The organism is Noviherbaspirillum autotrophicum, assembly GCF_000818395.1.
Lineage (GTDB): Bacteria > Pseudomonadota > Gammaproteobacteria > Burkholderiales > Burkholderiaceae_D > Noviherbaspirillum > Noviherbaspirillum autotrophicum.
The window spans coordinates 3,913,051-3,968,210 of the sequence record NZ_JWJG01000028.1; the positions used below are offsets into that span (position 1 = coordinate 3,913,051).

Genomic DNA, 55,160 nt, shown 5'->3' on the forward strand with positions numbered 1-55,160 from the left:
GTGTCGTTCTTGAGGGGGGCGAATTTGGTGGTCATGGAAAACCTGTTGATATTTTCTCGATAGATGCGCACCTGCATGAGCAAGGCGATATTGCCGGCGCAGACGCGCCGGCACTTAGTTCAAAGTTCGGAAACCGGCGCGGTGATCTACTAGCGTGCTCGGACCGAATGTGGGCAGGCATCATGCCGGCTACACGCCATCCTTCAGCATGCCAAGAGCCTCGAACTCTTCCATCTTCCGGTATAAGCTGGACAGTCCTATCCCCAGCTTTTGTGCGGCCATGCGGCGGTCGCCGCCGGCGTCGCTGATTGCCCTGGTAACCACAGCGCATTCGAAGCGCCGCACCTGCTCGCGCAATCCGTCGCCGGACGGCGGCACCTGTATGCCGTTCTTGGCAGGGTCGCCGCGCATTATCTGAGGCGGCAGTTCAGCAGTCGTAATGCGTCCCTCGTCGGCCAGGATCAATGCCCGGTCGACCACGTTTTCCATTTCGCGCACGTTGCCGGGCCAATCGTACGCACCCAGGATCTCTTCCACTTCCGGATCGATGACGATCGCCTGGCGGTGATTCATTCGCTTGGCACCACGCTGCAGCAGGAATCGCACCAGTCCTGGAATATCCTGCCTGCGCTCGCGCAGCGGCGGCGCGTGCACATGGAACACCGAGAGGCGGAAGTACAGGTCTTCGCGGAACTTGCCGTCGGCAACCATCTGGGCCAGGTCGCGGTTGGTGGCGGCCACGATGCGCACGTCGGCACGCTTGGCCTGCTCGCTGCCGACCGGGCGCACCGTCTTTTCCTCGATCACGTGCAGCAGCTTGACCTGCAGCGCCAGCGGAAGCTCGCCGATCTCGTCGAGAAAGATGGTGCCCTTGTCGGCTTCCAGAAACAGGCCCTTGCGCGCCTTGTCCGCGCCCGTGAACGACCCTTTCACATGGCCGAACAGTTCGCTTTCCATTAGGTTTTCTGGGATCGCACCGCAGTTGACCGGAATGAAGGGGCCTTCGGCGCGCTGGCTGTTCTGGTGAATCTGGCGTGCGATCACGCCCTTGCCGGTACCGGATTCTCCGGTCACCAGCACCGTGCTGTCGGTCGGCGCGACCTTGGCGATGAGCCGTTCCAGCTCGCGCATGGCGGCCGACGCGAATGCGAACGTCTCCTCGCGCGAGCCCATCACCAGGTTGCGCAGCACCTTGTTCTCGGACGACAGGCGGCGCATATCGCTAACCTTCATCAGGCGGTGCAGCACCTCCTCGTTGCGCACCGGCTTAATCATGTAGTCGGACGCGCCAGCCTTGATGGCGTCGATCGCGGTATCGACCGAGGCGAAGGCGGTCATCATGATGAAGCTGGTGTCGATGCCGGCCGCGCGCGCACGGCGCACCAGCTCGATGCCGGTAAAATCCGGCATCTTGATGTCGCTGATGGCGACGTCGATATCGCCCTTCGACAGGCGTTCCAGCGCATCGGTCGCATTCGCGGCCTGGCATACGCTGCAACCGGAGCGCGACAGGTGCGCCGCCAGAACCTGCCTGATTGCCGGCTCGTCATCGACGACCAGCACTTCCAAGGACTTTATGTTCATGTCTGTCATGAGATTTCTTTAATTGGGAAAAATGCCTGCACCCGGGTGCCGGCGCCCGGCGACGAGTCGATCTCGATGGTCCCCTCGTGCCGCTTCATGATCGAATAGCATAGCGGCAATCCGAGGCCGGTGCCCTTGCCGGCGGGCTTGGTGGTAAAAAATGCGTCGAACGCCTGCGCCAGCACTTCCTTCTCCATGCCGTGGCCGTTGTCTTCGACTGTCATGCAGACGCGTCCGCTATCGACCCGCGTCGACACGGTGATGGTCGGCTGCCGGCCCTTCACGGATTCCAGCGCGTCCATCGCATTAATGAGGAGGTTCATGATCAGCTGGGTCAACTGGTTAGCTTCGCCGTAGATGGCCGGCAATTGCGAATCCAATTCCAGCCGCAGCTCCACGCTTCGCAAGCGCTTATCGTAGCGAATGAGACTGCAGGCACTGCGCAGTTGGCCATTGAGGTCGAGGAACTGCGGATCCGCCGGCTGCGGGGACGCGAAATCTGAAATCTCGCGCGTAATCGCCGAAAGACGCTGCGCCTGTTCCAGGATCAAATCAGGTCGGCACTGCAGACAAAGCTCCTTGCTTGCGCAGACGCCAGGCCCTTCGTTACGTCGCAGCACCATGTCTTCTGCTATGCCCGAGATTGCGGCAATCGGATTGCCAATTTCATGCGCAACTCCGGCCGCCAGTGTGCCAATCGCCGCCATTTTTTCTTGATGAAAATATCTTTGGCGCTCGAGGAGCAATTCCTTTTCCCGCCTATCAAGGGCAGTTGCCATACTATTCACCGCCGCCATCAACTGGCCGACTTCATCATACCTGCGCACCGGAATCGGTTCACCGCGATACCCATTGACGATCTCCAGGGCGCGGGTTTGCAAGATGCTCAAGTCTCTGGTCAATTGCCTGAAAAACACGCCAATGCATAAGCCCAGGAGCGCCAATCCGATCATGACCAGAAACAGCGCTATTCCCATCGCTGAATCTGCCTTCACGCGATACTGCTCGGACATGTGTTGCCGTGCTGTATGCGACTGCTCGGCCAAGACCGTGAATTCATTCTTGGTCTTCACCAGTTCGGCTATCAACTGATTCATGTTGGCTCTGGAGGGTTCCCGGGCCGCGGCCTCCTGCGCCTTGCGAACGCCATCCAAGCTGATTCGGAGAGTGGGAACACGCGCCCGCACTTCGGCGTATCGGTTAAGCAGCGAGTCGAAATGCATGCGGATGCGCTGCATTCCCGCGTCGCGGTCAGACGCATCGAGGTTGACAAACACGCCCATCAAAGTATGGAAGGCGGCGGTGCTCGCCTGATTGAGCAGACGGTCGGTTTCGAGCGACATTTCTATCTGTTCGAATTCCTTCATCAGCGCCCGTTTTTCATGCATGACGAAAAGTGCGGTGGCGAACGCATACACCATGAGCGCGACGAACACGATCAATCCTTTAGTGCGCACCGACAATGGCCGTTTCGCCACCTGCATGGATTCACCAGCCACATTATTCGCAGCCGGATCTATACCTTGCTTTTCTTTACTCATCATCATCGTTTATCGCTGTTCTAAAATCCGCGCTTTGCGAGTCACATCCTTCCCTCGAAAAGATTGAATTGAGACAGTGTTCCTTCCAGAAAAATTCAGCGCATGCATGGCCGCCCGAAAGGACGACGGATACTGCGGGCATTACAAATGACACAGATGATCGGTCTGCCCCCTTGGCCTGTCAGTCTTACAACCACACAGGCGGAACCGCCTTCGCCTTTTCACCGCGTCTTTGCGTCAATTCGCGCACTTTCAGGACAATAAGGTGCAATGCATACAGGCCAAGCCCCCGAGAAATCGTGAAATAGCAAGTGAGCAATTATTTACTTGAAGCAATTTTGGTTCCATAGCCCAAAAGAAATGGGCATAGCGAATAAATTACTAATTTGCCATGACAACCGGCTCAACGAAGAGCAAATACCAATATGAAATTCCAACTCTTGGAAATTCCGCATCTTCTTTTTCTCATTTTCAGTAAAACCTTGATCTCGGACAGGAAACTTTCTTCATTTCTCTAAATAAAGCCTGCTTTCTGCTGGCACACTAATTGCCAACATGCAAGAACGGTACATGTATAGCATTTCGTTATTTAGACCGTATTCTTAAATCCAAGGAGAAAACATGAAAGTCACTCTCGTCATTGCCGCAGTCTTGTCACTGATGGCCAGCCAGGCTTATGCCGGCGGCAAAGAAGTCTATCAAGCCAATTGCGCAGCCTGTCATGCAACCGGCGCGGCTGGCGCGCCCAAGCTCGGCGATAAGGCAGCATGGGCACCGCGCATCAAGACTGGCCTCGACGCGCTTCACGCATCGGCGCTCAAAGGCAAGAATGTGATGCCGCCAAAGGGTGGCAATACCAGCCTGGCAGACGCTGATGTGATCGCAGCAGCCGATTACATGATCGGCCAGTCGAAGTAATCCAGCACACGCTGATGAGTGCAGTGCGCGTCATCGCGCACTGCACTACTTATTCGACACGCTTGACGATACGTACCGTCAAGTTTTTCGTCCCCGGCTGTACCGGCCCGGTTGCCCCCTCCAAATCGCCTGCGCTCGGCGTCGCGTTGCCTGTCCTGGAAATGCGCGCGCTTACCACCACCTTCGGGAAGTCGGACAGCTTCGCAGCCGGCGTCATGCCCATGCCGTCGTCCAGCACGAAGCTCGCCGGCAAGTCCTTGACCTGCTTGCGCAGCACCGCCAGAGGCGGACGTTTCCCTTCCTGCGCTCCTTGCGCGGCACGCGCGAAAATGAACACCGTATCCGTATCCGACGCCTGCGCGCGCAGGGCCGGGTCGAGTTCGACCACGCCTTCCAGCGTCGCGCCACCGCCCGCTGCCTTTGCCTTCGAAGCAGGAGCGGTCGCTGCCGGGGCGAGCCCCATCAAGCCCTGGGCTTCGCTGATGCTGCTGGCGATCGAGCGCCCGATATCGGACTCGGCCGGCACCAGCGCCAGGATTTTCTGCCAGCGCGTGACCGCAGCCGCATAGTCGCGCCGTTCGAAGGCCGCGCTGCCCGACAAGGCCAGCGCCTTGACGTTGTTCGGTTCGATGGCCAGCGCGCGGTCGATCAGCTTCTCCGGCTCGCCCTGCAGGCTCTTGTTGCGCGCCATCGCCAGCACGTCGGCATAGTCTGCGAACAAGTTGGCGTCGTTCGGCACCAGCTTCACCAGATGCCCGAACGCCTTGCTCGATTCGTCGAAACGGCCAAGCGCGTTGTAGGAGCGCGCCAGCATGTTCCAGCCTTCGACGTCATCCGGCTCGGTCTTGAGCCGCTCGGCCAGGCGCGCGACCATGCCTTCGATCTGCTGCGGCGTGATCTCATGCGAATTCTCGGCGGAAGCAGCAGCAGCCTGTACGGGATCGATCCCGGCGGGCGTGCCAAGGAACATGTAGAGCGAAATCGCAAGCGCAGGCAGCGCGACGGCGATTACCCACGGCGCCCAGCGCTTCTCCGCACTGCTGCCGGCCGGAGCGGCTTGCGGCCGCACTTCTTCAGCGACACGGCGCTCCAGTTCCCGGCGCGCGCTTTCATAGGCATGCTGTTCGATCATGCCGTCGGCAAGATCGATCTCAAGCTCGCGCAACTGGTCGCGCAGCACGCTCAGGTTCAGTTCATCGCGCCGCACATCGGCCACTTCCCCCCGCCCCTTGCGCAGCAACGGCGGCAACACGAACAGCAAGGCCGTTGCCGTCAATAACGCGGCGCCGATCAAAAATCCGGTCATGCTTTATCCTTCGTCTCGTTGGCCGCGTCGAGCAATGCCGCCGCTCGCCGCATATCTTCTTCCGGCAGGTCTTCCGCCACGTCGCGTCGTTTCACCAGCTTTACCGCGAGCACGGCAATGCCGCCAATCAGAAGCAGGAACGGACCGAACCACAGCAGCCATGTGGTGGCCTTGACCGGCGGGCGGTACAGCACGAAATCGCCATAGCGCGCCACCAGATAGTCCACCACTTCCTTGTCCGACATGCCGGCCGCCAGCTTCTCGCGCACCTGATTCTTCAGGTCGATCGCCAGCTCGGCGTGCGAATCGGCCAGCGTCTGGTTCTGGCACACCAGGCAGCGCAGCTCTTCCGACAGCGCCATCACGCGCTTTTCCAGCACGGGATCGCCTGACACCGGCGGTGCTTCGCGCGCCTGCGCGGCAGCAGCGACCACTGCAAGCAGCAAACAAATCATCCACTTACGCACGGTTCAGCTCCTTAATCAGGGGCAGCAGCTTCTGGCTGATGGCTTCCGGCGTGATCGGACCGGTGTATTTCATGCGGACCACGCCCTTCTTGTCGATCACGAACGTTTCGGGGACACCGTACACGCCAAAATCGATGCCGACACGGCCGTCGGAATCGAAGGCCGAGGTCAGGTACGGATTGCCGAATTCGGACAGCCATGCCGTACCCTCGTCGCGCTTGTCCTTGTAATTCAAGCCGATGATCGGCACGGCGCCGGTCTTGGCGAAATGCATCAGCACCGGATGCTCCTGACGGCACGACACGCACCACGACGCCCAGACATTGAGCAGCCAGACCTTGCCCAGCATGTCCTGGTTGGAGATGGTCTTGTCCGGCTCGCCCAGCTGCGACAGCTTGAAGGCCGGCGCAGGCTTGCCGATAAAGGGCGACGGGATTTCACGCGGATTCAGGTGCAGCCCGATGTACAGAAAGCCGAGCAGCGCGATGAATACGCCGAGAGGAAGCAGGAATCTCTTCATGATGCTGATGCGGTAACGTTGGCCGTCTCGACGGGAGCCACGACATCGGCCTGCTGGCGCCTGCGCGCCAGTACACGGTAGCGGCGATCCGAGGCGGCAAGCAGCCCGCCGAATGCCATGATCAGGCAGCCGGCCCAGATCCAGCCGACAAACGGCTTGTGCTGCACGCGCACCACCCAGGTGCCGTCATTGGTGGCTTCGCCCAGCGACACGTACAGGTCGCGCGTGAAGCCGCGCTCGATCGCCGCTTCTGTCATCGGCATCTGCTGCACGGTGTACATGCGCTTTTCCGGTTCCATGGTCGCGATCTTGCTATCCCCTCTCGTGACTTCGAACCGCGCCCTGGCCGCGATATAGTTCGGTCCCCTGCTCTCCGACAGGTCGGTGAAAGTGAAGGCATAGCCGCCAACGCTGGTGCTGTCGCCCACCCGCATGCTGACGTCCTTGGCCGTTTCCAGCCCCTTGACCAAGGTGACGCCGACCACGAACACGCCGATGCCGGCGTGGGCGATGATCATTGCCCAGTAACTGCGCGGCAGGCTGGAAAATCGTTTGAAGATGGCAGTGCCGGCCGGCGCATGACGCAAGCGCTGCAGCAGGTGCGATGCGGTCGCCAGCAGAATCCAGACCGCAAAGATCAGCCCGGCGGTCGCCAGCGCCGAGGTCGACGCGGCGAATGCCGCACCGCCACCGATGACCAGCGTGGCCAGCGCCACCCAGCGCAGGCGCAATGCCACGTCACCAACCGACGCCTCCTTCCAGCGCACGAAAGGGCCGATCGCGAGCAGCAGCAGCACCGGAATCATCAGCGGCACGAACACCGCCTCGAAGTACGGCGGGCCGACCGAAATCTTGCCGAGGTTGAGCGCGTCGAGGAACAGCGGATACAGCGTGCCAAGCAGAACGGTGCCGGCGGCCACCAGCAGCAGGACGTTATTCACCAGCAGCATCGACTCGCGCGACACCAGCGAGAAGCGCCCGCCCAGGCCCACCTTCGGCGCGCGCCATGCGTACAGCAGCAGCGAGCCGCCGATCACGATGGCGAGGAAGATCAGGATGAACAGGCCGCGGCGCGGATCGGTCGCGAATGCATGCACCGAAGTCAGCACGCCGGAACGGACCAGGAAGGTGCCCAGGAGCGACAGCGAGAACGCGATGATCGCCAGCAGCACGGTCCAGTTCTTGAAGCTGCCGCGCTGTTCGGTGACGGCCAGCGAATGGATCAGCGCGGTGCCGACCAGCCACGGCATGAAGGAAGCGTTTTCCACCGCATCCCAGAACCACCAGCCGCCCCAGCCCAGCTCGTAATAGGCCCAGAAGCTGCCCATGAAAATGCCGAGCGTGAGGAACATCCATGCCACCGACGTCCATGGACGCGACCAGCGCGCCCAGGCAGCGTCGAGCTCGCCGCCCATCAGCGCCGCAATCGCGAAGGCAAACGCGACCGAGAAGCCGACGTAGCCCATGTACAGCAGCGGCGGGTGGATGATCATGCCGAAGTCCTGCAGCAGCGGGTTGAGGTCGCGGCCATCCACGGCGCCGGGCAGCATGCGCTCGAACGGATTGGAGGTGAACAGCAGGAAGCACAGGAAGCCGACGCTGATCAGGCCCATCACGCCCAGTACGCGCGCCACCGTCTCGTCGGACAGCTGCCTGGACAGGGTCGACACCGCGAAGGTCCACAGCGCCAGCATCTCGGCCCATAGCAGCAACGAGCCTTCATGGCCGCCCCAGGTGCCCGCGATGCGGTAGTACACCGGCAACTTCGAGTTCGAATTGGATGCGACGTAGGTCAGTGAAAAATCGTTGTTGATGAACGAGTACAGCAGGCAGGCGAACGCAATCGAGACGAACAGGAATTGCCCGGCTGCGGCCGGGCGCGCCACGTCCATCCAACGCCGGTTGCCGTTGAATGTGCCGGCGATCGGCAAGATGCCTTGCACCAGTGTCAGGCACAGCGCAAGCATCAGGGAAAAATTACCCAGTTCTGGAATCATTTGGCATCCTTTGCCATTGCGCTAGCCGCCTTCGCTTCCTGGCCCTTCTTGAGCGCATAGGCCGCATCCGGCGGCATGTAGTTTTCGTCGTGCTTGGCCAGCACTTCTTCCGCCACGAACACGCCGTCGTTGCCAAGCTTGCCCTGCGCCACCACCCCCTTGCCCTCCTTGAACAGGTCAGGCAGGATCCCGCGGTAGACGACACGGATCCTTTGCGCGTTGTCGGTCACGCCGAAGGCGACGGTCACGCCGTCCGGCTGGCGCTGCAGGCTGCCGTTCTCGACCATGCCGCCGACCCGGAAGCTGCGTCCGCGCGGCGCTTCGCCGGCGGTAATCTGCGTCGGCGTAAAGAAGAACACCAGGTTCTTCTGGAATGCCGACAGCACCAGCCAAGCCGCAAGGCCGAGTGTCGCCAGCCCGGCTGCAATCAGGGCCATGCGCTTATGCCTGGCTTTCATTTCGAGTTCTCCCCATCCTTGCGCCCGTGGCGGGCGTTATTGCGCGTCCAGCGGCGCAGTTGTTGCAGCGTGCTCTTGCGCCGCATCTGCAGCATGAACACTTCAGCGCCCAGCAAGCCGAACATCACGACAAACGAGCCCCACACGTACAGCGCATAGCCGCCCATCGCAAAAAAATCGCTCCAACTATTCCAAATCATGCGTTCTTCTCCGCGTATTCCTTAACCCAATCCGCATGGCGCTCGCGCTCGAGCATGATGCAGCGCACCCGGAACAACGCCGCCGCAATGGTGTATGCCCACATGGCAAGCGCCATCACCAGCATCCCGGCCAGCATGGTGGCCGCCATGCTCGGCGCCTTGGTCATGTTGATAGACGAGCCCTGGTGCAAGGTGTTCCACCATTGCACCGAGAAATAAATGATCGGCACATTGACCACCCCGACCAGTGCCAGCACGGCGCCGGCCTTGTCGGCGCGACGCGGATCGTCGATCGATGCCTGCAGCGCCATGAAGCCGATGTACAAAAACAGCAGGATCAGTTCCGAAGTCAGGCGCGCATCCCACACCCACCAAGCGCCCCAGGTTGGACGGCCCCACAGCGCGCCGGTCCACAGCGCAAGGAAGGTGAACAAGGCGCCGGTCGGCGCCAGGGCGCTGGCCATCATCGACGAGGTGCGGGTATTCCATGCCAGGCCGATACCCGCCCAGCACGCCATCACGATGTAGATGAACATCGACATCCAGGCAGCCGGCACGTGCAGGAAGATGATGCGGTAAGCGTCGCCCTGCTGGAAATCGGTCGGCGCAACGAAAAAGCCAATGTACACGCCGACAAGGGTGAGTACGACAGCGATGCTGGCAAACCACGGAATCAGTTTTCCCGCAAAGGGAAAAAACGTTTGCGGCGACGCGTATTTGTACCAGTGGATCCTCGACGCTGACGGCTCGCCGGAAAGAGTTTGATTGGTGCTAGACACTACAGCAGTACTCCGATGGTTGGTCTTCGCGGCATGCGAGCGAGTGTGCGATGGAAAATTGCGCTTCTCGAATTTGAGAATCTATTGATTTTAGACCAGATTGCCGACACTCTGATTCTTGAATTTCCGCCCCTCTTCTTGCCCTGTCACCAGACTCATTTAAAAATTTCTCTTAAGCAATCGCCGTACCACTGCAGGGAAGTGGAGCACGCTCCCCGTCATTCAAGCGAGATGCGCAGTGCGGCGGCCGTCGCCCAAGGCGCCAGTGCAGTGGCGCCGGCCAGCAATCCGCCAAGCAGCAGCAGGTGGGCGGTGGCACCCACGCCGGACGCTTGCGCGCTGACTGCGCCGGCGCCGAAGATCAGCACCGGGATATATAGTGGCAACACCAGCAGCGACACCAGCACGCCGCCGCCGCGCACGCCCAGCGTCAGCGCCGCACCGATGGCGCCGATCAGGCTCAACACCGGCGTGCCGATCAAGAGGCTCAGGAACAGCACGCCAATCGAGTCGGCCGGCAGGTCGAACTGCACTGCCAGCAATGGTGCCAGCAGCACCAGCGGCAATCCCGAAACCAGCCAGTGCGCAATCACCTTGGCGATCACGATGATGGTCAGCGGTTCGGACGACAGCAGCATCTGCTCCAGAGTGCCGTCGGCGTAATCGAGCGCGAACAAGCGCCCCAGCGCCAGCATCGACGCAAGCAGCGCGCCGACCCACAGAATGCCGGGGGCCATCGGGCGCAGCAGCGCCGGCTCCGCCCCTACCCCAAGCGGAAACAGCGTGGCGACGATGACAAAGAAGAACAAGGTGGTCAGCACGTCCGAGCGGCGCCTGAATGCCAGCAGCAGGTCGCGCCGTACCACGCAAAACAGGGCCGTCAGCATGCGCCCCCCTGATTCATGTCGAGCGTGAGCGTGCGCCGCGCCGACAGCGCAATTTCCTGGTGGGTGGTATAGATCACCATCCCGCCGCCTTCCAGGTGAGCATTGAGGGTGCCGCGCAGTGCCTCCATGGCGCTGACATCCAGTGCCGTAAACGGCTCGTCGAGTATCCACAGGGGCATCGCGTTGCCAAACGACAGGCGTGCCAGCGCCACCCGCTTGCGCTGCCCCTGCGACAAGGCGCGTGTGGGCAGCTCCGCCGCCCGCCCCAGACCAAGCTGTTCCAGCGCGTCGAGCGCGTCATCGCGCTGGAGCGCCTTGCCCGACAGAGCCGAAGCGATCACCAGGTTTTCCCATGCCAGCAGATCGTCCTTCACGCCGTTGGCATGTCCGAGATAAATCAGGTTGCTGCAAAACTCTTCGCGTAGCTTGCAGATGTCACGCCCATTCCAGCGCACTTCCCCATGCGCCGGGGCAGACAGTCCGGCCAGCATGCGCAGCAGGCTAGTCTTGCCGCTGCCGTTGGTGCCGGCGACGCGCATGGTGTCACCCGGCTGCAGTTCAAAGCTGACATCATCAAACAGCTGTAGGTCGCCACGGATACAGGTAAGTTGATAGGCCTGCAAACTCATGCGCCGGCTTTCCCGCACAATTGGCACGGGCGGCAAGGCGATGTTACGCAGTGCAGGATGCGGTCGGGTGATGCCATACGATGCCTGAATGTTGAAGCAATATAAAAAAGGGACCGCCCAACCCGGCCTTGCGCCGATGCGCAAGTAATGCCTGAGCTGGAGCGGCCCACAAGAGATGGATCACCGCCATCCCACATGAGGCGGAAGAGATGACGCACACATGCTTTCCTCGTAGAAAGCACATAGTGTGCCACACCCCACACAGACATTGAAATCACGAAAAAATTACGGGCCGCATGCAGCCCGTGATCGTTTTAGCCTCGAAAAGCGCGTCTGAAGCCGGCTTTTCTATCCTTAAGGCAAGAAAATATGCCTGACGACGAATATTTTAATTGGAAAGCAATGCACTCATCTTCTCGAAATCAAGAATTTTTATTTTCCGTCCCGAAACCGAGATCACTCCGGAGGATGAAAAGTCATGCAGCAGACGCGACAGGGTTTCCGGTGTCAGGCTCAGGCGCGACGCGATCAGCGTCTTGCTGGCGATGAGTTCAATGCTTTCCGCGCTCTGGTACTGGCTCTGGCGCAGCAGATAACCTGCCAGGCGCTGCTTGGCGGTTTGCAGCGAATAGCTTTCAATGTCGCGCGTGAGCGAGTAAAGCTGACGGCCGACGCACACCATCAGTTCCTGCGCGAATGCAAAATTATCCTTGGCGACATCCAGCACCTTGTCGCGTGAGGTATGCAGCAGCATCGAGTCAGCCGTGGTCTTGACGAATGCGAGATGAGTACGGTCCAGCAGCATTTCGCATAGACCGAAGCACTTGTTTTGCCCGAGGATGGCAAGCGTCTTTTCACTGCCGTCCTTGCGGTCGAAGCCGATCTTTACCTGTCCGTAGACCAGCACGTACACCCCTTTCGGCGCATCGCCCTGGTTGATAATCGACGTGTTCGATGCGGCACGGATCGGGTGCGTGCCGCCGCTGATTTCGCCGAGTTGCTCGTCGTCGAGCATCCTGAATAACGAAGTGTTCGAAAGAATGCGTTTGATATTCGGCGTGTGCATGGTGTCTTCTCGCGACAAGGCTCTCTCAGTTGTATATACAAACCGTGTCCTGACGAAATGACAGCACCGGCATAATATTCCCCCACGGAAAAAGATGACGTGCTAGGCCAATGTGTGCTGCCAAGCCACGGGACCGCCGAGGATTTATCTGAAATCAATATGCGCGTAGGGTATCGCCTCGATTTTCAAAAATTAATGATCTAGATCAACCCTTCCCCAGTCGACTGTGATTTAGCCATTTTCCCGCGTCCGAGGGCGGCAAAACATGCGGAAATATCGTGAAACGGGGCAAAACACGCCACTATTGTCCGTCATGCTTCGACGTTGGCCGGTAGAACGTTATGGCGACGCTCGCAGGCGAGACGGAGAATAAAAAGCCGGGCGGCCGCAACGCCCGGCAGCACAGCGGCGAGATGGGTTTTGCATATCCTGAATCAAAGATATCGTTCTGGCAAAGCGATATAAATAGCAGTTGTCGCCCTACTGCTGCTGCGGCATCCAGAATCGACGGGAGCGGTCATGGACACCATCTGCGACTATCTTGTGTACGACCATCAGCGCTGCGACGCACTATTCTCGCAGGTCGAAACCAGCGTGGCATCGAGAGAATGGCCGCGGGCGGAACAAAGCTTCCGGTTGTTTTCGAGCGCCGTCGACCGCCATATCCGCACGGAAGAAGGCATCCTGTTTCCCACTTTTGAAAAAGCGATTCGCGGTTCTGGAATGCCTCTTGGCATGTTGCGCGTCGAACACCAACGCATCCGCGCCATCGTCGACCGGCTCCATCATGCACTATGTCGCTCCGATCCCGTCGATTTCATGCTGCATACCGAAACCTTGGCGTTATTGATGCAACAACATAACGTCAAGGAAGAAGACATGCTATATCCGTTGCTGGACCGGATATTGGGCAGCCGTACGGTCGAAATCGTGTGCGCAATGCGCGAAAAGCTCGAATCGACCATCCAGTAGGCCGGCTTTTGCTGCATGGCCTCCATCCTCCCGCACTGCCGTTTCCAGTGACGGTAGCGTGTCGCGGCGCCCTTGTTCCTTTTAAATGATACATGCGCAATGGTGCATTGCGGCATACTACTTGCTTGAAGGCATCGCCCGCTTGCTGCGCACCGCCACTGGCGTGCACATCCTGCAAGAGCGGCACGCTAGACCCATTCACATCCTCTGGATTGTTATGAACGATATCGCTGCACCCTATATTGAGAACATCACATACGACGAACTGAGCATCGGCCAGTCGGCGCGCCAAGTGCGCACCCTGACGCTGGCCGATATCCAAGCATTCGCCGCCATATCCGGAGACCTCAACCCCACCCACGTCGACGCCGAATACGCGCTCCAGTCGCTGTTCCATGGCGTCGTCGCCCACGGCATGTGGGGGGGAATGCTCATTTCCGGCCTGCTCGGCACCGTTTTTCCGGGGCCGGGCACAGTCTACGCCGACCAGAGCCTGCACTTTGCACGTCCGATCCGCACCGGCGACACGCTGACCGTGATCGCCACCGTCACTGCCAAGGATGACAGCACCAAGCGCGTCACGCTCGACTGCAAGGTGATCAACCAAACCGGCGACGACGTGCTGTCCGGCACCGCTGTCGTCCTTGCCCCGACCCAGAAGGTGCGCCGCCAGGCGATGCACCTGCCGCAGCTGCGCATGTTCGATCCACAGGCGCGCCTGGAAGCGCTGCTGGCCACCGTAGCCCACCTTGAGCCGGTGCGCTGCGCCGTGGTCCACGCCTGCGACCCGGAGTCGCTGCGCGGCGCGTTGAACGCCGGGCAAAGCGGCCTGATCATACCGGTGCTGGTCGGCCCCGAGGCCAAGCTGCGCGCCACCGCCGAGGCTGCCGGCCTCGACCTGACGGGCATTGAAATCGTCCCGGTGGCGCACAGCGTCGCCGCCGCCGAACGCGCAGTCGAGCTGGCCGCTGCCGGCGACGTCGAAGCGCTCATGAAAGGCAGCCTGCACACCGACGAGCTGATGCACGCCGTCGTCACCTGCCGTCCGCTGCGCACCAAGCGCCGCCTGTCGCATGTGTTCCGGTTCGACGTACCGACCTACGACAAGCCGCTCCTGATCACCGATGCCGCGCTCAACATCCGGCCCACGCTGGAAGAAAAGGCCGACATCATCCAGAACGCGATCAATCTGGCGCATGCGCTCGGCACCGAAAAGCCGAACGTGGCGATCCTGTCGGCAGTTGAAACCGTGAACGTGAAAATGCAGTCCACGCTCGACGCCGCAGCACTGTGCAAGATGGCCGATCGCGGTCAGATCCGCGGCGGCGTGCTGGACGGCCCGCTGGCGTTCGACAATGCGATTTCGATGGAAGCGGTGCGCATCAAGGGCATCGAATCGACGGTGGCCGGCAATGCCGACATCCTCGCCGTGCCGGACCTGGAGTCGGGCAACATGCTCGCCAAGCAGCTCGAATACCTGGCCGGCGGCGCCGGCTGCGGCATCGTGCTCGGCGCGCGCGTCCCGATTGCGCTGACCAGCCGCGCCGACGGCGCCAATGCGCGCGTGGCATCCGCCGCGCTGGCGCTGCTGCTGGCGCACCAGAACCGCAAGGTGCAGCCATGATCGCCGCTCCAAACGCCATTCTGGCAGTGAATGCGGGATCCTCCTCGCTCAAGTTCGCCCTTTATCCGCACCACGGCATCGAGATCGCGTCGGCGCGCCTGTCCGGCATTATCGAAGGGCTGGAGCCGGGCGGCGCCCCGACCATCAAGATGTCCGGCCCGGACGGCAGCTTCAGCGAGCCGATCGAGGTCGCCGGCGAAGCGATGTTCGAACAGGCGCTGGTGGCGCTGGAAAAGGTGCTGGAGCGTCACACCGGCGGCGTCAACATCACCGCTATCGCGCACCGCATCGTGCATGGCGGCGCCCGCCTGTCGGAGTCGGTGCTGCTCGACGGCGACATGCTCGCCTACCTCGCCACGTTGTCGCGCCTGGCGCCGCTGCACCAGCCGCACAACCTGGCCGGCGTGCAGGCATTTCGCCGTATCTTCCCCGAGCTGCCGCAGGTCGGCTGCTTCGACACGGCGTTCCATGCCACGCTTCCAGTCAATGAACAGATGTTCGCGCTGCCGATGAAGCTGCGCGAGGACGGTATCCGGCGTTACGGTTTCCATGGCCTGTCCTACCGCTATGTCACTGACTGCCTGCTGGAGCGCTCGCAGCGCGCAGCCGCCAAGACCATCATCGCCCACCTCGGAAATGGCGCCAGCGCCTGCGCCGTCGCAGGCGGCAAGAGCGTCGCCACCACCATGGGCTTTTCCGCGCTGGACGGCCTGATGATGGGCACACGCAGCGGCGCGCTCGACCCGGGCGTGCTGTTGCATCTGCTGCGCAAGGGCTGGAACGTGCAGCAGCTGGAACGCACGCTGTACAAGGAATCCGGCCTGCGCGGCGTATCGGGCATCTCGGCCGACATGCGCACGCTGCATGCGAGCGACGATCCCCATGCGGCGCTGGCAATCGACATCTTCATCCACCGCCTTGTACGCGAGTGCGGCTCGCTCACCGCCGCCCTCGGTGGACTGGACGTGATCGCCTTCACCGGCGGCATCGGCGAACATGACGTCGACGTGCGCCAGCGCGTATGCGAAGCGCTTTCCTACCTCGGCATGCGTGTCGACGAACAGGCCAACCGCGCCGCGACCGGCGACTCGATCGCCACCATCCATACCAGCGACAGCAGCATCGAGATCTGGGTGGTGCCGACCGACGAAGGACGCGTCGCAGCCCAGGATGCGGCGCGCCTGATCAGCTGATCGCCTTCCCAAGGGAGCGGGGTTCCCCGCTCCCTTTTATGTTTCTTGAGCCACGGCCCGGCTCAGGCCAACGCCTACCTTCCATTCTCAACAGTCGCACGCCCCGGATATCCTGCAGCCGCGCGCGCCTTCCCGCGAAGTCCCACGTGCCGTCAGGGAGTGCAAATTCCTGACGCACGGCCTTGACAGGCTCCAGATAAAACTCGACAGCCATGAATTAACAACAAGCAAGGTTAGCCTTCAAAAGGCTCATCGCGCTGCGACGCCGTGATGCTGCCGCTTCCCCGGCGGCGACGAAATCTCCCCGGTTTCAGGATTGCACGCCGTCTTCTGCTGCCGCGTGTCAGGTTCCTTGTGCTTTCACAAACCGGGCGGCAGCGCTTGGGCCGAATAATATGCATTGCCCGATCCGCGCTTTCTTGCTGCGGCAGCCCCGGCCCCTCAGCCTCATCGTCCAGGAGAGTCAATGAAAAACACCGTCAATGCCGATTACGGCGCCATTCCCGGCGACGGATTGATCGACCGGTTGCTGTCGTCGCAGCGCCGCAAGCTGGTTGACGCATTCACGGTTTTCCGCCAGGGCGGCAGCGACGACACCATCCTGAACGTTGGCTTGATGCCGGCGCAGCAGTCCCACAGCACGAATTACCTCGAGGAGTGGAGCACGCCGCAGGACAGGTTGCGCATGACATCCCATGACATCACGCCGCCGAATTATCCGATCCGCCCCGGTGCAAGCCAGCGCCAGCGCCCATCCGACGGACTGCGATTGCCTTTTGCGGATGGCGAATTCGACTGGGTTTTCTGCAACGAAGTGATCGAACGGGTCGGCAGTTTCGAGCGCCAGTATGCGCTGCTGAAGGAACTGGCGCGCGTGGCGCGTCGCGGTGTGTTCGTCACCGCCGCGAACCGCAAGCATCCGTTGGAGTTCAACACCGGCCTGCCGTTGCTTCACTTGCTGCCCGACCGCTGGTGGCGCCGGTCGCTGAAATTGCTCGGCAAGAACGCCTTGGTTTCCGAAGCGGAGCTTAACCTGCTCGATTCCGGTACGCTTTACAAGCTTGCCAGCCTGCTGCCCGGCAAGCCGAAACACGATGTCGGCCACAAGCGCGTATTCGGCATCAAGGCGCATTTCTTCCTGATGATAGAAAAGACGCCCGCCAGCGAAAAAAGCGAGAAGAAAGCCGGATCGACTGTACCGGGTTGAGTGAAGACGGTAAGTTGTCCGGCATCCTGAATGCCATTCAAGAAACGCCGCCGTCCATTTCTCCTTAGATCCGCATCTTGCCGTCCTGCCGCTGCACTTGCGTGCCGAACTCGGCGCACAGTTCGGTGATCTTATCGGCGATGTATTGTTCGCGTTCAGCGGTGGCAAGGCGTGTCTGGCAGCGCGCAATGAACACCGGATAAAGCGAAATACAGCGCAATGCTCCGTGCATCAGTTCCAGTTCAAACAGCAATTGATGGTCGTTTCTGAATACGGGATCAATAGCGTAGTCGTCCACCAGATCGCCGGCCGCATACAGGATCGGACATCCGCGATAGAGCTCGATCCCGTGAAATACATGGGCGCTGTGGCCGAAAAGGATTTTCCACCCCATCTCGATGGCGGCATGCGCGATGCGGCGGCGTCGCTCCGACGGCCGCCACACCATGTTCGGCCCCCAGTGCAGCGACAGGATGGGCCAGTCGACTGCCGCACGCAGCAGCGCCGTCAGCGCATCGTTCAGCACGTGCAGCGCGGCGGCTTCATCGTCGAGATCGAGCCAGGCAATGCCGGGACGATCGTCGCCCGCCGCGAAATCGCGCTGATGGTCACAGAACGCGGCCATGCCGAGACGAATTCCGGCGCAGTCGACAATTGCAGCCATGCGCGCCTGCGCCAGATCCGCCCCGGCACCGGCCGCCGCAATGCCGCGCTCCCGCAGATAGCGCAGCGTGTCGCGCAACCCTTGCACGCCATAATCAAGGACATGGTTGTTGGCCAGGCTGACCAGTCCGACGCCGGCATCGGACAGCGCATCGGTGGCCAGCGGCGGTGCGCCAAAATAATAGGCCTTGGGCTCGCCCGGCCATCGATCCAGCGATGACGTGATTGCGCATTCGAGATTGACAACGGCGAGGTCCGACCTGCGCAGCAGCGGCGCAACCGAACCCAGTGGGTAATCGGGGCCGTAGCGCAGGACGCACTCCTTGACATGGCGCCCCAGCATGACATCGCCGCCAAACATCACCCGGATGGCGCGCGCCTGCCCGGCATTTTCCGCCTGATTCATTGCTGCCTGCCCGATCCGCCGTTTTCTTCCCGCGACTGGCCGAAGCGCCTCACTTTCTGAGGCGGCCCTCGCGTATTGGCTGCTCTACGATGGCCGACGTCATCATCGACAGTTCCATCGCCAGCAACCTGACAATGTCATCAGCGGTAACGATGCCGTACAGTGCGCCGTCGGCGCTCACCACCGGCAGACGGCGAATCTTGTTGTTGCGCATCAGGCGCAGGGTTTCGATAAAGCCGTCGTCTTTCTGAACCGACACCACGGGAGCGCTCATCAGATCCCCGGCAGTGAACACTTCCGTATCCACCTGCAGTGCGACCGTCTCCATCACAATATCGCGGTCGGTGACGATCCCGACGGGAATCCGCTTGTCATCCTGGTACTCGACAACCACGACATCTCCCACATGATGCCTGCGCATCAATTCCGCCACTTGCGGGATGGAGGCATCGGCATCACAGCACACGACGCCTATGTTGCAGCATTCCATGATAGGCATGGCAACTCTCCTGAACTTGCATGGCCCCTTCGTGCGTTACGGTGAATTACGCTGCGTTACGTTCCGCTGTCCGCTCCAGGCTTATGCACCAGCACCGGAACCTTGCTGTGCACCAGCACCCTGATCGTTTCGCTTCCCAGCAATTGCGACGCATCACCCTTCCAGCCATGCGAAGCCATGATGATCAGGTCGCAGCCGCTGCGCTCGGCGGTGTCGACGATGCCCTGGTACGGCTCGGACGCCCGTACCAGCTTGCAGGTGCATGGCACTTCCTCGGCCAGTGCACTATTGGACACGAAAGACAGGTATTCGTCCGCAAACTTTTCAAACAGCGCCGCCCTGCGCTCGGCGTAATGCGGATCGTGGTGCAGCCATGCTTCCAGCTGGTCTTGGCGCGGCTCGGTGACTACATAGACGCCGACCACGGTAGCCCCGATGTTTTTTGCCAGCAGCACGCCGCTGGCAATGGCCTTTTCGGATAGTTCGGAGCCGTCGGTCGGCAAGAGAATGTGCTTGTACATGATGCGCACCGAATCGTTTCACATGACAGGCGATTCAGCTTAGGCGCGCTCACCGTGCCGGCATTGAGATCAGTCAAGCGGCGCCGCGTCCAGCGCAAATTGAAGCGCCGCAGCGGCGCTCTTTACAATCGGCTGGTAACTCTTACCGCGCTTCCCGCCGCCGGCGCAGCCCCGGCAGTGCTGCCGGCCCGTTTGGCATGCCGATTGCAGCTCCTGCCCGTTCGTCAGTCCGAACAACCTCTATCCAACGAAAGGAGATTCATCATGCGAGTAGCTGAAGCAATGACACGCGACGTACGCATTGCCAACCCCGACGAGAGCATTATCGAGGCGGCAAAAATGATGGCCGATTGCGATTGCGGCGTACTGCCGGTCGGCGAGAACGACCGGCTGGTAGGCATGATCACCGATCGCGACATCGTCGTGCGTGCGCTGGCGCAAGGCAAACCCGGCGACACCCGGATCAGGGATGTCATGAGCTCGGACGTCAAGTATTGCCTCGAGGAAGACGACGTGGACGATGTTGCGCGTAACATGAGCGACCTGCAGATCCGGCGCCTGCCAGTTCTCGACAAGAACAAGCGACTGACCGGCATTGTCTCGCTTGGTGACATCGCCACGACCGACCAGTCGCAGTCGGCAGCTCAGGCGCTGCATGGCATTTCAGAACAATCGACGCAGCATTCCGGCAGCGGGCACAAGCTGCACTGACGTCTTCACGCCGCGCCGGATTCACCTGTTCGGGGGAATCCGGCCCTGCGCTTAGTGCACCAGGCGCCGATCCAGCTTGTGCAGCAGGGTCTTCCGGTTCTTGTGCCTGGCTTCGTAGGTGCGGATCTTCCTGATCTCGGCGTTCGACAACCCGTCCAGGCGCGCTTCGATCTGGCTAATCGTCAGCGTCTGGTAATCCTCCAGCGGCAAGCCGCGGTCGGGCGATTTCCCCTGCTTGTCCTTCTCCCGCTCTGCCCTGGTCTCGCCATACTGCGAACGCTGCTTGTTGACAATACGGGCGGCGACCTCTTCTTCCCGTCCGCGATAGCGGCCTTCCTTTTTGAAACGCTGTTCCAGTTCCTTGAATTCTCCTTCCCGTTTCGGGGTAGCTCCGGCTGGCATGGCATTCCTCCTGTTCAATCCATTGCAACAGTTGGCCATCCTGCATTTTCCATGCCGCCGGGCCCATGTCTGATATGCCGCAACTATGCCCGCCTCGGGGCGATGACAATATTTTCACGCATTGGAAAGGCGCAAATAGATGATTCGCTTCTTCCTCCTTCACGGCGTGCTCGCGGCGCTGCTGCCGTGGCTGCTGCTCCTGGCACCTGGCGCAGGAATGGCCGCCGTGGCGCCGGTGGCAGCGCTGACGTCGGAAGGCGCAATCGGGCCGGCCACCGCCGACTACATCAGCCGCGGACTGGTCCATGCAGAACGGGAAGGCGCCCAGCTCGTGATCCTTAGGATCGACACGCCCGGCGGCTTGGACACGTCGATGCGCACCATCATCAAGGCTATCCTGGGTTCGCCCGTACCGGTGGTCACCTATGTCGCGCCGAGCGGCGCGCGCGCCGCCAGTGCCGGCACCTACATCTTGTATGCCAGCCATATCGCCGCCATGGCGCCCGGTACCAACCTCGGTGCCGCCACGCCGGTCCGGATCGGCGACACGTCGGAGCCGAAGGAGCCGGACGACCGACCAGGCGCGCCAACCTCATCCTCGAGGGACAACAAACCGGACAAGCCGTCGACGCAGGCGATGACACGCAAGCAGGTCAACGATGCCGCTGCCTATATCCGCGGACTGGCCCAGCTGCGCGGGCGCAACATGGATTGGGCGGAACAGGCGGTCCGCGAAGCAGTCAGCCTGTCGGCGCAGGATGCGCTGCGCCTGCATGTGGTCGACTATGTGGCAGCCGACCTGCGCGATCTGCTGCAACAGGCGCATGGGCGCAAGCTCGCCCTGCCCGGGCGCACCGTCACGCTCGACACGGCGCAGGCGCCGGTCTTCGACTATCGCCCCGACTGGCGTGTCAGTCTGCTGGCGGCGATCACCGATCCGAGCCTTGCCCTGATCCTGATGACGATCGGTATCTATGGCTTGATTTTCGAGTTCATGAACCCCGGCATCGGCGTACCCGGCGTGCTGGGCGCAATCTGCCTGCTGGTAGCGCTCTACGGGCTGCAGTTATTGCCGGTCAACTATGCCGGCCTGGGGCTCATCCTGCTCGGCATCGGCTTCATGGTGGCGGAAGCCTTCCTGCCGAGCTTCGGCGTGCTCGGCATCGGCGGCGTGGCCGCCTTCATCTTTGGCGCCGTGATCCTGATCGACACGGACCTGCCGGGATTCGGCATCCCGACCGCGCTGATCGCGTTCATCGCCCTCCTGAGCGCGGCGCTGATCGCGGCGCTGGCCGGCGTAGCCTTGAAAACGCGGCGGCGCGCGGTGGCCAGCGGTGCCGGATTACTGATCGGCGCACAAGCCGAAGTCGTCGACGTCGCGTCCGGCGGCGGCTGGGTACGCATCGAGGGCGAACTCTGGCGCGTCGCTTGCACGGAACCCTTGCGGCGAGGGCAAAAGGTGCGTGTACTGGCGCGCGACGGGCTGCTATTGCGCGTCACGCCGCAGGACGATTTTCAAGGGAGACTGCCATGATATTCGGCTACGGCTTCAGCACGATCCTGGTGTTGGTCATCGTGTTTCTGGTTGCATCGATCCGCATCCTGCGCGAATACGAGCGCGGCGTGCTGTTCCAGCTCGGGCGCTTCTGGAGCGTGAAGGGGCCGGGTCTGGTGCTCGTCATCCCGGCCATCCAGCAAATGGTGCGCGTCGACCTGCGCACCGTGGTGCTGGACGTGCCGACCCAGGACGTGATTTCGCGTGACAACGTCTCGGTGAAGGTCAACGCCGTCGTGTACTTCCGCGTGGTCGATCCGGAAAAGGCGATCATTCAGGTCGAGAACTTCTTCGAGGCGACCAGCCAGCTGGCGCAAACCACCTTGCGCGCCGTGCTCGGCAAGCACGAACTGGACGACATGCTGGCCGAACGCGAGCGTCTCAACCTCGATATCCAGCAAGTGCTCGATGCCGCAACCGACGCCTGGGGCATCAAGGTCGCCAATGTCGAAATCAAGCATGTCGACCTGAACGAATCGATGGTGCGCGCCATCGCGCGCCAGGCCGAGGCGGAGCGCGAACGGCGCGCCAAGGTGATCCATGCCGAAGGCGAACTGCAGGCGTCGGAAAAGCTGCAGCAGGCAGCGCATGTGCTGGCGCAGCAACCCGGCGCCATGCAACTGCGCTATATGCAGACGCTATCCGCGATCGCCGGCGACAAGTCGTCGACCATTGTTTTTCCGCTGCCGCTGGAACTTTTGTCCACTCTCACGGACCTGAAGAATGACAAGGATTCGAACCGATAAATCGTAGTTCCGCCAGCCTGCCGATGACTGCCATGACCATTGAACCGACTAGCCATACGCCGTCCCGCCCGCCACCGGAAATTCCGGTGACGCCACACCCTTCCCCCGACATCGCGCCGGGGCAGCGTCCGGAACCGGAAATCCCGCAAGTGCCGGAGGAACCGGGCCTGCCTTCCTGGCCGTCGGAGCCGGACATCACGCCGGACCCGGGATTTCCGGAAACACCGCCGCCAACCGAACCGGCCAGCTCGGCGGCGTAACCATGCGCCATCGCCCCGTGACCGGCGCGATTCTCGCTGTTACGGCGATACCGGATCGTCGGGATCGGGGTCAGCCGGGATCTTCTGCGCCTCCTGCTGGCTGATGCGCTGCGGCTGGTGCGCGCTGCCGGCCTGCAGCTTGCCACCGGCAGCATCCGCGTTGCCGGGGCCGGGGGTGCCTTGCGGCGCCACCTGCGGCCCACCAGCCTGCCGGCTTACCTGGCTGCCCTGTTGTGAAGATTTGTCCTGGCTATTCATAAAAAACTCCTGCTGTTGTCGACATTAATGCAGTGTCTGCTTGAGCGCCGAGATTGCCTTGCGCGCCTGGCGCACCGCGACCTGCAACTGGTCGTCGACATAATTGCCGCCGCCAAATACCTGCAGCGCACGGTCGCCGATTTTCGCCATCTTGTCGACGCACTGCCGGATTTCGCCATCGTCCTGGGTCTGGTCCACCAGCTCCCTGGTGTGATGGGATTCATGCTCGAGTTCGGCAAGAAAGTTGCGCAGCTGGTCAGGCGCATCGCCGCTCTGTTCGCATGTCTGCGCGGCATTGTTAATGCATTGCTCTACCTGGGAAAAACGATCCTTGACCTGGTCGATCTGCATGATGTGCCCTTTCCTTTCTACATCGTCAAATAGGGTTTGTCAGATGCCGTTTTCGATAGTTCCGCCCTTCGTGTGCGCGCAAGATTGTCCGGTTGAACCACTCTCGTTGGCACTCGTCAAAACTTCGACAGCGCCAACCCGGCGCCTTCCCGATCAAGAACAAGACAGGAGACTGTATCGATGACTTACTCCGGACAGAACCGCATGTCGCTCAATCGCGCAGTGCCGCTTTCGCCCCCTCTGCGTCTGGAGAGCATCGAAAAAATCGCGGTATTCCGCGCGCTGCAGATTGGCGACATGCTGTGTGCCGTACCGGCCTTGCGCGCGCTGCGCGCCGCATTCCCGCATGCGCATGTCACTCTGGTCGGCTTGCCGTGGGCAACCCAGTTCGCGCGGCGCTTTCGCGCCTACATCGATGACTTCGCCGCCTTTCCGGGCCATCCGGCCCTGCCTGAACAGCCGGCACAGGAAGAACGCATCCCGGGCTTTTACCGCGACATGCGCGAGCGCCGCTTCGACCTGGCGTTGCAAATGCATGGCAGCGGCCAGATCAGCAACACCATCGTGCGCGGTTTTGGCGCCCGCGAAAATGCCGGGTTCGTGCTGGCAGAAGACGACGCACCGCGCAGCGAACTCTTCGTCGACTATCCGGAAAGCGGCGCCGAACCGCTGCGCCTGCTGCGCCTGCCACAGCACCTGGGCGCGCCGGCGGATGACGCCGACCTGGAGTTTCCGCTTGCCCCGGAAGATGAACAGGAATTGCGCGCCACCGGCATCGGCGCGGGCTTGCAAGCCGGCCGCTACATCTGCATCCATCCCGGCGCGCGCATGCGCCGCCGTTGCTGGCCGCCGCAACTGTTTGCGCAGGTGGCGGACACGCTCGCGCGCGAATACGACATGCCGATCGTGCTGACCGGCGCCGGCAGCGAAGCCGATCTGACGGCGGCAATCGCCGCCTGCATGCGCACACCCGCCGTCGACGCCGCCCTGTCGATGTCAATCGGCGCCATGGCGGCACTGATGAGCAAGACCAGCCTTCTGATCTGCAACGACACCGGGGTATCGCATATCGCCTCGGGACTGAAACTGCCAAGCGTCGTCGTGTTCGGCACCGCCGACATGGAACGCTGGGGGCCGCTTGACCGCGTGCGGCATCGCTGCGTGCGCGGCGCGGACGGCGCAGAAGCTATCCTGTCGCAGGCGCGCAGTCTGCTCGACGCTACCGGTCAACGCCTTGACGCCGCAGCAATTCCAGGGCCAGTTCAGTGACTTCGGCGACCGGCACGTCCGCGACGAAGCTTTCGTCGTGCGGGCAGCGCTGCGTCAGATTTTCCGCGCCACATACCGGGCAAAGCGTACGGGTCGCGAGCGCCGCACGGTGCCTGTCCTGCAGTAGCGGGCCCGATTCGTAGAGATTGGTGAGCCAGTAAATCCCCACCGCTGGCGTGCCAACCGCCAGCGCCAGATGCAGCGGTCCGGTGTCGTTGGACACCAGCAGCGCGCTGCGCGCCAGCAGCCCGCACAGCCCCGACAGCGAGACTTTCCCGCTCAGATCGAAGGCCGGGTGGCGCATGTGCCCGATTACTTCGCGCACCACCGCCGCCTCCGCCGCCGTGCCGTGCACAGCGATGACCGCTCCTGCAGCGGCCAGCACGTCGGCCACGCGCGCAAAGCTTGACGCCGGCCAGCGTCGCCGCGCATCGCTCGAACCCGGCTGGATCAGTACCAGCGGTTGCGCCGTCGCCGGTCCCATCACCTGAGCCGCCTCCGTCCGGTCGCGCGCGGTCACTTCCAGTTCGCGTCCTAGCTCCAGGCTCCTTGCCCCTGCCAGTGCGGCGGCTTCCAGCAGCAGCAATCGCTTGTTCTGCAAGGAGGCATAAGCAATCCAGCGGTCCAGCGGCTCGGCATCGGGTGCCTTCAGTCCGACGCTCAGACGCGCTCCCAGCCGTCGGATAAACGGATTGGCATAACGCCCACCGCCATAGATCTGCACCGCCAGGTCGATTTCCGCCGACCGCATCGACGCGACGAAGGCATCGACCGCACCTTCGTCGTACTCCTGCTGCAAAGGCGCGCCGACGCCGGGACACGGGGGAATCACGGCCACGTCATCGATTGGGCCGGGACGATCCCTGAGAAACTCGGCATGCCACGCCTTGCCGATGTAGATGATCCTGGCGGCGGGATAAGCTGCACGCAAGGCATGCAGTGCCGGCAGGGCAAAGATGAAATCGCCCACGGCGTTCGGCCGCAAGACCGCGATGGTCCTGACGCCGGACAGCACCTCGCCCGAATCAGGCATCGCGCGCGACCCGGTCGCATTCGGAGATCGGCAGGACCCGAGGCGCGTCGACCTCGCGCTGCGGCACGGTGGTGGGCAATTCGAGATGGTAAGCGCCGGACGGAATCATGCCGCAGCCGCCGAAGCGCTCCATCACGCGCAGCTGCGCCAGCACATCCTCGCCGCAGTGCTCGCATGGCAGCGCCGGCCAGAAGTCGAAACCGCCGACGGCGCGCAGCTTTTCGGTGTCGAACAGCACGCAGCCGCCGATCCATGCCACCCGGTATAGCCGTGCCTCGTTCTTCTGCAGTCCGAGCCTGCGTTCGACATGGAACAGGTTGGCCGCGCTGTGCAGATGGTGCCGCTCCCATGCCGGCCCGTCCGGCGACACGGCTTCCGGCACCACCCGCCCCTCCCAGAACTCGATGTCCTGCTGATGCGGACGAACGTCATCGATGAAGCTCAGACCATGCAAGGCGCTGCCGACAAAGCCGCAGCGCTGCGCACGGATCACCTGGTACAGGCGCTCAAGCGTGTCCGGCTCCAGCATCACGTCGTCATCCAGGAACAGGCAATACGGCGCGGTCGCCTGCGACAGCAGGAAGGCGCGCTGTTCCGCCAGTCCACGGCGTGGCAAGTGGCGGAAGGTCGCCACCGGCCTCCCTCCGGCATTCAGAATGCGCAGCAACGCCTGCACCTCGGACTGTTCGAACGCACTCTGTAGCTCCGACTGATCGGACAAGACCACACGAAAATCCCGGAAACTCTGCGCGTGCAAGCCGGCCAAGGTCACGGCCAGCGCGCATGGCCGGTCGCAAGTCGGAATCAACACATCCACCATGCAGGCAGAGGAACCCATCAGGCCCTCCGCTCGTTCACCGTGTCCTGCCTGGCATACAGGTAAGGATTGAGAGCGGGATCGTTGTACATCTTGAACTGACGGTAGACCTTGAAATACGCCCGCCCCTCTCCCGCCTCGGCCAGCAGCCGATCGAGGCAAGCACCAAGATCCTGCCGCTGCTCCATCAGCCGCCTCAACTTGGCCTCGCAGGCTTGAACATGTTCACGCTGCACGTCGCGGCGCAGGGTTTGCTGGCGCATGTGGTAAACCTTGAGGCTCAAGATAGACAGGCGATCGATCATGGCGCCGACGGTTTCGCTGTTCAAGCGCGCATCCGCGCGACGCGCATGTGCGTCCAGCTGCGCCAGCACCGCCTCGTCGATCACTTCGACCGCGTCATTGCGCTTCTGGTTGTAGCGGTCGATCAGCCGCTTGCTCTGGGCGATTTCCGCTGCATCGACATCAGTGCGCCGCGCCTTGTCCTCTTCGTTCCACAGCAGGTTGTTGTAGCGATGGTTTTCCTCGATCCAATGCCATACGCTGGAGTCGCATTCCATCCTGCCATCGGCCAGCCAATTGGAATCGGCGATTTTTCTATCATGAAACTGGATGATCATTTCTGCACGGAGATCTTCAATCATCGGCGCCCTTTCCTGGAATTCACATTCGCACTAATTGTTGTTAGTGCAGCAAAAGGAAAGTCGAGGGCAAGCAGAAATCGTGCTAACGGATCACCACCCGGCGTTTTGGAGCGGATGCCGTTGAAAAAACGCCCTGAATGGCGCCGCAAACGTGTAAAGCAACTATAGAAACTGCAATTTCGACTCGTGCTCGGGCTGAAAAAAATACATAGCGCCGTTGACTGCGCAGATTTGACAGATGCCCGCACAAAGGGGTTACCGGCCTTGCCCGGTCCATGGCCGGAGACGCGCGGGCAGTGGAATCAATTGTTCCGGGCTTCCTCTTCCGCATCGAGCCCCAGCAACTCTTCGATATGGCCAAGCGATCCGCGATCCTTGACCACGGCACGCAGCCAGGCGTGCAGGGGCAACGATCCCCAGTGTGCAGCCTTGTCTGCAAGATAGGCAACAGGACTATGCGGCTCAGCATGTCGGAAATATGCCGCTACCTGCCGCAGCAGCTCCAGCGCCTGCGTCCGGTTCGTGATCGCGCCACTCGCCGTCATCGGGTTCAAGGACGTGGGCAACGGGGCGGAGGCATCGTCATCGCTGCCACCGGCCGCCACGGATGGGACATTGGGCAGCGCTCCGACCTCTCTCGCAATCGTTTGCAGCCGCTCGCAAACCGCTTCGATCGTGTTCCCGAGAAGCGCAAAGGATGGCCCATCGGCGCCGAACAGCGCATTGCACGCCTTGTCGAGTTCTGCCAGCGCGAATGTGCAGCGCTGCGCCTCCACCAGCCATTGGGCATACAGCGCCTTGTCGGTTTTGGCGACCGCGGCTGCGAACTGCTCAAGCGTCACCTTGTCGTCACCATCCAGGGCCATGTCTGGATTGCGCTGTCGCTGCTGCTGGAACAGCCTGGCTGCCTCGTAGTCGTTCAGACTGTAGCCCTGCGCCGCCGTAACCGGTATTTGCCGCGCCAGCTGCGCCATGCGCGCCGCGAACCAGGACAATGTGCCAATCCGCCGTTCCTGGTCGCCGTCTTCCGGCTGTGGGTGTATCTGCCGGCCGAAACGCTCGAGCAGGCGGGCGTTTGTTTCCATGCCTTCGGCCAGGCCGCGCAAGCCGCCGGTCTTCACCATGCCTTCCGCCAGCCAGGCCGCCAGCCGCAAGTCCTTGCTGCGCCGCGCCAGCAGGTCGGCACACGTGTCCACCACGGCCTTCCAGTCCGCCTGCTTGAGCGTCGTCTGCCATTCGCCGTAATCGACGGTCGGATCGTCTTCGCGCCGCGCTTCCTGAATACGGTCGAATTCCGGAGAAAACGACAGGTCTTCACCGCACGGTGACTGTGCCGAAAGCGGCGCCAGCACTTCGATAAATCGAGAATCCATGACACCCCAATCAGTTGATCTTGTAGCTGAACTCGCTGCGCTTGCCGACTGCAACCCTGACATTCTTGATGGTCTTTCCCTCCGCCATCCGCCCCAGCACGGTTTCCGCGATCTGCGGCAACATGGTCCCGTTCAGGATATGGTCGACATTGCGCGCGCCGGCATCGACTTCGGTGCAGCGCGCCAGCACCGCGTCCACGACCTCCTCGCTATAGGAGAAGGCCGCCTTGTGGTTGGTTTCGATGCGATGCCTGATGCGGTCGAGCTTGAGACGGATGATATCGGCCAGGATTTCGTCCGGCAGCGGAAAATACGGGATCACCTTCATCCGGCCGAGGAAGGCCGGCTTGAATGCCTTGTACAATTGCGGCCTGATCATCTCGCCCAGGTTTTCCATGTCGGGCAATTCATCCGCCGCCTTGTTCAGGCAAGCCTGCATAATCGATTGCGATGCCACATTCGAAGTCAGGATGATGACGGTATTGCGAAAGTCGATCTCGCGTCCTTCCGCGTCGTCCATCACGCCCTTGTCGAACACCTGGAAAAACAGCTCGAGTACATCCGGATGCGCCTTTTCCACTTCGTCCAGCAGCACAACGCTGTACGGTTTCCTTCGCACGGCCTCCGTCAATACTCCGCCCTCCCCGTAGCCGACATAGCCCGGCGGCGATCCCTTCAATCCGGCGACGGAATGCGCCTCCTGGTATTCGGACATATTGACGGTGACGAGATTGCGTTCGCCGCCATACAGGATGTCCGCGAGTGCCAGCGCGGTTTCAGTCTTGCCGACGCCGGACGGCCCGACGAACAGGAACACGCCTTTCGGCCGGTTCGGGTCTTCGATATGGGCGCGTGCGGTGCGCACGCGCTGCGCAATCTGTTCCAGCGCATGCGACTGGCCGACCACGCGCTGCTCCAGCAAAGGCTTGAGGTTCAGCACGGTCTTGATCTCGTCCTTGACCATTCTTCCCAGCGGAATTCCCGTCCATGCCGCCACGATTTCTCCCACCGTCTGCGCCTCGACACACACCGGCACCAGCGGCGTCTCTCCCTGAAGGGCGCGCAATTCCTCACGCAGCGATGCCAACGCCTTCATTTCCGGCTTGGCCGCCGTCGCCCCGCCCTTTCTTCCCGATCTTGAAGCCATGCACTCTCCAACCTCGCCCTGGGCGCTTTCCAGTCTCGCGCGCAGTGCCTGGATTTGCTTAGCCAGCTGCCTTTCCTTTTCCCAGCGTTCTTCATGCGCTTTCAGGATGCTGCGATTTGTGTCACGCCTGTCCCGCAATTCGGCCAGGCGTTCCAAATGCGGCGCACCGGCCGACAACTCGCGCTCGAGCGACGAAATTTCGACAGACAGGAGGTCATCCAAGCGCCGTGCATCCTCGATTGCCGCCGGAATTGCCGACTGCCCCGTCGCCACGCGTGCGCATGCCGTGTCGAGCACGCTGATGGCTTTGTCCGGCAACTGGCGTCCGCTGATATAACGGGCCGACAGGCGCACCGCGTCCACAATCGCATCGTCCATCACACGCACGCCAAAATGGCTTTCCATCCTGGCGGCCAGGCCGCGCAACATTGCGCACGCGACTGCCTCGCTCGGCTCACCCACCTTGACGACCTGGAAGCGACGCGCCAGAGCCGCGTCCTTTTCGAAATATTTCTTGTATTCGCTCCAGGTCGTTGCCGCAATGGTGCGCAGTTCGCCCCGCGCCAGTGCCGGCTTGAGCAGGTTGGCAGCGTCGTTTTGGCCTGCCTGGCCGCCGGCGCCGATCATGGTATGCGCCTCGTCGATGAAGAGAATGATCGGGTGCGGGCTGCGCGTCACCTCTTCGATGACGTTGCGCAGGCGATTTTCGAACTCGCCCTTGACGCTCGCCCCGGCCTGCAGCAGGCCGAGGTCGAGCACATGCAATGCGACTCCCGTTAATGCCGGGGGCACATCGCCTTCGGCGATGCGCTGCGCCAGGCCTTCCGCCACCGCCGTCTTGCCAACGCCAGCCTCGCCAGTAAGAATCGGGTTGTTCTGGCGCCGCCGCATCAGGATATCGATGACCTGCCTGATTTCAGCGTCTCGTCCGATCACCGGATCGATCTTTCCATCTTTCGCACGCTGGGTGAGATTGGCGGTGAACTGGTCGAGCGCCGGTGTTTTCCCGGTTCGCGCCGCACTGTCTTCAGAAGCGTCTGAACCTGTCGTGTCCACCGCACCGTTAGCAATGCATGGCGTTTCGGGAAAGCCAGCCGTCAATTCGGACAGCTTGTGCTTGATGTCGGCGGCGCTGAATCGCATGAACTGCTGCGACGCACGATATGCCAGTTGCGACAGATCGGGCTGGGCCAGCAGTGCCAGCAACAAGTGTGCGCTGCGGATACGCATCGCTTCGCCATCGAGCGACGCCAGCAGCCAAGCGTGCTCGAACAGTCGGAGCAGGTGCGCGGAGAATACTGGCGTGCGGCTGTTCCCTCCCCTTAAGGCTGCCAGCTCGTCGAGCAGGTCATTTTCCAGCGCTTGCGCGTTGATGCCGTAATGCTTCAACAGAAGCGTCACATCGCTTTGCGCATCGCTGAGCAGCGCGAGGAAAAGATGCTCCAAGTCCACTTCATAGTGTCCGCGCGAGACACAGTCGTTAACTGCTTGCTCGGCAGCTTTTGTGCAGATCGGATTGAGCTTTGCGATGAGCATTTTCAGGTTGGTGGTCATGATTCCAATGGAAAGCAGAAAAAGAGGTATGCGTCAGGATTTGTCGGTCGGCAGCACATAACAGACATCGTGTGCGTCCGCCCTTGCGGGCGACGAGGCAAGCCAGCCGTTCCATCCGAGGCGAATGTTTCCCGGGCCGCCATTTAGTGTTGCGCCAGCGACATCACGGCCGTCGAGAATGAGACAGACCTCGCAGTCGATGGTGGCGCCGACCATGAGCCGATACAGCCGTCGCAGGTTGACCGACGCTGAACCGGCAGGAAGAAATGCATCAAACTGCTGCCTGCGCAGCGGACCGAGGACAAGCCGCATCTTGCCCTGCCGATCCCACATTCTGGATCCGCAAAATGTGGTCTTGCCAAGCTCACAATTCCCCGTGCCGAGCGCAGTACGTTCCAGTTCCGGCACCTCAAGCCAGCTGCCGACAAACTGTTCGACGCGACAATGAACCTGGAAATAATCGGCGGCAACTTGTGCAAAACGCTGTGCAGAATGCGGCCGCTCGCGCAGGGTGCCGGCATAGTAGGCCAACGATTCGTCGGCAATCCCGCCGGCTCCGCTGCCATTCCGTTCACCCAGGCCGCGTAAGCCAAGGCCGGCCAGGCTCAGTATCTGCGGCAGAAATCGGTTTCTGCGGTCCGCCTCATATTGCAGATGCAAGCGCGAACGCAGCCAGCTTTTGTAGAACAGCGCCACCGCGCGATTCGTGAAAATATCCAGAAACGCCCGTGTCGCGCTGTCGCGATAATAAGTTTCGCGCTCGGCCACATGCTGAGTATAGTGTCGAGGCAACACCCCCATCGGCCCGGTCAGGCCGATAAAGGAAGGCGTCAACGTTACCTCTTCGGTTGTCTCCGGCTGCTCCGTGCCCGGCATCTCATCCGGCTTAAATTCAAGCGATTCGATCTCGCTTGGCGGGAAAGCGAGTGAGACCGAGCTTCGGAACCGGATCAACTGGCCGAGCACGTCCTGATTCGACCGCTTTGGCAAGCGCCCGTAATGCGCCATCAGCAAGCGAACGGCCTGAAAGAATTCGAAACGCTGCGGCTCGCTGCGCAAGCGCTCGATCAAGCCAGGATCGATTCGCCGTTTCTTGGCTGGCATTTCAGTAACTCCTGCCCCGTTTGTTTCGATACCAACAACGTTTGAACAAAACTATTGGCGTGCGCATACAGGCCAAAGAAATAATCGAGTACCTGCGCGAACATGAACAGGCCGATTCCCGCGTAATGGCTCTCATCCACCGTCACACGTATCTCCAGTCCTCGCACGAACACGGGGAACGGATTGCCGGCGACCCGTGCCGTCGTCGCGCGGTTTTCAATGGCGGCGATGCCGGTGATCTGCCGGCTATTTGCACTTGAGCGCGTAATATCGTAGAGCGTCAATATCTCCCTGATTGCATCCACGCCCTGCCCCGACAACGACAGATGATTGAGCGACAGCTGCGATATCAGGCGCCACTGCGCGCCGCGCCCGCGCGGAAATCGATAACTGGGCGTTGGCTTGCGCAGCAGCCTAATGGCTTTCGCCACAGAGCCGCCTTCGATGAACAGGTCCCCCTCCGCCAGCCCGAACGGCAGTTGCGAGGGTAGATCGCGGTTGGTGCATGCCAGGTCCAGGCTCAGGGCAGTCGTTTGCGGCCGGCTCGTGTCGAGGTTGGAATCCACCAGCGACAGTTCCATCGAATAGTTTTCGCCCGATTCTCCATCCATATAGCTGGCATGCCAGTAGCATGCAGGTCCTCCCTGCGGCTCGCCATGCCGAATCGAATAGAACGGCTTGAATTCTCTGATCTCTTCTCCGTCTACACTCTGCTGCACCTGGAATACACGCCTGATTTCGTATATCTCGTATGCCTGCGGCCGACGGCTATCAACAATGATCGGATAACTGACGGCAGTATTTGTCATGCGTATCGGCTCGGGTACCTGCATGAACAGATTCACGACAGGCGTGCAGCCAAGTACAAAATTTTCCTTAGTAACCCGATCCAGCAGATTGCCTGTGGCATTGGTATGCGCCATTTCCCGCAACCCGATATGAATCACGATGCTAGGAGCATGCGGCGGCAACTGTCCCTTCAAAGCGCTCAGGTCAAGATCGAAGAAATTGAATTTTTCCGGAAAAACAAAGTATTCGAGCAGCAACTGGTAAGCGCGATGGGTTCTTGCATCCGGTTCCAGCAGCGTTTCATCGTCCTTAAAGCCGACCGGCTGAATCGCATGCAAAGGCAGTTCAACTTTTTTCGTCGCATGCGGCGTCGTCACCCAGATCGCCGTAACCCCGGACATCAGTGCTTCCCGCAGCAATGCGGTGAGCGAAGGTTCCCCGTTCAGGAAAAATCTGAGATTTCCAATGCCAAGAACGTCAAAGCCGGCGCTTTCCGACATCGCCTGCAGTTCGAGTCGAATCACAGACGCCGTCGATTGCGCTACGGCGGAAGGCAGATTGCCCGTGTCAAATACATTTTCCAGTCCAGCCTTGACAATGCGTAAAGGCCAAAGCTGGGTTTCGTATGCGGTGCGGAAGCGGCAAGCGACGCCGCGAACCGGACGCGCATGCAGCATCGTCTGGCGCGGAATGCATGCCGCTTTTGTCAATTGTGCCGCAGCGCCAGCACAATCGAAATGAGCAATCGAAACCGATGGAAAGGGGCGCAGGTAATGGGGATAAACGACCTGCAGCAAGGAATCTGTCACTTCCGGGAAGTCGTCATCGAGCTTTTTGTGGATGCGTCCGGCCAGGAAGGCAAACGATTCGATCAGTCGTTCGATATGGGGATCTTCACAGGTTTCGCCGGAAAGCCGTAGCCGGTTGGCGACTTTAGGGTAGCGCCTGGCGAAGTCGTGCGACAGCCTTCTCAGGAAGGTCAGCTCGCGCTCATAGTACGGAAGCAGGGTTTCCATGAATGTCCGATGTTCAGATTGGCGCAGTATGCTTTGCCTTGTTCACCAAGTACTGCTGCGTGGACGGCTGCAGCAGCGCGTCAAAGAACACTGGCTCAGTAGATGGATGAACCACTAGCAGCGCATTGATGACAAAGCGCAGCCGGTTGACCGCTCCGTCTTCCAGTTCGAGCGACACGCGCACCTGCTTGAGGCGGCGTTCGTGAATCGAGATTGTGCGTTCCAGCGAACGGCAGATATGGCTCCTGTCCCCAGGATTGGCGAGGCTGAGCCCGACGAAATCACTCATGCCGTAACTTGAGATAGAACGCAATGCTTCCGGATATCGCCCGAAAACCTCATCACTGAAAGCGCAGCGCGAATTCAGCAACGCCTCCAAGTCGCACGCGACGGATTCCTTCAGCGCATCCGCCGTGATCAGCCGTAGGGGATGCTGCTCAGTGGGCTCGCGTGGCGCGTCGTCGGACAGGCGTTCAAACAGCGTAGGTGAATATTTGGCGCGGGAAGAGAAACCGTGGTTCATTGAGTCAGTTGGCCAGGCAGCAAATTGCGGCGCATGCGATGCGCCGCAATCAAGCGGGGGAGACCGGTTCAGTCGATTAAACTGCTTCGGTCGCCTTGTTCTTCGACAGGCTCCACATCTGCGGATTGCTGCCGCCCTTCTTGCCGTCGATGCCCTGCACAGTGTAGGTCCACTTCACCGACGCGTATTTCAGCGCAACGGTTTCAGTCGGCAGCCCTTCTTCTTCCACCGCCGGCGTCACCGACGAAATAATGACGTGGTTCAGCACGATTTCGAGGTACTTGACCTTGTCCTTGCCGGAGGCGCGCATGAATTCGATGGTGACCTTGTTAAAGGTGTCGCCCTGGCTGCATGCCAGCCAGATCGACGGGCTGGTCGAATCGATGTCCTTGACGAACACCATGTCGCCATGCTCGCAGCGCTCGGCAGTATGGCCACCGGAAGTGCTTGCCGTCGCCGATTTTGGCTGACGAATCAAGTGACTCCAGGACAGTGCCTCGAGCCATTTGGGGTGGGCTTCGTCGCGCGACTCGCCTTCGATCTTGGTATCGCCCCCCTCAAACTTCAGGTATATGTCTTTCATTCTTTAAAGCTCCTTTTTATAGTAGGCACGCAAGTGCCGGCTTGGTTGCAACAACAAAAACTACGCCTTAGCCGATTGCGGCAACTCGGCGACCAGGCGCAACGACACGCTCAGTTCATCAAGCTGAAAATGCGGGCGCAGGAACGTGACGGCGCGATAGACGCCGGGGCGTCCCGGCACTTCCGACACCTGCACCGCCGCCTCGCGCAACGGATACTGCGCCTTGACTTCCTGCGACGCGGAGTCGTCCATCACCACATACTGCGCCAGCCAGTTGTTCAAAAACTGTTCCACGTTGGAGGCGGCAGCGAAGCTGCCGATCTTGTCGCGCATCATCGACTTCAGGTAATGCGCGATGCGGCAGGAGGCGAAGATGTATTGCAATTGCGCGGACAACACCGCGTTGGCATTGGCAGCATCGGTGTTGTACTTTTTGGCGCGCTGCACCGATTGCGCGCCAAAGAATGCGGCGTAATCCGTGTTCTTGCAGTGAACCAGAGGGATAAACCCGAGGTCGCTCAGTTCTTTTTCGCGGCGGTCGGTGATCGCGATTTCGGTCGGGCACTTCAGCGCAATCTCACCGTCGTCGGTCTTGAATGTGTGCGTTGGCAGGTCTTCCACCAGTCCGCCGCCTTCCACGCCGCGGATCGCGGCGCACCATCCGAAGTGCTCGAATGCATTAGTCAAGCGTGCGGCAAAGGCATACGCGCTATTCACCCAAAGGTATTTCTGGTGATCGGTGCCATCCACGTCTTCGACAAATTTGAAACCCTCCACCACCGCACCTTCTTTGGGATGGTAAGGCATGCGCCCCAGGAAGCGCGGCACGGTCAGGCCGACATAGCGCGCATCCTCCGATTCGCGGAACGATTTCCACTTGGCGTATTCCAGGGTATCGAACACTTTTGCCAGATCGCGTGGCTTGCCTAGGTCGGCAAAGGACTCCAGCCCCAGCAGCTCCGGCGAGGCAGCCGAAATGAAGGGTGCGTGCGCAGCCGCGGCCACATGCGACATCTGCTCGATGAAGTACATATCTTCCGGCTGGCGCGTGAGCTCATAATCGCCGATCAGCGCGCCGAATGGGGCTCCGCCGAAAGTGCCAAACTCTTCTTCGTACACCTTCTTGAACAGCGCGCCCTGATCGAAATCGATGGCGGTGTTGAAGTCACGGACCAGATCCTTCTTGGAAGCGTTGAGCATCTTGATTTTCAGCGTTTCCCCGGTCGAGGTATGCCTGCACAGATAGTGCAGCCCGCGCCAGGTGCTTTCCAATTGCTGGAATTCCGGTGCATGCAGAATTTCGCTGAGCTGCTCCGAGATGAGGGCATCCAATTCGGCAATGCGTGCATCGAGCGTTGCCGACAGGTTGTTCGATACAACGACAGTTCCGTCCATAACCTGAGACACCAACTCGCCGATCAAATCGCGGGCCCGGGTGCGCTCGCTCTCTGACCGGGCAACCCTGCTCTGGTTAATCACTTGGTCGAGCAAGCTTTCCGACGTCTGCTCCGCATATGCCTGAACGGCTTGAGCTTGGGCTGCCATATCAGTCCTCCGTGCGCTTGGCTTCGTCGCCGAGCCGTTTCAGTTTCTCGGTATTGGCCAGCACTTCACTCAATACGTCTTCCAGCTTGTCGTTCGCGGCGAGCTTGTTGCGCAAGTCCGATAACTTGGTGCGGGCATCGAGCAACTTGCGCAGTGGCTCCACCTGCTGCACCACGGACTCCGGCCGAAAATCTTCGATCGACTTGAACGTAAGGCCGACTGCAAATTCACCACCTTGATTGCTGAGCGTGTTTTTTACGCGACATGCGGTTCTCGGGGCGAGGCCCTTCATCACGTCGTCGAAATTGTCCATATCGACGCTGACGAATTTGCGTTCTTTCAGCCTCGGCAGTGGATTCGCGGAAGTTCCGGAAAAATCGCCCATTACGCCGACAACAAACGGAATCTCCTTTTGCTCGATGGCGTCGCCAATTTCGACGTCATAGGTCAGTTGTACCCGGGGGGGGCGCACGCGCTGCAGCTTCTTCTGCACGCTTTCTTTCTTGGACATGGGTATTCCTTCCAGTGGAAAAATCAGAATGAAGTGAGGTGCGCTGGTTTACTTCAGCGACTTGAACGGATCGGCGACGTCCGCACCGGCTTGTGTTTGGACGACGGTGCGCGTGGGAGCGGCGCGCTTCGCTTTTCGCGGCGTCGGGCGGCTGGCAGGCCGGCTCTCGGCTGCGGGCGCAGGGACGAGTACTTTCTCGCCAAGCACGGCACGCAGGGAATCCGTCAAGTTTTCCGCCTCGACGCGTACGTTCGAGTTCACGGCATTTAACGAACGCAATCCCACCACGGAGTTCGAGGCGATACGCAAGCCCGAAACGACCAGCAGACTCTTTGCCTCCTGGTTCGCGGAGTCGCGCTGAAGTGCTTCATTCGCCGCCTGAATGGTGGCTGGATAGTCCCCTTCATCGAACGATATTTTTGCCATTTTCATCCATGGGAGCACGCTGGTTGGATTTTCCTTGGCCGCTTGATTAAGGAGGGAAATTGCCTTGTCTCGCTGCCCAGCGGAAAGCGCGGTATCAGCTTCCTTGCTCAAGGATTCAAGTTGCGCCTGAGCGCGATCAGAATTAATTGTCGTAGTGCAACCAACCACCAAAGTAAGGCAAAGCGCAGGGATGGCAAAAAAACGCTTTCCATTAAAACGACAAGAACTGCGTCGGCCGGTGAAGTTCATCATGGATATTTTCATTGAAGTGAGGTCACGGTTAGCAAAGAACGCAGCGGCATCAGCTCGTTGCTACGTTCATAAACGGCTGCTTCTGCAAACTACCAATCAGAAACAATTATCAAACATTCAATTATCACATTTGCAATGTTTCATATATACTAACTTAATAATTGTGAAAAAGACAATTTCTTTTTTGATATCTGATCTTTAGTCCGGACAAGAAATGGCGAAAAACGCAGACGAACGGTGTTTTTGGACCGATTTAGTTAAAAAACTGCAACCTTGTGTAACAAAAGAGAATTTTCCGGAGCGGACACGCCGCTCCCTTTCATTATTGTTTTGCAGCATTTTTCTTGCGGCTTGCGGAACCCTCCGGACCACAACAGACAAGGTGGCGCAAATTGCGCTAGATGCAGTCGGCGTCAATACCTCTCAAAAATCAGCCGCGAATGGCAGTGCCAGAACCATCAGGATGCATTTGGATGCCTCAAGGAATCTCAACGCCGATGACAATGGAAATGGATTGTCAGCAATCGTCCGACTGTACAAGCTGAAAGACATCAATACCTTTCTCGCCGCGCCACACTCGGTGTTCGGCCATATCGAGCGAGAAAAAGAGAGCTTCGGCGCCGACTTGATGGATGTCCGCGAATTGACGCTCGCGCCAGGTCAACGGCTGGATCTGGCCGAGAAAATGACCGACGAAATGGCATACCTCGGTGTGGTGACGCTGTTTCGCTCGCCAGACAGAAAGCGCTGGCGCTTCGCATTCGGTGTCGCTGCGGCCGAAGCAACGGACATCACCTTGGGCCTGCACGCCTGTGCAATGACCGCCACGAGCATGGCGCCTTCGGGCATGACGTTGAACGATACTGCCCTGCTGTCTTCAGTTAAATGCAACTAATCCGGTAGCCATCTCTACCTTTTCTTCGAAAATCCAATGAACTATCCGTCAAAAATTCTCTGGGGCGAAGGCTTGTTCCTGCGCCCGCAGCATTTCCAGCGCCAGGACCGGTACCATGAAGCCCGGTTGATCGAATTCGGCCGCGCGGCCCATCCCTATTTATGGGGAATCCGCAGCCTGAAGTTCGACATGGATGCCCTTGCGTCCGGGGTGCTGCGCATTGCGGAAGTCAGCGCCATCCTCCCCGATGGCGAAAGCGTCAATGCACCTGGCGGAGACGACCTGCCTGCCCCCATCGACCTGACAACCCTAGATCACTACGGTAACGGCGTCGTATTCCACCTGGCCTTACCCTATCTGCGCGATCTCGGCCCGAATTTTTCCGTGTGCATGAACGAGGCAGGCCAAGTCTTTCGCTATCATCAGCATGACGAACCCGCCCCTGATCTCTATACCAATGCGATCGAGTCGACAGTATCCATCCTGAAGAAGTCGGTACGCATCCTGTCGGACCGCGACAACCGTGAACAATACGTCTCCCTGCCATTGGCCCGCGTACGCTCCACCAGTTCCGGCGGATATGAACTGGATGAAAACTTCATTCCGCCCGTCGTCAGCATCCAGTCATGCCTCCCTCTGTACCAGATGGTGCGTCGGCTGATCGAAATCCTGCAGGCAAAAGCACATGCGCTCTACGACTACCACCGGGAACCCTCCTTGAATATCGTCGAATTCCGCTCCGGCGATGTCGCATCATTCTGGTTGCTCCATACCGTCAACACGGCGTGCGCCACGCTGCAGCACCTGTTCCGCCATCCTGGCCTGCATCCCGAGCGGCAGTTCCAGGAATTGCTTCGCCTCGCGGGGCAATTGCTGACCTTTTCAAAGACATACAGCCTTTCTGACCTGCCGGTCTACCACCATGCCGCCCCAGGACCTGAATTCCTGAAGCTGGATCAGATCATCCGGGAACTGCTGGAAACAGTCATCTCGTCGCGCTACTTCTCGGTCATGCTGACGGAATCCAAGCCAGCGTTCCACCTTGGGCGCCTGGATTCGGAAAAAGCCGCGAGCAATGCTGCCTACTACCTCGGGGTGACGGCGGATATGCCGCCTGCCGATCTGGTGGAAGCCGTCCCTCAGCGCTTCAAGGTTGGCGCACCGGATGATGTGGAAAAGATGGTGTCATCGGCCATGCCCGGCGTTCGCCTGATGGCCGCCCCGCAAGTTCCTGCGCCAATCCCGGTACGCCCCGGCTGCTACTACTTTTCGATCGAACCGCACGGTTCGCTCTATGAACGCATGATCCAGTCTGGTTCGATCATGATCTATACAACCGCAGGTTTTAGGAACCTGAAGCTCGAACTATTCGCCGTGACGCAATGAATGCCACCACACTTTCCCCTGCCACTATGAACCGTGCACCGTCGCTGTACACCGAGGACACTATGCTGCGGCAAGATCCACTCGTCGGATCTCGTACGCTGCTCGATCTGATGCACGACGGTTTTTATCTCTTGCTGTTGCTTAAGAACCGACACATGCCGGTTGATGCGGAGCGATTCACGGCACAGGTATGCCGCTTTCTCGACAACTTCGAACGTAATGCACACGCATTGGACGTTTCGGTGGACGATGTATACGCCTCCAAATACGCTTTTTGCGCGGCGCTCGACGAAACCATCCTGTCATCCGACATCGCTATTCGAGACGTTTGGGAACGGGCGCCATTGCAGCTGACGCTGTTCGGCGACCAGCTCGCCGGCGAAAACTTTTATGTCAAGCTGGAGGAAATCCGGCACCGCGGCCAGGCCAGCATACAAACGCTGGAAGTCTTCTACATGTGCCTGCTGACGGGATTTCAGGGAAAGTACATGCTGGAGAGCAAAGAGAAACTGAACTATCTGATTGCGACGCTGGACAAGGAAATCGCCCATCTGAAAGGAAAGCGGGCCCAGTTTGCACCGCACTGGAAGTCGTCCGACAACATCGCGCACCTGATGAGGGCCGAAATTCCGATGTGGGTCATCGTTTCAGCGCTAGCGCTGCTTGGTGCCATGGTCTATGCAGGCCTGAACTGGCTGCTATCCGCGCATACCAACACGGTACTTGCCCCTTACTTCGACATCATCAAGCTCGCGCCCAAGGTTGCCAATATCACGATCAGCCTGCCCTGATCGCTGGCTTCGTCCACCATCGGTTTATAGAAGATGAACAGCCCTTTCAGTTCAGACTTTTCACCATCACTCGCCACGCCCCCCGATCTGAGGGGCGCTAGCCTTCCAGCGCAGCTGCACGGTCTGTCGCAGCATTCCCGCTTGATATCCTTGGAAACCGCACTCGGCCCGGATGCACTGATTGCAGTGAGCTTTACCGGGCGCGAAGCCATGTCCGGGCTGTTTCGCTTCGATGTCGATTGCCTGGCCACTTCAGCGCATCGCAGGCTCGGAGCGTTGAACGGAGAAGAAGCCAGCCTGCGCATACGGCTTGCTGATGGCAGCAGGCGCGCATTTCACGGTATCGTGACGGCGGTCAGCCAACTCGGAAGCGACGGTTCGCTGAGTCGATACCGATTAAGGCTTGAACCCTGGCTGCACGCGCTCACGCTGCGCCGAGACAGTTACGTATTCCAGGATAAAACCGTGCTCGAGATCATCGACGAGGTGTTCCGGGATTACCCGCTTGCGAATTATCGCTTCGACGTCAGCACGCCGCTTCCCAAGCGTTCCGTCACGATGCAATATCGGGAGTCGGATTACCTGTTCGTTACGCGCCTGCTTGCTGAAGAGGGCTTGAACTTCTATATCTGCCATGATGCCGGCGGCGCTCATTTGGAAAAGAAAGCAGTGGCCCTGCATGCACGGCACTGTGTCGTCGTGTTTGACGACAATGCCGCGCTGGCGCAATGTGCACAGCGCCAAGTACGTTTGCATCGCACCGATGCCACCGAGCCGCACGACACGATAACGCTATTTGCGCAACGACGCGAAGTAAAGGCAAACACGACTGCATTGTCCAGCTGGGATTACAAGGGCTTGAGTGCGCATGACGCAGAAGATCAAGCGACACTCGGCGCACAACAGCTGCCGCCGCTGGAACTATATGAAGGACGGGGCGCCTATCGCTATTCCGGCCCTGACGAGAGTGCGCGCATAGCCCGTGCCCGCGCCGAATCGCTTGCCATGCAATACCAGCTTTGTCATGGCGAGAGTTCGGTTCGCGCATTTTCCATCGGCTGCTGGTTCGAATTGGCCGGCCATCCAGCATGCGAACAGGCCGAATATGTCGTGCTTTCAATTGAGCATCAAGGAGCCAACAATCTGTCATCGCATGACACCGGGCTACTGGAACGAAGCACGGCCGAAGCCGGCACCTACTGCAATCATTTCACTTGCGTTTCCCGAGCAACGCCCATTCGTCCTGTCGGCTTGCCCTCAAAGCCAACTGCCGGCGGCCCGCAAGTGGCGCTAGTAGTCGGCGTGGCAAACGAGGAAATTACCACGGAGCGTGATCATCGCATCAAGGTGCAGTTTCCGTGGCAACGCGGCGAGTTGCCAGCCAACGGCCAGCTCGATCATCCTGCAACCTCGAATGCTTCCGGCAATGAGGCTGCGGGGACTTGGGTGCGCCTGGCCGAGCCTGCCGCCGGTGCAAACTGGGGCAGCAACTTCATTGCCCGTATTGGACAGGAGGTGATGGTCGATTTCATCGATGGAGATATCGATCGGCCCGTGGTTGTCGGCCAGCTCTACAACGACACCGATGCACCTCCGTATCACGGCGCCGATAATCATCCTGCCGCCTTGGCCGGAATCCGCACGAAAGAATATGGAGCAAGCGGATGCAACCATTGGGTGATCGACGACAGCCCGCGGCAACTACGCCAGTCGCTCGCGTCTTCATATGCGACAAGCCAGTTGAATCTCGGGTACCTGATCCGGCAGAACGGCAACATGCGCAGTGCATTTCGTGGAACGGGCTTTGAGTTGGTATCCGATGCATGGGGCACGCTACGCGCAATGCGAGGGCTCTTCATCTCCACCGCACAAAAAGGCGGTGCTGCCTCTACTCAACTCGACACACAAGAAGCACAAGGCCGGCTGGCCCGCGCCGCCGATCTGGCAAAGGCATTGTCTAGCGCAGCCGGGCAGCACCAGGCGCTGCCCTCCTCTTCTGCCGATGGTATCCGGCAGCTGATCAATACAGCCGCGGCTACCCATCAGACCGATGGGCAGAGCGCCGCATCGTTCGCGCAACCGATTACGCTGCTCGACAGCCAGGCTGCTGTCATGGCGGCCACGCCGGCCTCCTCCGTAGCGCTGGCAGGCCAGGATCTCAGCTTGACCTCTGCGTCGGCGCTGCGCATGAGCGCGAAGCAAGCCGTTTCCGTGGCAGCGGCTCATGCCACATCCCTGTTTACCGGAACCGGCGGCGTGAAAGTCATCGCTGCCAAGGAGCCGGTTTCCATTCGCGCTCATACGGGAGCGGTGGATGCGCTGGCGGAGCGTGCGCTGATCGTCACCTCCAGCAATGGCAGCATCAAAATTCAGGCCAAACAGGAGATCCTGGTGGCATCAGGCGGCGGATATATCAAGCTGGCAGGGATGGATATTGACATCCACTGCCCCTCGTCAGTGACGGTCAAGGGAAGTACGCATGACTTTCTTGGTGCTGAAGCTCAAATTGCAACAATGCATACGTTTCCGGACTCAGAACTGGCCACCCCGGCACTGTAGCAGCTTGCAAAGGATGGAATAGACCAGCGCTTTCCGGCATAAGCGCCGGAATAGTCTCAATTCGATCAATGACTCATTCCGCGTTGCAGCATAGAGAATTTACAATATTAGCCAGGTAATCAATTTATATTACAAATTTAGTAACAAATTGAAACGATGCTAATATTGCGAAAAATTGACAACAAGAAAACTTTCTAAGTTGCTACTCGCATTCGGTTTTACTTCCGCATTCCTCTGGCAAGCCACTTGTACCTGATCGGGCCAAGCACCAAGGGGATAGGCGGGTTTGTCGTATTTGATCTGCTTATGCCTGGAGACTGGAGTATGGATCACATCCCCTTTACAAAGATATCGATCGAGGAAGCGAGAGCGGCCCTGCAGAATGACGGCATGCCGGGCCGCATCCTGCCGCAGATAGCGACACTTTGGGAAACTAGGCGCAAGCCTCAGCATGCCGCCGTTCAGGATCTGGCGACGCATACCTTTAAATGGCTGGCGACACTGCCCAAAGAAAGCCGCCCCACTGCGCTCTCCATGAAGTTTCCACGTATCGCAAACCGGCTAGCCGAGGTTTGGAAGCGTCCATTGCAATGCGAGCGCTACCTTGATGAATTGATGATCGACCGCCGTGGCGGCCGCCAGGGGTTTCCATCTGATGTCGCGGCCGATATCGCCAGGCTCAAGTTGCACTTCATGGCCACCAGTAACAGCGTGCGCTTTGGCGTATGGGGCGACAGGATTGGGCTGGATTGACTATCTTCCTCGGCACGACGACATTGGCATCAAAGCTTGCCCGCCTTTTTCAAGCGATACGTCAGCCCCTCCACGATGTCCTTGTATCCGTGTTTCTGGGCAAAGTCGATCGCGGTCATGCCCAATTCGTTTTTGAGCGTCGCATCTGCGCCTTCATCAAGCAACAGCTTCACCGTATAAATATGCCCGCCTCTTGCCGCCATCATGATCGGAGTGGTCTTGTTGGGCGATTCGGCGTCGATATAAGCGGACTTGTCGAGCAATAGCTGCACGATATCGTTGCTGCCGATGGCGGCGGCATAATGCAGAGGTGCCCACCCCGGTCGATTAACCTCGGCCCCTTTGCGCAGCAGGGCTTCGACTGCAGCCTTGTTCCCCTTGTAGCAGGCGATCATCAGCGCATTGTCGCCATTGCGCGACTTGGCTTCGATGTCGATTCCTTCGGCATTCAGCAACACCATGAACACCTTCATCGCCTCTTCCCGCAGCGCCAGAATCAATCCCGTGTCATTGCGCTCGGCTTCAATCAGGTTGGCGTCGAGTCCGCGTGCCAGGAGCGCTTTGACAGCCTGCGCGTTGTCATTCTTCACCGCCAGGAAAAAATCCTCGTAAGCACCGGCAAATACCAGTGGCGGCAAACACGCAAGCATTGCTGCACCCAGCACGGCGCGCCGCGAAAGCGGCATGCGCCGTCGATGTCCTTTCTCTTGAACAGCTTCGGCCATACGGTTCAGCGCGCGATCTTGAACAGGTTGAAGAAGTTATCCGTCGTTTGCTGCGCCACCTGTTCGAGCGGAACCTGTTTCAGCGACGCCAGGAACTCCGCCACATGCCGCACCAATCCCGGCTCATTCATTTTTCCCCGGAACGGCACCGGCGCCAGGTAAGGCGAGTCGGTTTCGATCAGCATGCGTTCGAGCGGCACGGCGCGCGCGACTTCATGCAATTCCTTCGCGTTCTTGAAAGTGACGATGCCGGAAAACGAGATGTAAAAACCCATCTCCATCGCCGCCTCGGCCACCGCGAGCGACTCGGTAAAACAATGCATCACCCCGCCGGCACCGCCCGCATTTGGGCCCGCCCCCTCTTCCCGCATGATACGGATAGTATCGTCCGATGCCGAGCGGGTATGGATAATCAGCGGCTTGCCGGTTTCGCGCGATGCGCGGATATGGTTGCGAAAACGTGCGCGCTGCCATTCCAGGTCGCCTTCCAGCCGGTAGTAATCGAGGCCGGTTTCGCCAATCGCGACGATTTTCGGATGCTTCGACAGCCGCACCAGTTCTTCGACAGTCGGCTCCGGCGTTTCCTCATAATCGGGATGGACGCCGACGGAGGCATAGATATTCGGATATTTTTCTGCAAGAGCGAGCACGCGCGGAAAATCCGGCAGATCAACCGAGACGCATAGCGCATGGCTGACTTGGTTGTCGACCATCTTGCTAAAAATCTCTGGCAGACGGGCCGCCAGATCGGGAAAGTCGATGTGACAATGGGAATCGATAAACATGCCGCCTATTTTACGACGGTCCACGATGTCGGGCCTAGCGGGGACGTTATTTCTCTCAGGCTACACGCTTGCCGACAATAATCAGGTCGCGTTCTATGCCATCCAGTGTCGCCACGCGCGGCATATGCGCCCATCGGTCGAAGCCGAACACCTCGAACAGCTTCAGGCTGGGCGTGTTGTGGCCGAAAATAAAGCCCAGCAGCGTATGCACGCCGATCTCGGGCGCAAAGTCGATGGCTTGCTGCAAAAAGTACCGTCCCAGCCCCTTGCCGCGCGCATCCTCATGCAGATAGATCGACAGTTCCGCCGTTCCGGAATAGGCGGGGCGCCCGTAAAAATTCGAGTACGACAGCCAGCCGATCACCCGCCCCTCTTCTTCGGCCACCCACAACGGACGCTTGTCCGGCGTATGGTCGGCGAACCACTTGTGGCGCGACTCGACCGTGACCGGCTCGGTATCGGCGGTCACTTGGCGCGATGGAACGGTGCTGTTGTAGATGGCGACGATGGCGGGCAGGTCGTCGAAACGGGCTGTGCGGTGCGAAAACGGCATGGCGGTAGTGTAGTTACAGGGTATGCGTGGCACGCGAGGAACGCAGCGCCGCGCCGAGCAGCTCCTCTATGCGCGCCTTGACGCGCTGGCCGCTTTCATCGGCAGAAAACTGCACGCCGACGCCTTGCGCCTTGTTGTTGTTCGCGCCAGGCGGCGTAACCCAGGCGATCTTGCCGGCGATCGGATACTTGGTCGGGTCGTCCATCAAGGTCAGGATCAGGTAGATTTCATCGCCGATCTTGTAGCGCTTGTTGGTCGGTACAAAAATCCCGCCATTGGCCAGGAAGGGCATGTAGGCTGCGTACAGGGCAGCTTTTTCCTTGATCGGCAACGATAGTACAGAGGGACGGGCCACCGCCGGATTGGCACCGGGTGCGGTTGCGGGATTTGCTGTAGGTTCGGCCATGACTGTCCTTTCACGCTCGCGCGGCAAAAAGAGTGGAATAACTGAGCAGCATGTCTTCAATGAACAGGCGGGCCGACAACGGGTGTTCGGCGACTGCGCGGCGCTCATTCAAGAATTTCAGCGCACGCAGCAGTCCAGCCACGTCGGCCTGCCCGGCCAAAGCCGCCAGTTCTTTCTGGTAGCGCGGATAATACCGGATTCTGCCGGAAAGCTTGAGCGAAAACACATCATACAACCAGCGCTGCAACCATCCGACCAGCTCGGTCACCGGCACTTTCTGCAGCCGCTCCGCGCCCTTCAATGCGCCATCGACGCCCGGTTTGGCCAGCAGTTGCAGGAACTCGTCCATTATTTCACGCGAGCCCGATTCCGCAGCGGCATGCGCGGCAAGCGGCGCGCCGCCCTGCTCCGCCAGCCAGACATCGCCATCCTTCACGCCCTGTTCTTGCAGCCAGGCCAGCGCCTGCTCGGCTGAAGGCAGCGCGAGGGCGAACTTGCGGCAACGCGACAGAATGGTCGGCAGCAGGCGCTCCAGGCTATTCGACACCAGCAGGAACATGGTGTGCGGCGGCGGCTCCTCCAGCGTCTTGAGCAATGCGTTGGCCGCTGCCGTATTGAGCGCCTCGGCCGGATACAACAGCACCACCCGCATGCCCTGGCGATGGGTCGATATGTTCATGAAATCGGCCAGCGCACGAATCTGGTCGATCTTGATTTCCTTGGATGGCGTCTTGCTCGCCTTGCCGGATTTTTTACCCTCGCCCGCCTCGGCGCCGTCTTCGGCCTCGCTGGCCTCATCCTCCAGCGCCTCGGGGCGCACGCGACGGTAGTCGGGATGGTTGTACTGGCTGAACCAGCCGCAGGAATCGCAGGCGCCGCAGGCGTGGCCGTCCGGTCGTGGCGACTGGCAGAGCAGCGACTGCGCGAATCGCTCGGCGAACGCCGTCTTTCCTATGCCCTCGGGTCCGTGGAACAGGATGGCGTGCGGCAGCCGCTGCTTTAACTGCTGCAGTTGCTGCCAGGGCGCGCTTTGCCAGGGATACAGGGCGTCGGTCATGTGCTTTTCAATCTCAAATGCCGCGGACGAGACTGGCGAGTTCTTCTTGAATCACCGGAATGCTGCGGGTCGAGTCGATGACGCGGAAGCGGCCGGGAAATTCGGCAGCACGGCGCAGGTATTCGCGCCGGGTAGCGTCGAAAAAATCCGCCTTTTCCTGTTCGAACTTGTCGAGCTCGCGTGTCGCGTCCAGGCGGGCCCGGGCAACTTCCAGCGGCACATCGAACAGCAGCGTCAAGTCCGGCTGCAGGTTCGGATGCACCCACTGTTCAAGCGCCGTCAGCTTGTCAATCGCCAGCTTCCGCCCCCCGCCCTGATAGGCGAACGTCGCGTCGGTGAAGCGGTCGGATATGACCCAGTCGCCGCGCGCCAGCGCCGGCTCGATCACTTGGGCCAGATGTTCTCGGCGCGCCGCGAACATGAGCAGCGCCTCCGTTTCAAGATGCATTTTTTCGTGCAGCAGCAGGTCGCGCAGCTTTTCCCCCAGCGGCGTGCCACCCGGTTCGCGCGTCACCACCACGCGTTTTCCCTGCGCCTTCAGCAGGTCGGCCACGAATGCGATGTGGGTCGACTTGCCTGCGCCGTCGATGCCTTCGAAAGTGATAAATTTGCCAACCATTATCGATCTTGTTCTAATTTTTTGATACCCGGCATTATCGCTGGTATTTGTTCACTGCGCGGTTGTGATCGTTCAGGTTGTTATTGAATTCGCTGGTGCCATTGCCGCGCGAGACAAAATACAGCACGTCGGATTTGGCCGGGTTGAGTGCGGCCATCAGCGACGCGGACCCCGGCAGGGCGATCGGCGTCGGTGGCAGGCCCGGCCGGGTATAAGTATTGTACGGCGTATCCGTGGTCAGGTCGCGCTTGCGGATATTTCCCTTGAACTTGTCTCCCATGCCGTAGATGACGGTCGGATCGGTCTGCAGCAGCATGCCGTGCTTCAGGCGATTGACGAAAACGGCTGCCACCATATCGCGCTCGGACGACACCCCGGTTTCCTTTTCAACGATCGACGCCATGATCAGCGCCTCATACGGCGACTTGTACGGCACCGACGGATCGCGCCTGGCCCATTCGTCGTTCAGCCGCTTGAGCATCAGCGCATGCGCCTGCTTGTAGATCTGCAGGTCACTTGCGCCCTTGGCAAACAGATAAGTATCAGGAAAAAACAGCCCTTCCGGCGCCTTGAAGTCGCTGGTGATTTTTTCCAGCACTTCCTTGTCGGACAAGCCGGCCGTATCGTGCTTCAAGGCTGGATGCGCAGCGACCGCCTGCCGCATCTGCCTGAAGGTCCAGCCTTCGATAATGGACAGCGACTCTTGCGCGAACTCGCCGCGCGTGAGCTGGTTGATGAGCGCCAGCGGCGTGGTTCCCGGTTTTAGCTCGTAATTGCCGACTTTGAGCTTCCCGCCCTTGCCGGTGAGCCGGGCCAGAATTTCCAGCAGCCCGGGATTGACCGGGATGCCTGCCGCGGCGATCTGCTCGGTGCTGCTTCGTACACCGCTGCCGGCCTTGATCGAGAAGTCGATCGGCGCATGGGCACTATCGATGATCGGCTGATGCGACCAGAATGCCATCACGGCAGCAAAGAACAGCGCAACGGCGACTATACTGATAAGAAATTTTTTTACCAAAACAATGCCTTACATAAATAACAATCGCGCCCGGCATGCCATGTGTAGGCGGACGCGTTTTTTAAGACGTCACTATAATCAAGCCATCCCGATATTGGCTATAAATTCCTGATACCTATGACTGAAATGATGAACGCATGGTTGCAGTTTTTGGCGACACAAGGTGCACAGGTCGACGCCGCCACGCAGCGGGTGACCGGATTTTCCCAGACGCTGACCCAGGACCAGCTCGAGCAAGGCTTCGTCGCCCCGTTGACGGAGCTCGGCCTGATCGCGGTCACGGGCGAAGACGGGCCGCATTTTCTGCATAACCAGTTGACCAACGATGTCGAGCATCTGGGACAGGCGGATGCGCGCCTGGCCGGTTACTGTTCGCCGAAAGGCCGCCTGCTCGCCACCTTCCTGATCTGGAAGACCGGGGATTCCGTCATGCTGCAACTGCCGCGGCAAATCCAGGCCGCCGTGCAAAAGCGCCTGCAGATGTTTGTGCTGCGCGCCAAGGCCAAGCTACTCGACGCGACAGACAGCCATATCGTGCTCGGCCTGGGCGGGCGCGCCGCAGGCGACGTGCTGCTGAAAAGGTTTTCGCAGCTACCGGATGTGCCTTACTCGAAAATTGACGGCGAAGCCGGTACGCTGATCCGCGTGGCTGACGCGTTCGGCGCGCCGCGCTATCAATGGATCGTTACGCTCGACACCGCCCGGCAGGCATGGAATGACCTTACCGCGGCGCTTCCGCCGGCTGACGCCCGGGCATGGCATCTGGGCGACATTCGCGCAGGCATTCCCCAGGTGACGCTGGCGACGCAGGAGCAATTCGTGCCGCAAATGATCAATTTTGAATTAATCGGTGGCGTCAATTTCAAGAAAGGCTGCTACCCCGGCCAGGAGATCGTGGCGCGCAGCCAGTATCTCGGAAAACTGAAGCGCCGGATGGCGCTCGCGTCGGTCGATGTCGCGGACGCGGCAGCCGGCATGGAAGTTTTTTCCGCGGCCGACCCGGATCAGCCTTGCGGCATGGTGGTCAATGCAGAGCGCAATCTGCAAGGCGGATCCGATTGCCTGGTGGAGCTCAAGACCGCTGCCGTCGAGGCGGGGACGGTGCATCTGGGATCGGCTGGCGGCGCGACGCTTGCAATTCAAGCCTTGCCCTACCCGATTCCCGATACGAGCACGTAAATCCTGCAGATGGACTTGTACATCTACTATCGGGTGCGCAGCGAGCACGCCGATGCGCTGCGTGCGCAAGCGGCGGCCATGCAACGATGCCTTTCACAGGAATATGGTATCGTCACCGGACTCAAGCGGCGTCCCGAAGAAAGGGACGGACGGCAGACCTGGATGGAGATCTATCAGGCAGTGCCGGACGGCTTCGCCGCGATCCTTGAGCGCGCAGCAGCGCAGGCAGGACTGGCCCGCTTGATCGATGGCCAGCGTAATACCGAATACTTTTTGGATGTTCCCACATGTGCTTGATCGTCTTCGCCTGGCAAGTAGTTCCGGGCATGCCATTGCTCGCCGCCGGCAACCGCGATGAATTTTACGAGCGGCCGGCCGCACCGGCCGGCTGGTGGAGCGATCATCCGCACGTCTATGCCGGGCGCGATCTGCAAGGCGGCGGCACATGGATGGGAGTGACGCGCAATGGGCGCTTCGCGGCCATCACCAACGTGCGAGCGCCGGACGAAAAGCGTTCCGACGCGCCGACGCGCGGCAGGCTGGTGGCCGATTACCTGAGCGGCGACGCTTCGCCGGAGCAATACATCGAACAAGTCGCCGAGCTGGCGCACCGCTATAACGGCTTCAACCTGCTGGTGGGGCATGCGGAAAAGATGATCTGGTTTTCCAACGCCGGCAAGGAAGATCCACGCAACGGCAAGCCGCTGGGGCCAGGCATCTACGGCTTGTCCAACGGCTTGCTCGATTCACCCTGGCCCAAGGTGGTACGCACCAAGGCGCAATTTGGCAGCCTGCTGTGCCAGGGCGCGCCGGAAGACGCCTATTTCGAAATGCTGGCCGATACCGCGCGCGCACCGGATTGCCGACTGCCTCGCACGGGCGTCAGCCTGGAGTGGGAGCGTGTGCTGTCGGCGGTCTGCATCGACTCGCCCGAATACGGTACCCGCGTCTCGACCGTGGTCCGGCTCAACGCCGACAATACCGCGATCCTGCGCGAGCAGCCGATTCGCTAGGGATATAGCGGGCCGAAGTCGCGCCGCATGCCGATGTGCGCAATGCCGGCTTCCATGAATTCTTCGCCGACGCGCGCAAAGCCGAAGCGCCGGTAAAACGCTTCTGCATGCGTTTGCGCATTGAGCTGCACACAACGGTCGCCACGCTTTTGCGCCTCGTCCATGAGCGCTGTCAGGACAAGGCCGCCGATGCCTTGTCCGCGCACATTCTTGCGCACAGCCATGCGGCCGATATGGCCGTCCGGCAGAAGGCGGCCGGTGGCCACCGCCTGTCCCGCATCGTCATAGACCACCGCATGCACGCACGCGACGTCCATGTCGTCCCACTCGAGTTCGACGGGCACGTTCTGCTCGAGCACGAACACATCGTAACGTACCGCGCGCGCGTCGGCTTTCTGGCGCTCCCAGGCGCCAATCGTCAGACGGTAGTTCATGATGCCGACGGCGCGACTTTCTCGAAACGCGCCAGCACTTCGCGCCACCGTTCCGGAATCGGAACGCCCTTGCGTACAGCCGTATCCGCATACACGTACACCAGCTCTCCCGAGATCAGATGCTGGTCGCCGAGATGGATTTCCAGTACAAAACGCACCGACGTACGGCCTAGGCTGGCGCAGCGCACGCCGATGTCAAGCATATCGTCGAAGCGCGCAGGCGCTTGGTATTCGATGGTCGACTTGCGCGCAAACAGCTCGCGACCTTCCTGTGCCTGCTGCAACACGCTCGGCAAGCCTGTGGCACGCCAGTATTCGGTGAACGCCACGTCGAAATACGTCAGGTAATGCCCGTTGAACACGATGCCCTGCATATCGACTTCCGCCCAGCGCACCCGCAGGGAGTGAAAAAAGGAAAAATCTTCGCGTGCCATGGTGAGTTGAATAACGTTCGACGGGCAATTATCTCCGATCCGGAAAAACGCCGCGCCTTATTCCGACAGGAAGCCGCGAATCAGGCGATTGATGCGCTCGGGCTGCTCATGAACGACCCAGTGCGAACCTTCCGGTATGCGTTCCACCTTCAGGTCGTCGCTGAAGTCCTCCAGCCCGTCGGCCAGAGTCTTGGGCAGCGCGATATCGCTTTCGCCCCAGATCACGCGGGTCGGTACGCTTACCCGGAAATCATCAGGGTTGAGCTGCAGCTTGAGCGGGCCCGGATGATCGTCGGTCGGCGGATGCAAGGGCGATGCGCGGTAGTAGTTGACGCCACCGGCGATGCCGCGCGACCAGCACTCATGATATTTCGCGCGCACGTCGCCAGCAAACCATGGCGTCGGCGTGCGTCCCATGCCGCTCAATATGCCTTCCATGAGCGCAAAGTCGTCCTTGGCCAGCGCCTGCTCCGATCCTTCCGCGCGCAGCCAGTTCATGTAGCCGCTGGCTTCCTTCTGCGCCGGATCGGTCGCCAGCGCCTTCATGAACAAATACGGATGCGGCGAATTGATGATAATGAGCTTGTGCAGCAATTGCGGCAGCGCGATCGCCAGATTCCAGGCAATCGCCCCGCCCCAGTCGTGCGCCACCAGCACGAATTTTTCGTAGCCGAGATGCGCGGCCAGCAAGCGCAGATCGTCGACAATGTGCCTGGCCTTGTAAGCGCCGACATCAGCTGGCATGTCGGACAGGTTAAAGCCACGCAAATCCGGCGCGACCGCGAAATAATCGCGGCCGAACTCCTTGAGCTGCGCTTCCCATTCGTACCAGAATTCGGGAAAGCCATGCACGAACAGCAGCAGCGGCCTGCCTTTTTCACCGGCGCTCGCATAATGCAGGCGGATTCCGTTGGGCAGCGATGCATATTGCCCTGTCTGAATTGCGGTGTTCATGTTTCTCCTTCCCTTTCCTGTCGAAGAAAACGCCGCCGGCTTACTTCACGTTCATTTTCGCCTGCAGCATCTCGCGCACCTGCGGCGCCGCCTCGAACGGGTCGCTCGGGTTGCGGTGCAGGAGGATGTCTTCCATGCGCGTCTGCACGTTGCCCAACGCGTGCGGGTGCGAATAGATGTAGAACTTGTCGTCGCGGATGGCATCGAAAGTGCGCTCCGCAACTTGCGCCGCGCTCACCTTGCCCGAGGAAACGGCCTTTTCGGATACCGCTTGCGCCGCGATCTGGCTGGCGGTCGGGCCGCTCTCCGTCTTCACGTCGTCCGGACGGTTGCGATGCGACTGGCTGATCCCAGTCGGCACGAAGTATGGGCATAACACCGAGGCACCAATCGGCGCCTTGATCAGTTTCAGGTCCTGGTACAGGGTTTCCGACAAGGACACGACGGCATGCTTGGAGACGTTGTAGACGCCCATGTTGGGCGCATTCAGCAGGCCGGCCATCGATGCGGTATTGACGATATATCCCTGGTAGCCCGCTTCCTTTTTCGCGCATTCCAGCATCAGCGGCGTGAACACGCGCACGCCATGGATCACGCCCCATAGGTTCACACCCAGCACCCACTCCCAGTCGGCCACCGAGTTTTCCCAAACCAGCCCACCGGAGGCAACGCCGGCATTGTTGAAGACGAGGTGCACCGCGCCGAACCGCTCCATCGTGGCGTCGGCCAGCGCCTGCACCTGCTCGGCGCGGCGCACGTCGCAACGCATTGCAAGCACCTGCGCGCCTTGCGCTTCTAGCTCTGTCCTGGCCTTGTCGAGCGCGTCCTGCTGCACGTCGGCCAGCACCAGCTTCATGCCCAGCCGTGCGCCGATGCTTGCAAATTCGCGTCCGAAGCCGCTTGCGCCGCCGGTAATGACGGCAACCTTGTTTTGAAAGTCTTTCATGCTTGTCTCCTGATATCTTGGTTAGGCTTTCTTGAGCTGGAATCCGACGCGCGGGAAATGCACTACGACCTCGCCCGCAACAGGATCGGCACGGCGCACGGCAAGCTCGTTGTCGGTGGAAAGGACAAGTTCGCCTTCCACCGGATCCACGCCGTAGTCGGCAGGCATGACGGCAACGCGCTCGCCGAGCGCAACCCCATGGAAGTCGACGAACGGCACCTGTGCTGCATCCGCGGCACGACCGTTGCGAACGACTTCAAGCGCCTGCTCCGCGCTCATCCGGTCGAACTCGTGGTGTCCGAACGCGGCCATGCGTGTGGCCCATGCCTTGAGCTGGGGCGCGACAT

60 protein-coding genes and 1 pseudogene (1 of these 61 running past the window's edge) are annotated in these 55,160 nt (G+C 60.3%); 18 read left to right on the forward strand and 43 right to left on the reverse strand.

All coding sequences use genetic code 11. From position 1 onward, the window contains the following. Positions 1-189: 189 nt before the first annotated feature. Complete coding sequence (locus TSA66_RS19415) at positions 190-1,593, reverse strand: sigma-54-dependent transcriptional regulator (protein WP_232429495.1); 1,404 nt, start codon at positions 1,591-1,593, stop codon at positions 190-192. Next, the gene (locus TSA66_RS19420; protein WP_084199749.1) at positions 1,590-3,131 is read right to left on the reverse strand and encodes a sensor histidine kinase; all 1,542 of its coding nucleotides are present in this window, start codon (positions 3,129-3,131) and stop codon (positions 1,590-1,592) included. Before TSA66_RS19420 ends, TSA66_RS19415 begins: the two co-directional genes overlap by 4 nt. 678 nt (positions 3,132-3,809) lie before the next feature. Between TSA66_RS19420 and TSA66_RS19425 the strand changes: the two are divergent. Beyond that, positions 3,810-4,043, forward strand: a pseudogene (locus tag TSA66_RS19425) (c-type cytochrome); the annotation flags it as partial. Positions 4,044-4,092: 49 nt separating this feature from the next. On the opposite strand, the gene ccmI reads toward TSA66_RS19425, so the two are convergent. From ccmI to TSA66_RS19475, 10 genes are all read right to left on the reverse strand, one after another. Further along, positions 4,093-5,349, reverse strand: a complete 1,257-nt coding sequence (gene ccmI / locus TSA66_RS19430; RefSeq protein ID WP_040041179.1) for a c-type cytochrome biogenesis protein CcmI — start codon at positions 5,347-5,349, stop codon at positions 4,093-4,095. Further along, positions 5,346-5,816, reverse strand: coding sequence for a cytochrome c-type biogenesis protein (locus tag TSA66_RS19435; protein WP_040041180.1), 471 nt, complete (start codon positions 5,814-5,816; stop codon positions 5,346-5,348). The genes ccmI and TSA66_RS19435 overlap by 4 nt, the downstream gene beginning before the upstream one ends. Then, on the reverse strand, positions 5,809-6,336 hold the full coding sequence (locus TSA66_RS19440; RefSeq protein ID WP_040041181.1) for a DsbE family thiol:disulfide interchange protein: 528 nt from the start codon (positions 6,334-6,336) through the stop codon (positions 5,809-5,811). The genes TSA66_RS19435 and TSA66_RS19440 overlap by 8 nt, the downstream gene beginning before the upstream one ends. Beyond that, the gene (locus tag TSA66_RS19445) at positions 6,333-8,333 is read right to left on the reverse strand and encodes a heme lyase CcmF/NrfE family subunit (protein ID WP_052452451.1); all 2,001 of its coding nucleotides are present in this window, start codon (positions 8,331-8,333) and stop codon (positions 6,333-6,335) included. The genes TSA66_RS19440 and TSA66_RS19445 overlap by 4 nt, the downstream gene beginning before the upstream one ends. Then, on the reverse strand, positions 8,330-8,791 hold the full coding sequence (gene ccmE / locus TSA66_RS19450) for a cytochrome c maturation protein CcmE (protein ID WP_040041182.1): 462 nt from the start codon (positions 8,789-8,791) through the stop codon (positions 8,330-8,332). The genes TSA66_RS19445 and ccmE overlap by 4 nt, the downstream gene beginning before the upstream one ends. Then, entirely contained in the window at positions 8,788-8,991 is a 204-nt protein-coding gene (gene ccmD / locus TSA66_RS19455) for a heme exporter protein CcmD (protein WP_040041183.1), read from the reverse strand. Before ccmD ends, ccmE begins: the two co-directional genes overlap by 4 nt. Then, a complete protein-coding gene (locus TSA66_RS19460) occupies positions 8,988-9,770 on the reverse strand; it encodes a heme ABC transporter permease (protein WP_052452452.1) in 783 nt (260 codons plus the stop codon). The genes ccmD and TSA66_RS19460 overlap by 4 nt, the downstream gene beginning before the upstream one ends. Before the next feature lie 218 nt (positions 9,771-9,988). Then, positions 9,989-10,657 carry a heme exporter protein CcmB gene (gene ccmB / locus TSA66_RS19465; RefSeq protein WP_040041184.1) on the reverse strand — a complete coding sequence of 223 codons (669 nt, stop codon included), beginning with the start codon at positions 10,655-10,657 and terminating at the stop codon, positions 9,989-9,991. Further along, positions 10,651-11,286 (reverse strand): cytochrome c biogenesis heme-transporting ATPase CcmA, encoded by a 636-nt coding sequence (gene ccmA / locus TSA66_RS19470; protein WP_052452453.1) that lies wholly within the window; start codon positions 11,284-11,286, stop codon positions 10,651-10,653. Before ccmA ends, ccmB begins: the two co-directional genes overlap by 7 nt. Before the next feature lie 388 nt (positions 11,287-11,674). Continuing rightward, positions 11,675-12,352 carry a Crp/Fnr family transcriptional regulator gene (locus TSA66_RS19475; protein WP_052452454.1) on the reverse strand — a complete coding sequence of 226 codons (678 nt, stop codon included), beginning with the start codon at positions 12,350-12,352 and terminating at the stop codon, positions 11,675-11,677. Positions 12,353-12,871: 519 nt separating this feature from the next. Between TSA66_RS19475 and TSA66_RS19480 the strand changes: the two genes are divergently transcribed. From TSA66_RS19480 to TSA66_RS19490, 3 genes are all read left to right on the forward strand, one after another. Then, a complete protein-coding gene (locus tag TSA66_RS19480) occupies positions 12,872-13,324 on the forward strand; it encodes a hemerythrin domain-containing protein (protein WP_040041185.1) in 453 nt (150 codons plus the stop codon). 217 nt (positions 13,325-13,541) lie between these two features. Beyond that, complete coding sequence (locus TSA66_RS19485) at positions 13,542-14,948, forward strand: bifunctional enoyl-CoA hydratase/phosphate acetyltransferase (RefSeq protein WP_040042785.1); 1,407 nt, start codon at positions 13,542-13,544, stop codon at positions 14,946-14,948. Next, positions 14,945-16,141, forward strand: coding sequence for an acetate/propionate family kinase (locus TSA66_RS19490; RefSeq protein WP_040041186.1), 1,197 nt, complete (start codon positions 14,945-14,947; stop codon positions 16,139-16,141). The genes TSA66_RS19485 and TSA66_RS19490 overlap by 4 nt, the downstream gene beginning before the upstream one ends. Here the strand turns inward: TSA66_RS19490 and TSA66_RS28250 are convergent. Next, positions 16,134-16,355, reverse strand: coding sequence for a hypothetical protein (locus TSA66_RS28250; protein WP_040041187.1), 222 nt, complete (start codon positions 16,353-16,355; stop codon positions 16,134-16,136). The genes TSA66_RS19490 and TSA66_RS28250 overlap by 8 nt on opposite strands. Before the next feature lie 252 nt (positions 16,356-16,607). On the opposite strand from TSA66_RS28250, the gene TSA66_RS25780 reads away from it, so the two are divergent. Then, a complete protein-coding gene (locus TSA66_RS25780) occupies positions 16,608-17,348 on the forward strand; it encodes a methyltransferase domain-containing protein (RefSeq protein WP_052452455.1) in 741 nt (246 codons plus the stop codon). Positions 17,349-17,412: 64 nt separating this feature from the next. On the opposite strand, the gene TSA66_RS19505 is transcribed toward TSA66_RS25780, so the two are convergent. The 3 genes from TSA66_RS19505 to TSA66_RS19515 are packed head-to-tail and all read right to left on the reverse strand — an operon-like array spanning position 17,413 to position 19,437. Beyond that, the gene (locus TSA66_RS19505; protein WP_084199751.1) at positions 17,413-18,417 is read right to left on the reverse strand and encodes a CapA family protein; all 1,005 of its coding nucleotides are present in this window, start codon (positions 18,415-18,417) and stop codon (positions 17,413-17,415) included. 49 nt (positions 18,418-18,466) lie between these two features. Then, the gene (locus tag TSA66_RS19510; RefSeq protein ID WP_040041188.1) at positions 18,467-18,916 is read right to left on the reverse strand and encodes a CBS domain-containing protein; all 450 of its coding nucleotides are present in this window, start codon (positions 18,914-18,916) and stop codon (positions 18,467-18,469) included. A gap of 56 nt (positions 18,917-18,972) precedes the next feature. Next, positions 18,973-19,437, reverse strand: coding sequence for a universal stress protein (locus TSA66_RS19515; RefSeq protein ID WP_040042788.1), 465 nt, complete (start codon positions 19,435-19,437; stop codon positions 18,973-18,975). 264 nt (positions 19,438-19,701) lie between these two features. Between TSA66_RS19515 and TSA66_RS19520 the strand changes: the two genes are divergently transcribed. Beyond that, entirely contained in the window at positions 19,702-20,148 is a 447-nt protein-coding gene (locus TSA66_RS19520) for a CBS domain-containing protein (protein WP_040041189.1), read from the forward strand. A gap of 51 nt (positions 20,149-20,199) precedes the next feature. Here TSA66_RS19520 and TSA66_RS19525 read toward each other — a convergent pair whose 3' ends face one another. Continuing rightward, positions 20,200-20,550, reverse strand: a complete 351-nt coding sequence (locus TSA66_RS19525) for a hypothetical protein (protein ID WP_040041190.1) — start codon at positions 20,548-20,550, stop codon at positions 20,200-20,202. Between the two features lie 217 nt (positions 20,551-20,767). Here TSA66_RS19525 and TSA66_RS19530 point away from each other — a divergent pair, with 217 nt between their 5' ends. From TSA66_RS19530 to TSA66_RS19540, 3 genes are read left to right on the forward strand one after another with little or no spacing between them, the layout of a single operon-like run. Further along, positions 20,768-22,084, forward strand: a complete 1,317-nt coding sequence (locus TSA66_RS19530) for an NfeD family protein (RefSeq protein WP_232429580.1) — start codon at positions 20,768-20,770, stop codon at positions 22,082-22,084. After that, positions 22,081-22,851, forward strand: a complete 771-nt coding sequence (locus TSA66_RS19535) for a slipin family protein (RefSeq protein ID WP_040041191.1) — start codon at positions 22,081-22,083, stop codon at positions 22,849-22,851. Before TSA66_RS19530 ends, TSA66_RS19535 begins: the two co-directional genes overlap by 4 nt. A gap of 32 nt (positions 22,852-22,883) precedes the next feature. Continuing rightward, complete coding sequence (locus TSA66_RS19540; RefSeq protein ID WP_157691732.1) at positions 22,884-23,111, forward strand: hypothetical protein; 228 nt, start codon at positions 22,884-22,886, stop codon at positions 23,109-23,111. Positions 23,112-23,150: 39 nt separating this feature from the next. Here TSA66_RS19540 and TSA66_RS19545 read toward each other — a convergent pair whose 3' ends face one another. After that, positions 23,151-23,369, reverse strand: coding sequence for a hypothetical protein (locus TSA66_RS19545; protein WP_040041193.1), 219 nt, complete (start codon positions 23,367-23,369; stop codon positions 23,151-23,153). 24 nt (positions 23,370-23,393) lie between these two features. Beyond that, positions 23,394-23,720, reverse strand: coding sequence for a hypothetical protein (locus TSA66_RS19550; protein ID WP_040041194.1), 327 nt, complete (start codon positions 23,718-23,720; stop codon positions 23,394-23,396). A 180-nt stretch (positions 23,721-23,900) separates the two neighbouring features. Between TSA66_RS19550 and TSA66_RS19555 the strand changes: the two genes are divergently transcribed. Beyond that, the gene (locus tag TSA66_RS19555; RefSeq protein ID WP_232429496.1) at positions 23,901-24,989 is read left to right on the forward strand and encodes a glycosyltransferase family 9 protein; all 1,089 of its coding nucleotides are present in this window, start codon (positions 23,901-23,903) and stop codon (positions 24,987-24,989) included. Here TSA66_RS19555 and TSA66_RS19560 read toward each other — a convergent pair. From TSA66_RS19560 to TSA66_RS27115, 12 genes are all read right to left on the reverse strand, one after another. Next, the gene (locus TSA66_RS19560; protein WP_040041195.1) at positions 24,940-26,022 is read right to left on the reverse strand and encodes a glycosyltransferase family 9 protein; all 1,083 of its coding nucleotides are present in this window, start codon (positions 26,020-26,022) and stop codon (positions 24,940-24,942) included. The genes TSA66_RS19555 and TSA66_RS19560 overlap by 50 nt on opposite strands. Further along, positions 26,015-26,860: a glycosyltransferase family 2 protein gene (locus TSA66_RS27850; RefSeq protein ID WP_232429497.1), complete on the reverse strand. Its 846-nt coding sequence runs from the start codon at positions 26,858-26,860 to the stop codon at positions 26,015-26,017. Before TSA66_RS27850 ends, TSA66_RS19560 begins: the two co-directional genes overlap by 8 nt. Continuing rightward, the gene (locus tag TSA66_RS27855) at positions 26,860-27,483 is read right to left on the reverse strand and encodes a DUF4254 domain-containing protein (protein WP_052452458.1); all 624 of its coding nucleotides are present in this window, start codon (positions 27,481-27,483) and stop codon (positions 26,860-26,862) included. Before TSA66_RS27855 ends, TSA66_RS27850 begins: the two co-directional genes overlap by 1 nt. Before the next feature lie 302 nt (positions 27,484-27,785). Beyond that, positions 27,786-28,856, reverse strand: coding sequence for a type VI secretion system protein TssA (gene tssA / locus TSA66_RS19575; protein ID WP_040041196.1), 1,071 nt, complete (start codon positions 28,854-28,856; stop codon positions 27,786-27,788). 10 nt (positions 28,857-28,866) lie between these two features. Further along, positions 28,867-31,557 (reverse strand): type VI secretion system ATPase TssH, encoded by a 2,691-nt coding sequence (tssH, locus tag TSA66_RS19580; RefSeq protein WP_040041197.1) that lies wholly within the window; start codon positions 31,555-31,557, stop codon positions 28,867-28,869. Between the two features lie 33 nt (positions 31,558-31,590). Then, positions 31,591-32,661: a type VI secretion system baseplate subunit TssG gene (gene tssG, locus TSA66_RS19585; protein ID WP_040041198.1), complete on the reverse strand. Its 1,071-nt coding sequence runs from the start codon at positions 32,659-32,661 to the stop codon at positions 31,591-31,593. Next, positions 32,625-34,466 carry a type VI secretion system baseplate subunit TssF gene (gene tssF / locus TSA66_RS19590; RefSeq protein WP_040041199.1) on the reverse strand — a complete coding sequence of 614 codons (1,842 nt, stop codon included), beginning with the start codon at positions 34,464-34,466 and terminating at the stop codon, positions 32,625-32,627. The genes tssG and tssF overlap by 37 nt, the downstream gene beginning before the upstream one ends. 13 nt (positions 34,467-34,479) lie before the next feature. Further along, a complete protein-coding gene (gene tssE / locus TSA66_RS19595; RefSeq protein WP_040041200.1) occupies positions 34,480-34,989 on the reverse strand; it encodes a type VI secretion system baseplate subunit TssE in 510 nt (169 codons plus the stop codon). Positions 34,990-35,065: 76 nt separating this feature from the next. Then, positions 35,066-35,572, reverse strand: coding sequence for an Hcp family type VI secretion system effector (locus tag TSA66_RS19600; RefSeq protein WP_040041201.1), 507 nt, complete (start codon positions 35,570-35,572; stop codon positions 35,066-35,068). Between the two features lie 60 nt (positions 35,573-35,632). Then, positions 35,633-37,117 carry a type VI secretion system contractile sheath large subunit gene (tssC, locus tag TSA66_RS19605; RefSeq protein ID WP_040041202.1) on the reverse strand — a complete coding sequence of 495 codons (1,485 nt, stop codon included), beginning with the start codon at positions 37,115-37,117 and terminating at the stop codon, positions 35,633-35,635. Between the two features lies 1 nt (position 37,118). Next, positions 37,119-37,628, reverse strand: coding sequence for a type VI secretion system contractile sheath small subunit (tssB, locus tag TSA66_RS19610; RefSeq protein ID WP_040041203.1), 510 nt, complete (start codon positions 37,626-37,628; stop codon positions 37,119-37,121). Between the two features lie 48 nt (positions 37,629-37,676). Next, complete coding sequence (locus tag TSA66_RS27115) at positions 37,677-38,306, reverse strand: tetratricopeptide repeat protein (protein WP_157691733.1); 630 nt, start codon at positions 38,304-38,306, stop codon at positions 37,677-37,679. Between the two features lie 214 nt (positions 38,307-38,520). On the opposite strand from TSA66_RS27115, the gene tssJ reads away from it, so the two are divergent. The 5 genes from tssJ to TSA66_RS25790 all read left to right on the forward strand — a co-directional run bounded on the left by tssJ (position 38,521) and on the right by TSA66_RS25790 (position 44,690). Continuing rightward, on the forward strand, positions 38,521-39,201 hold the full coding sequence (gene tssJ / locus TSA66_RS26365; RefSeq protein WP_084199753.1) for a type VI secretion system lipoprotein TssJ: 681 nt from the start codon (positions 38,521-38,523) through the stop codon (positions 39,199-39,201). 36 nt (positions 39,202-39,237) lie between these two features. Further along, the gene (gene tssK / locus TSA66_RS19625) at positions 39,238-40,587 is read left to right on the forward strand and encodes a type VI secretion system baseplate subunit TssK (RefSeq protein WP_040041205.1); all 1,350 of its coding nucleotides are present in this window, start codon (positions 39,238-39,240) and stop codon (positions 40,585-40,587) included. A gap of 26 nt (positions 40,588-40,613) precedes the next feature. Beyond that, positions 40,614-41,378 (forward strand): type IVB secretion system protein IcmH/DotU, encoded by a 765-nt coding sequence (icmH, locus tag TSA66_RS19630; RefSeq protein ID WP_040041206.1) that lies wholly within the window; start codon positions 40,614-40,616, stop codon positions 41,376-41,378. A 141-nt stretch (positions 41,379-41,519) separates the two neighbouring features. Beyond that, positions 41,520-43,937, forward strand: a complete 2,418-nt coding sequence (locus TSA66_RS19635) for a type VI secretion system Vgr family protein (RefSeq protein WP_198358855.1) — start codon at positions 41,520-41,522, stop codon at positions 43,935-43,937. A gap of 324 nt (positions 43,938-44,261) precedes the next feature. Continuing rightward, positions 44,262-44,690, forward strand: a complete 429-nt coding sequence (locus TSA66_RS25790) for a hypothetical protein (RefSeq protein ID WP_157691734.1) — start codon at positions 44,262-44,264, stop codon at positions 44,688-44,690. A gap of 29 nt (positions 44,691-44,719) precedes the next feature. Here the strand turns inward: TSA66_RS25790 and TSA66_RS19645 are convergent, their stop codons facing one another. The 7 genes from TSA66_RS19645 to mltG are packed head-to-tail and all read right to left on the reverse strand — an operon-like array spanning position 44,720 to position 49,853. After that, complete coding sequence (locus TSA66_RS19645) at positions 44,720-45,376, reverse strand: ankyrin repeat domain-containing protein (protein ID WP_040041207.1); 657 nt, start codon at positions 45,374-45,376, stop codon at positions 44,720-44,722. Positions 45,377-45,420: 44 nt separating this feature from the next. Beyond that, positions 45,421-46,200: a TatD family hydrolase gene (locus TSA66_RS19650; RefSeq protein ID WP_040041208.1), complete on the reverse strand. Its 780-nt coding sequence runs from the start codon at positions 46,198-46,200 to the stop codon at positions 45,421-45,423. Between the two features lie 55 nt (positions 46,201-46,255). Then, positions 46,256-46,753: a GNAT family N-acetyltransferase gene (locus TSA66_RS19655; RefSeq protein WP_040041209.1), complete on the reverse strand. Its 498-nt coding sequence runs from the start codon at positions 46,751-46,753 to the stop codon at positions 46,256-46,258. Positions 46,754-46,766: 13 nt separating this feature from the next. Continuing rightward, the gene (locus TSA66_RS19660; RefSeq protein ID WP_040041210.1) at positions 46,767-47,159 is read right to left on the reverse strand and encodes a PilZ domain-containing protein; all 393 of its coding nucleotides are present in this window, start codon (positions 47,157-47,159) and stop codon (positions 46,767-46,769) included. A gap of 10 nt (positions 47,160-47,169) precedes the next feature. Further along, positions 47,170-48,216 carry a DNA polymerase III subunit delta' gene (locus tag TSA66_RS19665; RefSeq protein WP_040041211.1) on the reverse strand — a complete coding sequence of 349 codons (1,047 nt, stop codon included), beginning with the start codon at positions 48,214-48,216 and terminating at the stop codon, positions 47,170-47,172. A 13-nt stretch (positions 48,217-48,229) separates the two neighbouring features. Continuing rightward, positions 48,230-48,838: a dTMP kinase gene (tmk, locus tag TSA66_RS19670; RefSeq protein ID WP_094299014.1), complete on the reverse strand. Its 609-nt coding sequence runs from the start codon at positions 48,836-48,838 to the stop codon at positions 48,230-48,232. Positions 48,839-48,869: 31 nt separating this feature from the next. Further along, positions 48,870-49,853: an endolytic transglycosylase MltG gene (gene mltG / locus TSA66_RS19675; protein ID WP_040041213.1), complete on the reverse strand. Its 984-nt coding sequence runs from the start codon at positions 49,851-49,853 to the stop codon at positions 48,870-48,872. A gap of 117 nt (positions 49,854-49,970) precedes the next feature. On the opposite strand from mltG, the gene ygfZ reads away from it, so the two are divergent. The 3 genes from ygfZ to TSA66_RS19690 are packed head-to-tail and all read left to right on the forward strand — an operon-like array spanning position 49,971 to position 52,045. Further along, the gene (ygfZ, locus tag TSA66_RS19680; RefSeq protein ID WP_040041214.1) at positions 49,971-51,032 is read left to right on the forward strand and encodes a CAF17-like 4Fe-4S cluster assembly/insertion protein YgfZ; all 1,062 of its coding nucleotides are present in this window, start codon (positions 49,971-49,973) and stop codon (positions 51,030-51,032) included. 9 nt (positions 51,033-51,041) lie between these two features. Then, entirely contained in the window at positions 51,042-51,329 is a 288-nt protein-coding gene (locus tag TSA66_RS19685) for a DUF4936 family protein (protein WP_040041215.1), read from the forward strand. After that, entirely contained in the window at positions 51,320-52,045 is a 726-nt protein-coding gene (locus TSA66_RS19690) for an NRDE family protein (RefSeq protein ID WP_040041216.1), read from the forward strand. Before TSA66_RS19685 ends, TSA66_RS19690 begins: the two co-directional genes overlap by 10 nt. On the opposite strand, the gene TSA66_RS19695 is transcribed toward TSA66_RS19690, so the two are convergent. The 5 genes in view from TSA66_RS19695 to TSA66_RS19715 are tightly spaced (at most 57 nt apart) and all read right to left on the reverse strand, a layout consistent with a single transcriptional unit that may run on beyond the window. Next, the gene (locus TSA66_RS19695; protein WP_040041217.1) at positions 52,042-52,479 is read right to left on the reverse strand and encodes a GNAT family N-acetyltransferase; all 438 of its coding nucleotides are present in this window, start codon (positions 52,477-52,479) and stop codon (positions 52,042-52,044) included. The genes TSA66_RS19690 and TSA66_RS19695 overlap by 4 nt on opposite strands. Then, positions 52,476-52,913, reverse strand: coding sequence for an acyl-CoA thioesterase (locus tag TSA66_RS19700; RefSeq protein WP_040041218.1), 438 nt, complete (start codon positions 52,911-52,913; stop codon positions 52,476-52,478). The genes TSA66_RS19695 and TSA66_RS19700 overlap by 4 nt, the downstream gene beginning before the upstream one ends. 57 nt (positions 52,914-52,970) lie before the next feature. Further along, positions 52,971-53,867 carry an alpha/beta fold hydrolase gene (locus TSA66_RS19705; RefSeq protein WP_040041219.1) on the reverse strand — a complete coding sequence of 299 codons (897 nt, stop codon included), beginning with the start codon at positions 53,865-53,867 and terminating at the stop codon, positions 52,971-52,973. Between the two features lie 40 nt (positions 53,868-53,907). Continuing rightward, positions 53,908-54,813: an SDR family oxidoreductase gene (locus TSA66_RS19710; RefSeq protein ID WP_040041220.1), complete on the reverse strand. Its 906-nt coding sequence runs from the start codon at positions 54,811-54,813 to the stop codon at positions 53,908-53,910. A 21-nt stretch (positions 54,814-54,834) separates the two neighbouring features. Further along, positions 54,835-55,160, reverse strand: partial view of a glutathione S-transferase family protein gene (locus tag TSA66_RS19715; RefSeq protein ID WP_040041221.1) — the end only. 604 nt of this gene lie beyond the right edge of the window; the window shows 326 of its 930 coding nt (coding positions 605-930); its start codon lies beyond the right edge, outside the window; it ends in the stop codon at positions 54,835-54,837.

Bases quoted from the DNA above. Each gene is read 5' to 3' on its own strand.
- TSA66_RS25790 (WP_157691734.1), top strand. From the start codon at position 44,262: ATGGATCACATCCCCTTTACAAAGATATCGATCGAGGAAGCGAGAGCG.
- TSA66_RS19690 (WP_040041216.1), top strand. From the start codon at position 51,320: ATGTGCTTGATCGTCTTCGCCTGGCAAGTAGTTCCGGGCATGCCATTG.
- TSA66_RS19490 (WP_040041186.1), top strand. From the start codon at position 14,945: ATGATCGCCGCTCCAAACGCCATTCTGGCAGTGAATGCGGGATCCTCC.
- TSA66_RS28250 (WP_040041187.1), bottom strand. From the start codon at position 16,355: ATGGCTGTCGAGTTTTATCTGGAGCCTGTCAAGGCCGTGCGTCAGGAA.
- tssG (WP_040041198.1), bottom strand. From the start codon at position 32,661: ATGCCAGCCAAGAAACGGCGAATCGATCCTGGCTTGATCGAGCGCTTG.
- TSA66_RS19520 (WP_040041189.1), top strand. From the start codon at position 19,702: ATGCGAGTAGCTGAAGCAATGACACGCGACGTACGCATTGCCAACCCC.
- TSA66_RS19485 (WP_040042785.1), top strand. From the start codon at position 13,542: ATGAACGATATCGCTGCACCCTATATTGAGAACATCACATACGACGAA.
- TSA66_RS19515 (WP_040042788.1), bottom strand. From the start codon at position 19,437: ATGTACAAGCACATTCTCTTGCCGACCGACGGCTCCGAACTATCCGAA.
- TSA66_RS19655 (WP_040041209.1), bottom strand. From the start codon at position 46,753: ATGCCGTTTTCGCACCGCACAGCCCGTTTCGACGACCTGCCCGCCATC.
- TSA66_RS19415 (WP_232429495.1), bottom strand. From the start codon at position 1,593: ATGACAGACATGAACATAAAGTCCTTGGAAGTGCTGGTCGTCGATGAC.
- ccmD (WP_040041183.1), bottom strand. From the start codon at position 8,991: ATGATTTGGAATAGTTGGAGCGATTTTTTTGCGATGGGCGGCTATGCG.
- ccmB (WP_040041184.1), bottom strand. From the start codon at position 10,657: ATGCTGACGGCCCTGTTTTGCGTGGTACGGCGCGACCTGCTGCTGGCA.
- TSA66_RS19480 (WP_040041185.1), top strand. From the start codon at position 12,872: ATGGACACCATCTGCGACTATCTTGTGTACGACCATCAGCGCTGCGAC.
- TSA66_RS19510 (WP_040041188.1), bottom strand. From the start codon at position 18,916: ATGCCTATCATGGAATGCTGCAACATAGGCGTCGTGTGCTGTGATGCC.
- tssJ (WP_084199753.1), top strand. From the start codon at position 38,521: ATGGCGAAAAACGCAGACGAACGGTGTTTTTGGACCGATTTAGTTAAA.
- ccmI (WP_040041179.1), bottom strand. From the start codon at position 5,349: ATGACCGGATTTTTGATCGGCGCCGCGTTATTGACGGCAACGGCCTTG.
- TSA66_RS19540 (WP_157691732.1), top strand. From the start codon at position 22,884: ATGACCATTGAACCGACTAGCCATACGCCGTCCCGCCCGCCACCGGAA.
- TSA66_RS19660 (WP_040041210.1), bottom strand. From the start codon at position 47,159: ATGGCCGAACCTACAGCAAATCCCGCAACCGCACCCGGTGCCAATCCG.
- tssC (WP_040041202.1), bottom strand. From the start codon at position 37,117: ATGGCAGCCCAAGCTCAAGCCGTTCAGGCATATGCGGAGCAGACGTCG.
- icmH (WP_040041206.1), top strand. From the start codon at position 40,614: ATGAACCGTGCACCGTCGCTGTACACCGAGGACACTATGCTGCGGCAA.
- TSA66_RS19555 (WP_232429496.1), top strand. From the start codon at position 23,901: ATGACTTACTCCGGACAGAACCGCATGTCGCTCAATCGCGCAGTGCCG.
- TSA66_RS19445 (WP_052452451.1), bottom strand. From the start codon at position 8,333: ATGATTCCAGAACTGGGTAATTTTTCCCTGATGCTTGCGCTGTGCCTG.
- tssH (WP_040041197.1), bottom strand. From the start codon at position 31,557: ATGACCACCAACCTGAAAATGCTCATCGCAAAGCTCAATCCGATCTGC.
- TSA66_RS19645 (WP_040041207.1), bottom strand. From the start codon at position 45,376: ATGCCGCTTTCGCGGCGCGCCGTGCTGGGTGCAGCAATGCTTGCGTGT.
- TSA66_RS19530 (WP_232429580.1), top strand. From the start codon at position 20,768: ATGGCCGCCGTGGCGCCGGTGGCAGCGCTGACGTCGGAAGGCGCAATC.
- TSA66_RS19705 (WP_040041219.1), bottom strand. From the start codon at position 53,867: ATGAACACCGCAATTCAGACAGGGCAATATGCATCGCTGCCCAACGGA.
- TSA66_RS19420 (WP_084199749.1), bottom strand. From the start codon at position 3,131: ATGATGATGAGTAAAGAAAAGCAAGGTATAGATCCGGCTGCGAATAAT.
- TSA66_RS19550 (WP_040041194.1), bottom strand. From the start codon at position 23,720: ATGCAGATCGACCAGGTCAAGGATCGTTTTTCCCAGGTAGAGCAATGC.
- TSA66_RS19710 (WP_040041220.1), bottom strand. From the start codon at position 54,813: ATGAAAGACTTTCAAAACAAGGTTGCCGTCATTACCGGCGGCGCAAGC.
- TSA66_RS19700 (WP_040041218.1), bottom strand. From the start codon at position 52,913: ATGGCACGCGAAGATTTTTCCTTTTTTCACTCCCTGCGGGTGCGCTGG.
- TSA66_RS19475 (WP_052452454.1), bottom strand. From the start codon at position 12,352: ATGCACACGCCGAATATCAAACGCATTCTTTCGAACACTTCGTTATTC.
- TSA66_RS19505 (WP_084199751.1), bottom strand. From the start codon at position 18,417: ATGAATCAGGCGGAAAATGCCGGGCAGGCGCGCGCCATCCGGGTGATG.
- TSA66_RS19600 (WP_040041201.1), bottom strand. From the start codon at position 35,572: ATGAAAGACATATACCTGAAGTTTGAGGGGGGCGATACCAAGATCGAA.
- TSA66_RS19685 (WP_040041215.1), top strand. From the start codon at position 51,042: ATGGACTTGTACATCTACTATCGGGTGCGCAGCGAGCACGCCGATGCG.
- ccmE (WP_040041182.1), bottom strand. From the start codon at position 8,791: ATGAAAGCCAGGCATAAGCGCATGGCCCTGATTGCAGCCGGGCTGGCG.
- TSA66_RS19695 (WP_040041217.1), bottom strand. From the start codon at position 52,479: ATGAACTACCGTCTGACGATTGGCGCCTGGGAGCGCCAGAAAGCCGAC.
- tssK (WP_040041205.1), top strand. From the start codon at position 39,238: ATGAACTATCCGTCAAAAATTCTCTGGGGCGAAGGCTTGTTCCTGCGC.
- TSA66_RS19440 (WP_040041181.1), bottom strand. From the start codon at position 6,336: ATGAAGAGATTCCTGCTTCCTCTCGGCGTATTCATCGCGCTGCTCGGC.
- TSA66_RS19535 (WP_040041191.1), top strand. From the start codon at position 22,081: ATGATATTCGGCTACGGCTTCAGCACGATCCTGGTGTTGGTCATCGTG.
- TSA66_RS19525 (WP_040041190.1), bottom strand. From the start codon at position 20,550: ATGCCAGCCGGAGCTACCCCGAAACGGGAAGGAGAATTCAAGGAACTG.
- TSA66_RS19650 (WP_040041208.1), bottom strand. From the start codon at position 46,200: ATGTTTATCGATTCCCATTGTCACATCGACTTTCCCGATCTGGCGGCC.
- TSA66_RS27115 (WP_157691733.1), bottom strand. From the start codon at position 38,306: ATGATGAACTTCACCGGCCGACGCAGTTCTTGTCGTTTTAATGGAAAG.
- tssB (WP_040041203.1), bottom strand. From the start codon at position 37,628: ATGTCCAAGAAAGAAAGCGTGCAGAAGAAGCTGCAGCGCGTGCGCCCC.
- tssE (WP_040041200.1), bottom strand. From the start codon at position 34,989: ATGAACCACGGTTTCTCTTCCCGCGCCAAATATTCACCTACGCTGTTT.
- TSA66_RS19665 (WP_040041211.1), bottom strand. From the start codon at position 48,216: ATGACCGACGCCCTGTATCCCTGGCAAAGCGCGCCCTGGCAGCAACTG.
- TSA66_RS27855 (WP_052452458.1), bottom strand. From the start codon at position 27,483: ATGATTGAAGATCTCCGTGCAGAAATGATCATCCAGTTTCATGATAGA.
- tssF (WP_040041199.1), bottom strand. From the start codon at position 34,466: ATGGAAACCCTGCTTCCGTACTATGAGCGCGAGCTGACCTTCCTGAGA.
- ccmA (WP_052452453.1), bottom strand. From the start codon at position 11,286: ATGAGTTTGCAGGCCTATCAACTTACCTGTATCCGTGGCGACCTACAG.
- TSA66_RS19560 (WP_040041195.1), bottom strand. From the start codon at position 26,022: ATGCCTGATTCGGGCGAGGTGCTGTCCGGCGTCAGGACCATCGCGGTC.
- tssA (WP_040041196.1), bottom strand. From the start codon at position 28,856: ATGGATTCTCGATTTATCGAAGTGCTGGCGCCGCTTTCGGCACAGTCA.
- ygfZ (WP_040041214.1), top strand. From the start codon at position 49,971: ATGACTGAAATGATGAACGCATGGTTGCAGTTTTTGGCGACACAAGGT.
- TSA66_RS25780 (WP_052452455.1), top strand. From the start codon at position 16,608: ATGAAAAACACCGTCAATGCCGATTACGGCGCCATTCCCGGCGACGGA.
- TSA66_RS27850 (WP_232429497.1), bottom strand. From the start codon at position 26,860: ATGGGTTCCTCTGCCTGCATGGTGGATGTGTTGATTCCGACTTGCGAC.
- TSA66_RS19545 (WP_040041193.1), bottom strand. From the start codon at position 23,369: ATGAATAGCCAGGACAAATCTTCACAACAGGGCAGCCAGGTAAGCCGG.